This window comes from Streptomyces sp. NPDC044064 (assembly GCF_056434245.1).
The window spans coordinates 169,061-226,731 of the sequence record NZ_JBWKFN010000007.1 but is presented as its reverse complement, the minus strand read 5'-3'; the positions used below and the strand labels follow the sequence as shown (position 1 = coordinate 226,731).

43 protein-coding genes and 3 pseudogenes (2 of these 46 running past the window's edge) are annotated in these 57,671 nt (G+C 71.6%); 26 read left to right on the top strand and 20 right to left on the bottom strand.

The genetic code is table 11. From position 1 onward, the window contains the following. Positions 1–187 carry the 5' portion of an ABC transporter ATP-binding protein gene (locus tag AC07DS_RS14205; protein ID WP_479145092.1) on the bottom strand. 1,616 nt of this gene lie to the left of the window's left edge, so the window shows 187 of its 1,803 coding nt (coding positions 1–187); its start codon is at positions 185–187; the stop codon falls past the left edge of the window. A 115-nt stretch (positions 188–302) separates the two neighbouring features. On the opposite strand from AC07DS_RS14205, the gene AC07DS_RS14200 reads away from it, so the two are divergent. Further along, positions 303–752, top strand: a complete 450-nt coding sequence (locus tag AC07DS_RS14200; protein WP_479145090.1) for a MarR family winged helix-turn-helix transcriptional regulator — start codon at positions 303–305, stop codon at positions 750–752. 203 nt (positions 753–955) lie between these two features. Here AC07DS_RS14200 and AC07DS_RS14195 read toward each other — a convergent pair whose 3' ends face one another. Beyond that, positions 956–2,581, bottom strand: a complete 1,626-nt coding sequence (locus tag AC07DS_RS14195) for a peptide-N4-asparagine amidase (protein WP_479145088.1) — start codon at positions 2,579–2,581, stop codon at positions 956–958. A gap of 174 nt (positions 2,582–2,755) precedes the next feature. Continuing rightward, positions 2,756–3,490 carry a L,D-transpeptidase family protein gene (locus AC07DS_RS14190; protein ID WP_479145086.1) on the bottom strand — a complete coding sequence of 245 codons (735 nt, stop codon included), beginning with the start codon at positions 3,488–3,490 and terminating at the stop codon, positions 2,756–2,758. Between the two features lie 233 nt (positions 3,491–3,723). Here AC07DS_RS14190 and AC07DS_RS14185 point away from each other — a divergent pair, with 233 nt between their 5' ends. The 4 genes from AC07DS_RS14185 (at position 3,724) to AC07DS_RS14170 (ending at position 8,483) form a co-directional block, all read left to right on the top strand. After that, a complete protein-coding gene (locus AC07DS_RS14185) occupies positions 3,724–5,550 on the top strand; it encodes an ABC transporter transmembrane domain-containing protein (RefSeq protein WP_479145084.1) in 1,827 nt (608 codons plus the stop codon). Further along, positions 5,547–7,364: an ABC transporter ATP-binding protein gene (locus tag AC07DS_RS14180; RefSeq protein WP_479145082.1), complete on the top strand. Its 1,818-nt coding sequence runs from the start codon at positions 5,547–5,549 to the stop codon at positions 7,362–7,364. Before AC07DS_RS14185 ends, AC07DS_RS14180 begins: the two co-directional genes overlap by 4 nt. Before the next feature lie 345 nt (positions 7,365–7,709). Further along, positions 7,710–8,177 (top strand): DUF5709 domain-containing protein, encoded by a 468-nt coding sequence (locus AC07DS_RS14175; RefSeq protein WP_145880084.1) that lies wholly within the window; start codon positions 7,710–7,712, stop codon positions 8,175–8,177. 42 nt (positions 8,178–8,219) lie between these two features. Next, a complete protein-coding gene (locus tag AC07DS_RS14170; protein ID WP_479145080.1) occupies positions 8,220–8,483 on the top strand; it encodes a type B 50S ribosomal protein L31 in 264 nt (87 codons plus the stop codon). Positions 8,484–8,494: 11 nt separating this feature from the next. On the opposite strand, the gene AC07DS_RS14165 is transcribed toward AC07DS_RS14170, so the two are convergent. Further along, positions 8,495–9,289 (bottom strand): metal-dependent hydrolase, encoded by a 795-nt coding sequence (locus AC07DS_RS14165; protein WP_479145078.1) that lies wholly within the window; start codon positions 9,287–9,289, stop codon positions 8,495–8,497. 145 nt (positions 9,290–9,434) lie between these two features. On the opposite strand from AC07DS_RS14165, the gene AC07DS_RS14160 reads away from it, so the two are divergent. Together AC07DS_RS14160 and AC07DS_RS14155 are read left to right on the top strand one after the other, a co-directional pair. Further along, on the top strand, positions 9,435–11,948 hold the full coding sequence (locus AC07DS_RS14160; RefSeq protein ID WP_336112923.1) for a DEAD/DEAH box helicase: 2,514 nt from the start codon (positions 9,435–9,437) through the stop codon (positions 11,946–11,948). A 19-nt stretch (positions 11,949–11,967) separates the two neighbouring features. Further along, positions 11,968–12,834 (top strand): acyl-CoA thioesterase, encoded by an 867-nt coding sequence (locus AC07DS_RS14155; RefSeq protein WP_479145076.1) that lies wholly within the window; start codon positions 11,968–11,970, stop codon positions 12,832–12,834. Between the two features lie 9 nt (positions 12,835–12,843). Here the strand turns inward: AC07DS_RS14155 and AC07DS_RS14150 are convergent, their stop codons facing one another. Both AC07DS_RS14150 and AC07DS_RS14145 read right to left on the bottom strand, forming a co-directional pair. Beyond that, positions 12,844–13,773 (bottom strand): DUF6397 family protein, encoded by a 930-nt coding sequence (locus AC07DS_RS14150; protein WP_479145074.1) that lies wholly within the window; start codon positions 13,771–13,773, stop codon positions 12,844–12,846. Between the two features lie 122 nt (positions 13,774–13,895). Next, positions 13,896–14,309 carry a roadblock/LC7 domain-containing protein gene (locus AC07DS_RS14145; RefSeq protein WP_145880073.1) on the bottom strand — a complete coding sequence of 138 codons (414 nt, stop codon included), beginning with the start codon at positions 14,307–14,309 and terminating at the stop codon, positions 13,896–13,898. A gap of 92 nt (positions 14,310–14,401) precedes the next feature. On the opposite strand from AC07DS_RS14145, the gene AC07DS_RS14140 reads away from it, so the two are divergent. Continuing rightward, positions 14,402–14,830: a PPOX class F420-dependent oxidoreductase gene (locus AC07DS_RS14140; protein ID WP_479145072.1), complete on the top strand. Its 429-nt coding sequence runs from the start codon at positions 14,402–14,404 to the stop codon at positions 14,828–14,830. A 3-nt stretch (positions 14,831–14,833) separates the two neighbouring features. Here the strand turns inward: AC07DS_RS14140 and AC07DS_RS14135 are convergent, their stop codons facing one another. The 5 genes from AC07DS_RS14135 to AC07DS_RS14115 form a co-directional block, all read right to left on the bottom strand. Then, entirely contained in the window at positions 14,834–15,436 is a 603-nt protein-coding gene (locus tag AC07DS_RS14135) for a GTP-binding protein (protein WP_479145303.1), read from the bottom strand. A 197-nt stretch (positions 15,437–15,633) separates the two neighbouring features. Next, a complete protein-coding gene (locus tag AC07DS_RS14130) occupies positions 15,634–16,047 on the bottom strand; it encodes a DUF742 domain-containing protein (RefSeq protein ID WP_479145070.1) in 414 nt (137 codons plus the stop codon). Between the two features lie 17 nt (positions 16,048–16,064). After that, entirely contained in the window at positions 16,065–16,502 is a 438-nt protein-coding gene (locus AC07DS_RS14125; RefSeq protein ID WP_479145068.1) for a roadblock/LC7 domain-containing protein, read from the bottom strand. Further along, positions 16,499–19,021 (bottom strand): sensor histidine kinase, encoded by a 2,523-nt coding sequence (locus AC07DS_RS14120; protein ID WP_479145066.1) that lies wholly within the window; start codon positions 19,019–19,021, stop codon positions 16,499–16,501. Before AC07DS_RS14120 ends, AC07DS_RS14125 begins: the two co-directional genes overlap by 4 nt. 48 nt (positions 19,022–19,069) lie before the next feature. Then, complete coding sequence (locus AC07DS_RS14115) at positions 19,070–19,843, bottom strand: MHYT domain-containing protein (protein ID WP_336112918.1); 774 nt, start codon at positions 19,841–19,843, stop codon at positions 19,070–19,072. A 152-nt stretch (positions 19,844–19,995) separates the two neighbouring features. On the opposite strand from AC07DS_RS14115, the gene AC07DS_RS14110 reads away from it, so the two are divergent. Continuing rightward, positions 19,996–20,595, top strand: a complete 600-nt coding sequence (locus tag AC07DS_RS14110; protein WP_479145064.1) for a class I SAM-dependent methyltransferase — start codon at positions 19,996–19,998, stop codon at positions 20,593–20,595. A 13-nt stretch (positions 20,596–20,608) separates the two neighbouring features. Here the strand turns inward: AC07DS_RS14110 and AC07DS_RS14105 are convergent, their stop codons facing one another. Next, a complete protein-coding gene (locus tag AC07DS_RS14105) occupies positions 20,609–21,364 on the bottom strand; it encodes an alpha/beta fold hydrolase (protein WP_479145063.1) in 756 nt (251 codons plus the stop codon). Between the two features lie 113 nt (positions 21,365–21,477). Here AC07DS_RS14105 and AC07DS_RS14100 point away from each other — a divergent pair, with 113 nt between their 5' ends. Next, complete coding sequence (locus AC07DS_RS14100) at positions 21,478–22,011, top strand: PadR family transcriptional regulator (protein WP_479145060.1); 534 nt, start codon at positions 21,478–21,480, stop codon at positions 22,009–22,011. On the opposite strand, the gene AC07DS_RS14095 is transcribed toward AC07DS_RS14100, so the two are convergent. Beyond that, positions 21,988–22,893, bottom strand: coding sequence for an oxygenase MpaB family protein (locus AC07DS_RS14095; RefSeq protein ID WP_479145058.1), 906 nt, complete (start codon positions 22,891–22,893; stop codon positions 21,988–21,990). The two genes, AC07DS_RS14100 and AC07DS_RS14095, sit on opposite strands and share 24 nt — an antisense overlap. Before the next feature lie 158 nt (positions 22,894–23,051). On the opposite strand from AC07DS_RS14095, the gene AC07DS_RS14090 reads away from it, so the two are divergent. Then, positions 23,052–23,288, top strand: coding sequence for a hypothetical protein (locus AC07DS_RS14090; RefSeq protein ID WP_479145301.1), 237 nt, complete (start codon positions 23,052–23,054; stop codon positions 23,286–23,288). Between the two features lie 139 nt (positions 23,289–23,427). Continuing rightward, positions 23,428–24,270 carry a hypothetical protein gene (locus AC07DS_RS14085; protein ID WP_479145056.1) on the top strand — a complete coding sequence of 281 codons (843 nt, stop codon included), beginning with the start codon at positions 23,428–23,430 and terminating at the stop codon, positions 24,268–24,270. 101 nt (positions 24,271–24,371) lie between these two features. On the opposite strand, the gene AC07DS_RS14080 is transcribed toward AC07DS_RS14085, so the two are convergent. Then, a complete protein-coding gene (locus AC07DS_RS14080) occupies positions 24,372–24,554 on the bottom strand; it encodes a hypothetical protein (RefSeq protein ID WP_145880051.1) in 183 nt (60 codons plus the stop codon). 209 nt (positions 24,555–24,763) lie between these two features. Here AC07DS_RS14080 and AC07DS_RS14075 point away from each other — a divergent pair. From AC07DS_RS14075 to AC07DS_RS14065, 3 genes and pseudogenes are all read left to right on the top strand, one after another. After that, a pseudogene (locus tag AC07DS_RS14075) lies at positions 24,764–27,617 on the top strand (DEAD/DEAH box helicase). After that, positions 27,614–28,896, top strand: a pseudogene (locus AC07DS_RS14070) (SWIM zinc finger family protein). The pseudogenes AC07DS_RS14075 and AC07DS_RS14070 overlap by 4 nt, the downstream one beginning before the upstream one ends. 130 nt (positions 28,897–29,026) lie before the next feature. Next, positions 29,027–30,367 (top strand): esterase-like activity of phytase family protein, encoded by a 1,341-nt coding sequence (locus AC07DS_RS14065; protein ID WP_479145054.1) that lies wholly within the window; start codon positions 29,027–29,029, stop codon positions 30,365–30,367. 9 nt (positions 30,368–30,376) lie between these two features. Here AC07DS_RS14065 and AC07DS_RS14060 read toward each other — a convergent pair whose 3' ends face one another. Next, complete coding sequence (locus tag AC07DS_RS14060) at positions 30,377–30,649, bottom strand: hypothetical protein (protein ID WP_479145052.1); 273 nt, start codon at positions 30,647–30,649, stop codon at positions 30,377–30,379. A gap of 353 nt (positions 30,650–31,002) precedes the next feature. Continuing rightward, positions 31,003–32,169 (bottom strand): xylose isomerase, encoded by a 1,167-nt coding sequence (gene xylA, locus AC07DS_RS14055; protein ID WP_479145050.1) that lies wholly within the window; start codon positions 32,167–32,169, stop codon positions 31,003–31,005. 206 nt (positions 32,170–32,375) lie between these two features. On the opposite strand from xylA, the gene xylB reads away from it, so the two are divergent. The 8 genes from xylB to AC07DS_RS14015 all read left to right on the top strand — a co-directional run bounded on the left by xylB (position 32,376) and on the right by AC07DS_RS14015 (position 43,193). Then, the gene (gene xylB / locus AC07DS_RS14050; RefSeq protein ID WP_479145048.1) at positions 32,376–33,821 is read left to right on the top strand and encodes a xylulokinase; all 1,446 of its coding nucleotides are present in this window, start codon (positions 32,376–32,378) and stop codon (positions 33,819–33,821) included. Positions 33,822–33,876: 55 nt separating this feature from the next. Next, a complete protein-coding gene (locus tag AC07DS_RS14045; protein ID WP_479145046.1) occupies positions 33,877–35,085 on the top strand; it encodes an ROK family protein in 1,209 nt (402 codons plus the stop codon). 249 nt (positions 35,086–35,334) lie between these two features. Then, complete coding sequence (locus AC07DS_RS14040) at positions 35,335–36,819, top strand: APC family permease (protein ID WP_479145044.1); 1,485 nt, start codon at positions 35,335–35,337, stop codon at positions 36,817–36,819. Between the two features lie 102 nt (positions 36,820–36,921). Beyond that, on the top strand, positions 36,922–37,935 hold the full coding sequence (locus AC07DS_RS14035; RefSeq protein ID WP_479145042.1) for an acetamidase/formamidase family protein: 1,014 nt from the start codon (positions 36,922–36,924) through the stop codon (positions 37,933–37,935). A gap of 62 nt (positions 37,936–37,997) precedes the next feature. Further along, positions 37,998–38,600 carry an N-acetylmuramoyl-L-alanine amidase gene (locus AC07DS_RS14030; protein ID WP_479145040.1) on the top strand — a complete coding sequence of 201 codons (603 nt, stop codon included), beginning with the start codon at positions 37,998–38,000 and terminating at the stop codon, positions 38,598–38,600. Between the two features lie 79 nt (positions 38,601–38,679). After that, complete coding sequence (locus tag AC07DS_RS14025; protein WP_479145038.1) at positions 38,680–39,987, top strand: GAF domain-containing protein; 1,308 nt, start codon at positions 38,680–38,682, stop codon at positions 39,985–39,987. A gap of 56 nt (positions 39,988–40,043) precedes the next feature. Continuing rightward, positions 40,044–41,567, top strand: a complete 1,524-nt coding sequence (exaC, locus tag AC07DS_RS14020; RefSeq protein WP_479145036.1) for an acetaldehyde dehydrogenase ExaC — start codon at positions 40,044–40,046, stop codon at positions 41,565–41,567. A gap of 405 nt (positions 41,568–41,972) precedes the next feature. Beyond that, positions 41,973–43,193, top strand: a complete 1,221-nt coding sequence (locus AC07DS_RS14015) for a metallophosphoesterase (protein ID WP_479145034.1) — start codon at positions 41,973–41,975, stop codon at positions 43,191–43,193. Between the two features lie 109 nt (positions 43,194–43,302). Here the strand turns inward: AC07DS_RS14015 and AC07DS_RS14010 are convergent, their stop codons facing one another. Further along, positions 43,303–44,262 carry an agmatine deiminase family protein gene (locus AC07DS_RS14010; RefSeq protein ID WP_479145033.1) on the bottom strand — a complete coding sequence of 320 codons (960 nt, stop codon included), beginning with the start codon at positions 44,260–44,262 and terminating at the stop codon, positions 43,303–43,305. 184 nt (positions 44,263–44,446) lie between these two features. Next, a pseudogene (locus AC07DS_RS14005) lies at positions 44,447–44,521 on the bottom strand (ABC transporter ATP-binding protein); the annotation flags it as partial. Between AC07DS_RS14005 and AC07DS_RS14000 the strand changes: the two are divergent. Together AC07DS_RS14000 and AC07DS_RS13995 are read left to right on the top strand one after the other, a co-directional pair. Further along, positions 44,513–45,460, top strand: coding sequence for an agmatine deiminase family protein (locus AC07DS_RS14000; RefSeq protein ID WP_479145300.1), 948 nt, complete (start codon positions 44,513–44,515; stop codon positions 45,458–45,460). The pseudogene AC07DS_RS14005 and the gene AC07DS_RS14000 overlap by 9 nt on opposite strands. 150 nt (positions 45,461–45,610) lie before the next feature. Next, a complete protein-coding gene (locus tag AC07DS_RS13995) occupies positions 45,611–46,462 on the top strand; it encodes an NmrA/HSCARG family protein (RefSeq protein WP_479145031.1) in 852 nt (283 codons plus the stop codon). Between the two features lie 105 nt (positions 46,463–46,567). Here AC07DS_RS13995 and AC07DS_RS13990 read toward each other — a convergent pair whose 3' ends face one another. Then, positions 46,568–47,560 (bottom strand): class I SAM-dependent methyltransferase, encoded by a 993-nt coding sequence (locus AC07DS_RS13990; protein WP_479145029.1) that lies wholly within the window; start codon positions 47,558–47,560, stop codon positions 46,568–46,570. Further along, the gene (locus tag AC07DS_RS13985) at positions 47,561–57,064 is read right to left on the bottom strand and encodes an amino acid adenylation domain-containing protein (protein ID WP_479145027.1); all 9,504 of its coding nucleotides are present in this window, start codon (positions 57,062–57,064) and stop codon (positions 47,561–47,563) included. It lies immediately after the preceding gene. 308 nt (positions 57,065–57,372) lie between these two features. Between AC07DS_RS13985 and AC07DS_RS13980 the strand changes: the two genes are divergently transcribed. Next, positions 57,373–57,671, top strand: partial view of a glycoside hydrolase family 5 protein gene (locus AC07DS_RS13980; RefSeq protein WP_479145025.1) — the 5' portion only. 739 nt of this gene lie beyond the right edge of the window; only the first 299 of its 1,038 coding nucleotides appear in the window; its start codon is at positions 57,373–57,375; its stop codon lies off the right edge, out of view.

The following is a 57,671-nucleotide window of genomic DNA, read 5'->3' as shown; positions in this document are numbered from 1 at the left end:
CGTCGAGGGTCTCCTTGAGGAGGAACGGCGTGGCCACCGAGACCAGCGAGGATGCGCCGACGAGAAGGCCGACGATCGCGAGCCGCCCGCGGTAGGGACGGAAGAGCTTCAGGATGCGGCGCACCTGCCGGGGCTGTTCATCGGCGTCGGCAGGCGGGGTCCAGGAGGGTTCACGGTCGGGGTGCATGGGCTCCTACGGAGGTGAGCGGGCGCCGGCCGAGGGTGCGGCCGACGATGGCGAACGGATCGTAGCTCATTGTTACCTATACTCACAATGAACGGCATCCTGATATTGTTCCCGCATGACCACCCCGGATCCCGAGGGCCTGCTCGCCGAGCAGCTGCTGCGGCTCACCCGCCGGGTGCACCGCATCCAGAAACGCCACCTGGAGCGGCGCGACCTGGGCATCACGCCGGCCCAGTCCCGGCTGCTGCGCACCCTCGCGCACTACGGCTCGCCTCCGCGCATGGCCGACCTGGCCGAGCGCCTGGAGGTGGTGCCGCGTGCGGTGACGACACTGGTCGACGGGCTGGAGACGAGCGGCAAGGTGCGGCGGGTGGCGGACCCGACGAACCGGCGGGTGACCCGTATCGAGCTGACGGACGAGGGCCGGGCCACCCTGCGCGAGCTGCGCGGAGCGCGCCGCTCTGCCGCCGCGGAGATCCTGGCTCCGCTGACGGAGAAGGAGCGCGAGGTGCTGGGCGTGCTGCTGGACACCCTGATCGACGGAGAGGCCGCCAAGCCCTGCTGAACGGCCGCGGCCCCCGCTCCACGATGTCGAAGCGGGGGTCGCGTGCGTATGCGGACGCGGGCCAGCCGGCCTCGGCGATAGACGGCAGCCGATCCGCCCGAACGCCGCCCGACGCCCGGCCACCGGCCACACCGCCGCCGACGCCGACCGCACACAACACCGGCGGCGAGATCACTCGGGTGGCGCGGCCCGCACCGCCGCCTTCAGCAACGGCTGCGGTCCTCCGTCAGCACCCCTTGGACCGAGGTCAGCGAACGGTCGTAGCAACCGTCCGAGCCGGTGAGGCGGTAGCGCTCGCTCGACGTGCCGACCGCATGCCGCTGGTCGCGCGGGACGTTGATCGTGTACGCCGCGTCGCCGCTGTAGGTGTCGTCGAACCGCGACCACGCGGTGCGCCGGCCGCCCTGCCGCTCCACGACCGTCGCCCGGTCGCCGAGGTCCAGTACGGTGCGCAGCCGGTCGTTCGCTCCCAGAGTCGTGGCGCCGTTCATGGTGTACGTCCGGTGCGTGTGCGTCGTTCGCGCGGGGCCCTGCCCGTGCACGTTCACCGTCTCGTCGTCCGTCCAGGTCGCGTCGAGCCCGTCCGTGTTCTCGCCGTCGGTCCAGCGGTGCGCGGAGGTGTTCGCGAGCGTGCGGGTGACGGTGGTGGTCACGCGGCCGTGCGAGGTGTTCAGGTATCCGGAGACGGTGAGCCGGTGGCCCGCCTCCGTGTCGACGCGGTTCTCGGAACCGGGTGTGTAGGTCGAGGAGTTGGCGATGTCGCTCGCCCGGTCCGTGGTGAGGGCACCGGTGACGTGGGCGCGGTGGGCGTCCTGCCAGACCAGGACGTTCACGGGGGCGCTCCAGCCGGACTGCCCCGCGGGCACTCCCACGACGGAGACTTCGACGCGGTGCGGGCGTCCGTCGTTCAGAAGTCCGGCGAAGGGCGTCAGGTCGTACTGGACGGGCCTGACGTCGAAGGCGTGCAGCCCCGGGATGACGTACCAGAGGAAGGGGTTGGACCAGCCGCCGGTCCACACGTTCGGGAACGGAGCGGCGATGCCGGCGAGTTGCCCGTCGACCTTGATCTGCACCTCGCGGTACGGCCCGTGGTCCGCCTTGCAGGAGTACGACGCCGGGTCGGCCACGGTCAGGTACCAGAACTCCTCGCAGCCACCGCCGGATCCGGTGGCGTACACCTCGGCGACGATGCGCTCGCTGTTGCGCGGGGTGGTGAGGGTCGTACCGTCGGGCGTGTCGGCCAGGGTGAGGACTCGGTCGGGCGCGGGTGTCTCGGCGCGGCCCGCGTAGAAGGTGAGCGTCACCTTGACGTCGATGACACCGGTGTAGGTGTCGTCCACGACGTTTCCGATGAGCATTTCGACGTCCTGCGGGCCGCGGAAGGTGTCGCTGTAGCGGGTGACGTCCTTCTCCACATGCCACTCGATGCCGTCCGGCGACGGCTCGGGCGTCGAGGTGCGCAGGACCTCGACCCCGCCGACGTGCAGATAGCCGAGGCGGTCGTACTGACGTCCCTTCACCTTGCCGTCGAGGCGCAGGACGACCTTGCTCCAGTGGTCGCCGCAGCCCTGGGGCGGTGTGTAGGCGCCCCGGTAAGGGGTGAAGTCACGGAACTGGGCCTCGGCCAGGGTGACCTGGCAGGACTTGGTGTGCGGACGGTCGACGGGCGGGGCGGCGGTCACCGGGTCGTGCCAGTCTGTGCCGAACTCGGCCGGAACGTCCGTGGTTGCCTGGGGTGCGGCTTGCGCGGCAGTGACCCCGGTGCCGAAGAACGTGCCCGCCAGGAGGGTCGCTCCGGCGAGCATGGACATGACTATCCGTCTTCTCATGGCCGGTGTTCTACGGGGAGTCGGGGCAGTCCCGCAATGAGGCGTCCCGCCATCCGCACCAAGGGCTGTCCCGTAAGTGATCCCTGCCGTGCCGATGACCTCGCTGATTCAGCCACCCGGCGCCGGCGATGCCGCACAGGCGACCGTTGCCGACGAACGTCGCCCGATGCGGCACTAGCTCATCAGGTCGGCCTTGTCCCCCATGACCACCACGGGATGCTGATGCGGGTCGAGCGTGCGCAGCAGGTACTCCATGGCCGGCTTGGACATGCTGACGCAGCCCGACGTACCGCTGCCGTGGTCCATGTGCAGCCAGATGCTGCCGCCCTTCTCCTCACCCTGGGGGCGCGTCGGATCGTTCGGCGGGGTGCCCTTGACCCGGTTGTAGTCGATGGCGATGACGTAGTCGAAGTCGTGCCAGTGCGACTTGGCCCACCAGCGCGGGGCGGTGAAGGCGGCGTCCTGCGTGTAGGGCAGTTCGGCGCCCGGATCCTTGAGTACGCCGCCGGCGTCGGTGAGGGTGAACACACCGACGGGGCTGCGCCGGTCGCCGGAGTGATGGTCGGTGGTCCAGCCCTTCTTGCCGTTGTGTGCCGACCAACTGCGGATCCGCTGCCATGCCTCGCCGTGCTTGGCGTAGAGCACGACCGTGGCGTCCGCCGAATCCTTGCCGTCGCCGTAGACGGCCACCACCTGCCGGGAGTCGGCCGGAATCCGCCGCTGGAGGCCGGCGCCCACGCCCGGGATGCTGCGCGGGTCACGGCCGGCCGTGCCGGACTGCCGTGCCTGGCCGCCGGGTTCCGGGGCGGCGTGGCCGCGCCCCTCCGCCCCGCACGCGGACAGGGCCGCGAGGAGAGTTCCGAAGGCCGCCATCGCAATGGTCACTCGCCGCACACCGTCTATCCGCACCGGACCATGATGACATCCACGTATCGGCCGAACGAGCGACCCTCCGGGCATTCGCCGCACCGGACCACCGGCCTCTGGGACGTGGGCCGCTCCGGGTGACGGCACCTGGCCGGAACCCGGTGGATTTCGCAGACCGCCGGGGAAAACCGGTTGAAATTCACCAGTCTGCGACGCGACCCTTTCACGGTTTGTTCCCGCCTCCCGTCCTCCCTGACACGAGCCACTGGGACGTCATGCAGATTCAAGACCTTCCGTATTCCGACCCCGGCGTGCCGGACGCACGTTCGGGGCCCCGCCTCCTGTGGTGGCTCTGGCGCAACCAGATGGGCGGCCAGCTCAAGTCGCTCGCCTGGGGCCTGCTGCACTTCGTCGCCGTCTCCGCCCTGCCCTTCTGCGTCGGTCTCGCCGTCGAAGCCGTCATCGACCACTCAGGCACCCGGCTCGCCCTGACGGGTGTTCTGATGCTGCTGTGCGGCACGGCGATCGCCGTCGGCGACACCTTCCTGCACCGGACCGCCGTCACCAACTGGATCACCGCCGCCGCCCGGGTCCAGCAGTTGCTGGCCCGCAGGGCGGCCCAGCTCGGCTCCGCGCTGACCCGGCGGGTCGCGGCCGGCGAGGTGGTGGCCGTCTCCACCGGCGACGTGGAGAAGATCGGCTGGTTCGTCGAGGCCCTCTCCCGCTTCACCGCCGCCGCGCTGACCGTCGTCGTGGTCTGCGTGGGACTGGTCGTCTACCAGCCCGCCCTCGGTGTGGTCGTCGCCGTGGGCCTGCCGGTCGTCGCGCTCGCCGTGCTGCCGCTGCTGCCGCGGGCCACCCGTCGCGCCGACGTCCAGCGCGAGAAGGCGGGCCGGGCCACCGAACTGGCCTCGGACACCGTCGCCGGACTGCGCGTGCTGCGCGGGATCGGTGGCGAGGAGCTGTTCCTCGACCGCTACCGCCGCGCCTCGCAGGAGGTACGGCACGCGGCCGTGCGCAGCGCCCGGATGTGGTCGCTGATCTCCGCGATCCAGGTGCTGCTGCCCGGACTGCTGCTGATCGTCGTCGTCTGGCACGGCACCCACCTGGCCCGGCAGGGCCGGATCACGGTCGGCGAACTCGTCACCGTCTACAGCGCTGTCATGGTTCTCAACTACCCGCTGCGGCACTTCGAGGAGATCGCCATGGCGTACTCCTTCTCCCGGCCCTCGGCCAAACGGGCAGCGCGCGTGCTGTCGCTGGAACGGTCCACGGACGCCGACGGCTCCCGCGCGGCCACGGTGCCGGCCGGCGACCTGTACGACCCGGCCACCGGTCTGCTCGCGGCCTCCGGCCGGCTCACCGCGGTGGTGTGCGGCGACCCCGACGCGGCCGGGCGACTCGCGGAGCGGCTGGGCGGCCATCCGGCCGAGCCGGGCCCGGCAGTGCTGCTCGGCGGGGTGCCGCTCGACGACCTCCCGCTCGACAGCGCCCGCACCGCCGTCCTCGTCCAGGACAAGGACCCGGTGCTGCTGTCCGGCTCGCTGCGCGAACTGCTCGACGTGCCCTCCTCCGGTGCCGTACGCGCCGAGGACGCGCTGGCCGCCGCGCAGTGCGACGACGTCCTGGACGCCCTGGTCCAGGGGTCGCTCGACGCCACCGACCCGATGGACGCCCGCATCACCGAGCGCGGCCGCTCCCTGTCGGGCGGCCAGCGCCAACGGCTCGCACTGGCCCGGTCCCTGATCACGGACCCCGAGGTGCTGGTGCTGGACGAGCCCACCTCCGCAGTCGACTCGCACACCGAGGCCCGGATCGCGGACGGGCTGCGACGGCTGCGCTCGGGCCGGACGACGGTGGTGTTCACCTCCTCGCCGCTGCTGCTGGACCGCGCGGACCGGGTCGCCCTCGTCCACCAGGACGAGGTGGTGGCGGTCGGCGGGCACCGCGAACTGATCGACACCGAACCGCGATACCGGGCCGTGGTGACGCGCGAGACCGACGAGGAGCTGGCCGCCGCCGAGGCGGATACGGCCCTGGCCGACAGGGGCGCCCTCCTGGGCGCCTTCGACAAGCTGGAAGAGATCGAGGAGAGCGCATGATCGGCGTTGCGCCACCGGCGTACGACCCGGCGGCCCCGACGACCGCCACCACCCTGCCCGTCGGCGCGGCCTCGACCGTGCGCGCCTACGTGTCCGAGCTGTTCCTCAGGCACCGCCGGGCCTTCCTTCTCCTCATCGCGGTCAACACCGTGGCCGTGGTCGCCTCCATGGTGGGCCCGTACCTGCTCGGCGGCCTCGTCGAGCGTGTGTCGGACGGCGCACGCGAACTTCATCTGGGCCTGACCGCCGGGCTGTTCGTGTGCGCCCTTCTCGTGCAGGCCCTGTTCGTCCTGCAGGTGCGGCTGCGCGGTGCGGTACTCGGCGAGCGGATGCTGGCCGACCTGCGCGAGGACTTCCTCGTCCGCTCGGTGGGGCTGCCGCCGGGCGTGCTGGAGCGGGCGGGCACGGGTGACCTGCTCTCCCGCATCACCACCGACATCGACCGCCTCGCCAACGCCATGCGGGAGGCCGTACCGCAGCTGGCGATCGGTGTCGTGTGGGCGCTGCTGCTGCTCGGCGGGCTCGTCGTGACGGCCCCGCCGCTGGCGGCCGCCGTGCTGCTCGCGGTACCGGTGCTGGTGGTGGGGTGCCGCTGGTACTTCAAACGGGCGCCCTCCGGCTACCGCTCCGAGTCCGCCGGCTACGCCGCCGTCGCCGCCGCGCTCGCCGAGACCGTGGACGCGGGCCGCACCATCGAGGCGCACCGCCTGGGAGCCCGGCGCATCGCCCTGTCGGAGCGGCGGATCAAGGAGTGGACCGCCTGGGAGCGGTACACCCTCTGGCTGCGTTCCGTGCTCTTCCCGGTGATCAACGCCGTCCACGTGATCGTGCTCGGATCGGTCCTCATGGTCGGCGGTGCGTTCGTGCTGCAGGGCTGGATCGGGGTGGGTCAGCTGACGACGGGCGCGCTCATCGCGCAGATGCTCGTCGACCCGGTGAACCTGATCCTTCGCTGGTACGACGAGGTGCAGGTGGCCCAGGTGTCGCTCGCCCGGCTGGTCGGTGTCCGGGACATCGAGCCGGACGCCGGGGACTCCACGCTGGCCCCCGGAGGACGGGACGTGCACGCCGACCGCGTGCACTTCGGCTACCGCGAGGGCGTCGACGTGCTGCGCATGGTCTCCCTGAAGGTCGCCCCGGGCACCCGGCTGGCGCTGGTCGGCCCCTCCGGTGCGGGCAAGTCCACGCTGGGCAGGCTGCTCGCCGGCATCTACGCGCCCCGGGACGGCCGTATCACCCTCGGCGGCGCGGAACTGTCCCGGATGCCGGCCGAACGCGTCCGTTCGCACGTCGCCCTGGTCAACCAGGAGCACCACGTCTTCGTCGGCTCCCTGCGCGACAACCTCCTGCTGGCCCTCCCCCACGCTCGCCTTCGCTCGAGCGTGGGGACCCCCATCGGCAGCCACGACGCCGAGCTGTGGGCGGCGCTGGGCGCGGTCGACGCGGACGGCTGGGCGCGGGCGCTGGACGACGGACTGGACACCGAGGTCGGCTCCGGCGGACTGGCGCTCACCCCGGCGCAGGCCCAGCAGATCGCGTTGGCCCGGCTGGTGCTGGCCGACCCGCACACCCTGATCCTGGACGAGGCGACCTCGCTGCTGGACCCTCGCGCGGCACGCCACCTGGAACGCTCCCTGGCCCGCGTCCTCGACGGCCGCACGGTGGTCGCCATCGCCCACCGCCTGCACACCGCCCACGACGCCGATGTGATCGCCGTGGTGGAGAACGGCCGCATCAGCGAGCTGGGCAGCCACGAGGAGCTCGTCTCGGCGGGCGGGGCGTACGCGGCGCTGTGGCGGTCGTGGCACGGCTGAGCGCTCGCGTACAGGGCCTGAGGATCGTGTCGCCGCGTTCGTGGCGCCACGGACGGCGACCGGGCACGCGGTGTCACGGACAGTGACCGCATGGGCCGGACGGGGGTGGGTGGGTGACCCCGGGGAGAGGCGGAGAGGCGGGGCCTGGCGGGGGTGCGCGACCACAGGCCACCGCCCGTGCCGTTGCGCAGTGCCGATCAGGGGTGGAAGGCTGGATAGCGGCACCGGCTCGGGGAACGGCTGGGACCCCTTTGGTTCCGGCCGCGTGAATCCCGTGCCGAGCGTGCCGGCGGCGCCCTGCCCCTCGCCGGGGCACGAGGCCGTCCTCACCACCTGGAGGTGCCCGTGGACAGCGGCGACGGATGGGGGGACGACGTCTACCAGCCCGATGCCTCGGAGGTCCGGGAGGACTCGGGCGTGCTCGACGTCGAGGACACACTGGACTTCGACGGCGTCGACGACCCGCTGGACCGCGGCTGGTCCCCTCCGGAGCGACCGTGGGCGGTGGAGCACAGCGGGGTGACGGCGAGCGAGCGCCTGTCCGGGGAGACGCTGGACCAGCGGCTCGCCGAGGAACTGCCGGACGCGGTCGCATCCGACAGCGACGGCATCGGCGACTGCGAGGCCGACGGTGAACTCCTCGACAACGAGGTCGGCGCGCGCCGCTCCGGCCGTCTGGTCGCCCCCGACGAAGGCGCCCACGAGGACGAGGAGAGCGCCCTCATCGCCACCGATGTCGGCATCGACGGAGCGGCGGCCTCCGCCGAGGAGGCCGCGATGCACATCGTCGACGAGGACTCCCTCTCCGGCTGACCAGGACGCCCCCTGCCCGACCGCCCCGCGCGAGGAGCCGCCATGCAGCAGGACAAGCACCCCGAGTACCACGCCGTGGTCTTCCGCGACCGCGCCGCCGGCTACGCCTTCCTCACCCGGTCCACCGCGAGCAGCGAGCAGACCATCGAGTGGGACGACGGCGAGACCTACCCGGTGATCGATGTGGAGATCTCCTCCGAGAGCCACCCCTTCTACACGGGCAAGGCCCGCACGGTGGACACCGAGGGCCGCATCGCCCGGTTCGAGCGCCGGTACGGCGGGGCGGAACCGGGCGATGCGGGCTGACGCCGACAGCGTCAGATCACGTTGAGGGCCGCGGCGCAGCCCACTCCCCCGAGCAGCATGAACACCGGCATCAGCACTTTCAGCTCGACCCAGCTGCCGGCCCGGAACCGCATCACCTTCGGCGGCCCCAGCGGGTACCAGCGCTTGCGGCCGACCGGAATCGGCCACAGGATCGGGCAGCCGGACACCGTCAGCGCGTCCCCGATGTCGTGCACCAGCGCGCCCAGCACGATCGGCAGCCCCAGCCACAGGTACTCCTGGCCCGGCGCGGTGAACAGCCAGTCTGCGCCGTTGCCCGGCTTGTCCAGGATTCCCGCGAGGATCCAGGCGCTCGTCGCCGCGAGCAGCCAGACCAGGACATCGCTGCTGGAGCCCCGGGCCGCCCGCCACAGCAGACCTTCGATCGCCAGGACCATGTGCACGAAGAGGATGGCCAGCACCGCCCACCGGCCACCGGCGATCGCAACGGCGGAGCTGCCTGCGCCGATGAGGACCGCCCACAGCCAGGTGTGTGTGAGTGTGCGGTGGCCGCCCGAGCGCCGCGCGTCGCCGTTCTTCCTGGTCGACTTGTAGACGGCGTAGGACAACTTGTCCACGATCTCGCAGAGCCATCGCGAGATGGGCCCGAAGGCCCGCGAGATGGTGGCCGCCTTGTGGTCGAGGTCCGGGGCAAGCGCTGCACCGGCGCAGATCAGCGCACCGACGAGCAGGACCGGCCAGGGCATCGGGTGCCCGGCCGCGGCTGCCGCCGCTCCTACGCCGAGCCAGGCCGCGGCCCCCGACAGTGAGTGTGCTGGTCCCATCATGGCCGCTTTCCGCCCCATTCCTCATGTGCCGCTGTCCAGTTGACCCAGCGCACTGACGCGCCGTCGGCGACACAGCGTAGCGGCCATGATCTTCGTACTCGCAGCCGATTCCCCTCTCGGGGAGAAGGCCAGGCAAGATGGGTGCGTGACCCTCATCGATCAGCTGCCGCCGACCGCCGACCCCGACGCCCTGTACGAAGCCTTCGAGTCGTGGGCGCTGGAGCGCGGTCTCACGCTCTACCCCCACCAGGAGGAGGCGCTGATCGAGGCGGTCTCCGGGGCGAACGTGATCGTCTCGACGCCCACCGGCTCCGGCAAGAGCATGATCGCTGCGGGCGCGCACTTCGCCGCGCTGGCCCGGGACGAGGTCACCTTCTACACGGCTCCGATCAAGGCGCTGGTGTCGGAGAAGTTCTTCGAGCTGTGCAAGCTCTTCGGCACCGAGAACGTCGGCATGCTCACCGGCGACGCCTCGGTGAACGCCGACGCGCCCGTGATCTGCTGCACCGCCGAGGTGCTGGCGTCGATCGCGCTGCGCGACGGCAAGAACGCGGACGTCGGCCAGGTCGTGATGGACGAGTTCCACTTCTACGCGGAGGGTGACCGCGGCTGGGCCTGGCAGATCCCGCTGCTGGAGCTCCCGCAGGCCCAGTTCATCCTGATGTCGGCAACTTTGGGCGATGTGTCGTTCTTCGAGAAGGACCTCGCCCGCCGGACCGGCCGCCCCACCGCGGTGGTCCGCTCGGCCACCCGCCCGGTGCCCCTCTCCTACGAGTACCAGCTCACCCCGCTCACCGAGACGCTCACCGATCTGCTGGAGAGCAAGCAGGCCCCCGTGTACATCGTCCACTTCACCCAGGCGCAGGCCGTGGAGCGGGCGCAGGCGCTGATGAGCATCAACATGTGCTCGCGCGAGGAGAAGGACCAGATCGCCGAGCTGATCGGCAACTTCCGCTTCACCACCAAGTTCGGCCGCAACCTCTCCCGTTACGTCCGGCACGGCATCGGCGTCCACCACGCCGGCATGCTGCCCAAGTACCGGCGCCTGGTGGAGAAGCTCGCCCAGGCCGGCCTGCTCAAGGTCATCTGCGGCACGGACACGCTCGGCGTGGGTGTCAACGTACCCATCCGGACGGTGCTGTTCACCGCGCTGACCAAGTACGACGGCAGCCGGGTGCGCACGCTGCGGGCCCGCGAGTTCCACCAGATCGCCGGCCGGGCCGGCCGGGCCGGTTTCGACACGGCGGGACTCGTCGTGGCGCAGGCACCCGAGCACGTCATCGAGAACGAGAAGGCCCTCGCCAAGGCCGGTGACGATCCGAAGAAGCGCCGCAAGGTGGTGCGCAAGAAGGCTCCGGAGGGCTTCGTCGGCTGGACGGAGAACACCTTCGAGAAGCTGATCGCGTCCGAACCCGAGCCGCTCACCTCGCGGTTCCGGGTGACCCACACGATGCTGCTGTCGGTGATCGCCCGCCCCGGCAACGCCTTCGAGGCGATGCGCCACCTCCTGGAGGACAACCACGAGCCGCGGAGGCAGCAGCTGCGGCACATCCGGCGGGCGATCGCGATCTACCGCTCGCTGCTGGACGGCGGGATCGTGGAGAAGCTCGACAAGCCGGACGCCGAGGGCCGCATCGTACGGCTCACGGTCGACCTCCAGCAGGACTTCGCCCTCAACCAGCCGCTGTCCACGTTCGCGCTCGCCTCCTTCGAACTGCTCGACCCCGATTCGCCGTCGTACGCCCTCGACATGGTGTCCGTGGTCGAGTCCACGCTGGACGACCCCCGGCAGATCCTCGTCGCCCAGCAGAACAAGGCTCGCGGCGAGGCCGTGGCCGCGATGAAGGCCGACGGCGTCGAGTACGAGGAGCGCATGGAGCGTCTCCAGGACATCTCGTACCCGAAGCCGCTGGAAGAGCTGCTCTTCCACGCGTACAACACCTACCGCAAGAGCCACCCGTGGGTCGGCGACCACCCGCTGTCGCCCAAGTCCGTCATCCGGGACATGTACGAACGGGCGATGTCCTTCACCGAGCTGGTGTCCTTCTACGAACTGGCCCGCACCGAGGGCATCGTGCTGCGCTACCTCGCCAGCGCCTACAAGACCCTCGACCACACCATCCCGGACGATCTGAAGTCCGAGGATCTCCAGGACCTGATCGAGTGGCTCGGCGAGATGGTGCGCCAGGTGGACTCCAGCCTGCTCGACGAGTGGGAGCAGCTGGCCAACCCGGAGGAGATGACCGCCGAGCAGGCCCAGGAGAAGGCCGACGAGGTCAAGCCGGTCACGACGAACGCCCGCGCCTTCCGGGTCCTGGTCCGCAACGCCATGTTCCGCCGCGTGGAGCTGGCCGCCCTCGACCAGGTCGACGATCTGGGCGAGATGGACGCCGAGGCCGGCTGGGACGCGGAGGCGTGGGGCGAGGCGATGGACAAGTACTGGGACGAGTACGAGGACCTCGGCACCGGCCCCGACGCCCGCGGCCCCAAGCTCCTGGTCATCAAGGAGGAGCCGGAGAACGGTCTCTGGCGCGTCCGCCAGATCTTCGACGACCCGAACGGCGACCACGACTGGGGCATCAGCGCGGAGATCGACCTGGCCGCCTCCGACGCCGAGGGCCGTGCCGTCGTGCGCGTCACCGATGTCGGCCAGCTCTGACCACAGGAGACTCCCACCGATGACGAACCCGGCCGAGAGACTGGTCGATCTGCTCGACCTGGAGCAGATCGAGGTCAACATCTTCCGTGGCCGAAGCCCGCAGGAGTCCCTGCAACGGGTCTTCGGCGGCCAGGTGGCGGGCCAGGCACTGGTCGCCGCCGGGCGCACCACGGACGGCGAACGCCCGGTGCACTCGCTGCACGCGTACTTCCTGCGCCCGGGCCGGCCGGGGGTGCCCATCGTGTACCAGGTGGAACGGGTCCGCGACGGCCGGTCGTTCACGACGCGCCGGGTCACGGCCGTGCAACAGGGCCGCACGATCTTCAATCTGACCGCCTCCTTTCACAAGCCTGAGGAAGGACCGTTCGAGCACCAGCTGCCACCGGTCCGTGAGGTGCCGGACCCGGAGTCCCTGCCGACGGTGACCGAGGAGATCCGCAAGCATCTGGGCGCGCTGCCTGAGCAGTTGGAGCGGATGGCGCGCCGCCAGCCCTTCGACATCCGTTACGTCGACCGGCTGCGCTGGCACGCCGAGGAGATCGAAGGGTGCGAGCCGCGCAGCGCCGTGTGGATGCGCGCAGTCGGCCCGCTCGGTGACGATCCGCTGGTGCACACGTGCGCACTGACCTACGCCAGCGACATGACCCTTCTGGACGCGGTCCGCATCCCGATCGAACCCCTGTGGGCCGCTCGGAACTTCGACATGGCCTCGCTGGACCACGCCATGTGGTTCCACCGGCCGTTCCGCGCGGACGAGTGGTTCCTGTACGACCAGGAGTCCCCGATCGCCACCGGCGGGCGCGGTCTGGCCCGCGGGCGCATCTACGACCTGCAGGGGCGGCTGCTCGTCTCGGTCGTCCAGGAGGGTCTGTTCCGGGCCCTGTAGCGCGGCGGATCAGACCCCCGCGGGCCGGGGGTTTCTGCGGCGGAGCCACGCCCGCAGCCCGCGGGTCGGTCGCGGCGGCTCCGGCCGGGAGTCATGGTCCCCGGGTGTGGTCGGCGGGGCCGATCGTGGCGGGGGCACGGTGGTGTGCCGTGCGGCCGGGCGCGGGGCCGGCGCGTGGGTGCGTGCCTGCTCCACCGCGTGCCGCAGGTCGCTGCGCAGCCAGCCGATCTCGTCCGGGTCCTGCGCCGTCATCAGCTGCTCGGCGAGATGCGCGGAAGGCGATCCCGGCGCTCCGTGGTCGAGCGGGGCGGGCCGGAAGCGGTTCAGCTGGGCGCGCTCATAGGGGTCCTTGACCACGTCCGCGACGTCGGTGGGCGGAAGGAAGGCGGCCACCACCCCGGCACGCGCCCAGGAGCCCTCGGACTGCCTCGTCAGAAAACCGAGTTGCCGCCCCCGCCAGTTGCGGGCCCGAAGGTCGACACCGGCCGCCAGTTGGCCCCTGAGGCTCTCGGGCGTACGCCCACTGAGCAGGTGTGCGTTCTCCGCCCCGGCCGCGAACTGCCGCAGTTCCTCTGCCAGATAGAGCCAGACCACGGCTCGATAGCGGTTCAGATAAAAGCGCACGGGCACCAGCAGCCCCAGTCGGGCAAGTCGAGTGAACCTGCCCGCGGGGATGTCCATGAGCGCGGCACCCTCCGCCGTACCCACGAGGCGCAGGCGCTCACGGAGCGTGTCAGGAAAGCCGTCCTGGGTGCACAGCCGGTCGATCTCGGTCCTTTCGACCCGGCGACCTCCGCCTCCGCCCTCGTCGGGCACGGTCCGGATGCGGCCGAGATGGACGGCGAGATCGAACTCGCGACGCCTGAGCCCCAGTTCACGAGCCGCTCGGCTCCGGGTGCAGGTGACGGTGCGGGCGGGGACGAAGGTGCTTCCCGGCATGGTCGTACTCCCCCGTGGAGTGGCTCACGCCCTGTGCGTTCGCCGTGCACACACCGTAGCCGGATCGGCGCACATCGTGGCGGGCCTGTGGACAACTCCACGGCACGAGACGAAGACGCAGGTCAGAGATCTGACAGTGGAGCGCGATCGGGATGCCGGGCATCCACTCCGAGGTGTTCGCCGACCCGGTTGACGAGCAGGGTCATCTCGTAGGCGATCTGACCGATGTCGGCCTCGGCACCGCTGAGCACGCACAGACAGCTGCCGGTACCGGCGGCGGTCACGAACAGCACGGCGTCGTCGTACTCGATCATCGTCTGCCGCACCCTGCCCGCGCCGAAGTGGCGCCCCGATCCCTTCGCCAGGCTGTGCAGCCCGGACGCGACCGCGGCCAGATGCTCGGCATCCTCGCGGCGAAGGCCGGTGCTCGCTCCCGTGACCAGCCCGTCGTTGGACAGGATCAGCGCGTGCCGCACATGGTCCACCCGCCCGGTCAGATCGTCCAGGAGCCAGCCGAGTCCCTGGTTCTGCGCCATGTTCCGTCTCCCCGTGTGACGTCTCCCCCTGGCTGGAGGAACTGTTCGCCAGCCTTCCCCACGACCGGCCCGCGAGCAAGCAGGATGGGCGTATGGCACAGAAGATGACCGATGAGGAATGGCGGGCGTTCGTCTCGTACGGCACCCGAACCGGCAAGCTCTCCACCGTCAGCGCCGATGGGAGCCCACATGTGGCCCCTGTCTGGTTCCTGCTCGACGGGGACGACGTGGTCTTCAACACCGGTAAGGACACCGTGAAAGGGCGCAATCTCGCCCGTGACGGACGGATCGCCCTGTGCGTGGACGACGAGCGGCCGCCGTTCCACTTCGTGGTGCTGCAGGGGCGCGCCCGCCTGTCGGAGGAACTCGACGAGTTGCGTCTTTGGGCCACCCGCATCGCCGCCCGGTACGTGGGTGAGGAGCACTCGGAGGAATTCGGCGCCCGCAACGGAGTCCCCGGCGAGCTGCTGGTCCGGGTGGCCGTGGAAAAGGTGGTGGCGCTGAAGGATCTGACCGGCTGAGGCTCAGCCCACCGAGTCGAGGAGTCGGGCGGTGTGCATCCGCCCGGCGTACTCGACGAGGCGGATCAGCACCTCCTTGCCGGAGTCCCGGTCGCGCGCGTCGCACAGGACCACGGGGGTTCCCCGGTCCAGGTCCAGCGCCCGGGAGACGTCGTGGGCGCCGTAGCTGCGCGCTCCGGCGAAGCAGTTGACGGCCACGACGAACGGGATGTGCCGGTGCTCGAAGTAGTCGACGGCCGGGAAGCAGTCCTCCAGGCGGCGGGTGTCGGCGAGGACCACGGCTCCGAGGGCTCCCTGTGCCAGTTCGTCCCACAGGAACCAGAAGCGGTCCTGCCCCGGCGTGCCGAACAGGTACAGGGAGAGGCCGGAGCGGATGGTGATGCGCCCGAAGTCCATCGCGACGGTCGTGGTGACCTTCTGGTCCACGCCGTCGGTGTCGTCCACGAGCTGGCCGGCTTCGCTGAGCAGTTCCTCGGTGCGCAGTGGGCGGATCTCGCTGACGGCCCCGACGAGGGTCGTCTTGCCGACACCGAAGCCGCCGGCGACCAGTATCTTCAGTGCCAGGGCGGACATGTCGCCGGCGGCGTCGGAGTGCTCGGAGACCATCATCACTTCTCTCGGGAGGGCCTGCTGCGGTCGGTGTCGGACTGCTCGGAACAGGAAGCCAGCATCATGACAACTCCGGCATCCACCCGGAGGATCGGACCGGAACACGCCTGATTTGACCGTTTGGCGCCCGGTCGGTTCCGGAACGCGAGCGGAACAGAATGCCGTGAGGCGCCCGTCGAACTCTGAACATTCATCTACAGCGCCCGCAGCCCCTCGATGACCTCACGGAGAATGCGTTCGTCCGGCAGGTGGGCCGGGGGCACCGGGCGGCTGACGGTGACGCAGCCCAGTTCCAGGAGATCACCGAGAAGCACCCTGACCACGCCCACCGGAAGGTCCGCGTCGGCAGCGAGTTCGGCGACCGACTGCGTCTCGATGCGGCACAGGTCGACCAGGGCGCGGTGTTCGGGGCCGAGCAGGGAGTCGTCGTCCACCGCGGGTGCGGCGGGGTCGAGGGTGACGAGGGCGATCAGGTCGAAGCGCACCCCGGTGGGGCCGGACTGGGTGCGTCCGCCGGTCATGGCGTAGGGGCGGACCAGGGGCCCGGCCTCGCCGTCGTACCACTGGCTGCCCTGCTCGCGTCGGCCGCCGCTCGGGTTCTCGGTCATGCGTGCCGCCCTCCGGCTCATCCCGCGGCGGGTGGCCGGGCGGCGAGACGGGGCGCCGTGTAGAGGTGCTCGCCCACGCGCTTGACGAGTCGTGCCATCTCGTAGGCGACCAGGCCGATGTCGGCGGTGACGGCTGTGAGCACCGCGAGGCAGGAGCCTTCGCCGGCCGCGGCCACGAACAGGAAGGCATCGTCCATCTCCACCATGGTCTGGCGCACGCCGCCCGCCCCGAAGTGCCGTCCCGCACCTTTGGCGAGGCTGTTGAAGCCGGAGGCCACGGCCGCGAGATGCTCCGCGTCCTCCCGCGCGAGGGCGGTGGAGGCGCCGACGGCCAAGCCGTCGTTGGACAGCACGACGGCGTGCCGTACCTCGCTCACCCGCATCACCAGGTCGTCCAGCAGCCAGTCGAGTTCACCGGATCGCTGGGCGGCACTCATACTCGGGTCCTGGATCATGCCGGGTCTCCTTCAGTGCTGTCACTGCCCGTTTCGGGTTCCGGGGCGGCGCCGCGGCCGGGTTGCCTGCCGCCGCCGCGTGCCCAGCCCGCGCGGTAGGCCGCCATGCGGTCCCGTACGAGTTCGGGGGTGCGCCGGTCGTCACCGCGCGGGTCGGGTTCCGACGCCGTCTCTTCGGAGCGCTGACGGCGCAGTTGCGGCGCGAGACTCGCCTGGCGCACGCGACGTGGAAGGTCGTCGGAGGATTCGGAGTCGTTCGCAGGGCGGTGCAGCCTCAAGGTGGCGACTCCGGGGGGCGGGGGTTCGTGCGCGGGCGGCGCTGGAATCGGGCCGCCGGCCGCGAGGGCGGGCCGGCCGGTCTGCGCGGTGACCTCGGCGGGCGGCGCGGGCGCGTCGGGCACGGGCGCGTACTCGCGCGACTGCTCGGGTCGTGCCGGTTCCTTCTCCTGGGCGGGGCGTTCGGCGGCGCGAGTGTGCAACAGGGCGGTGGGCACCAGGACGACAGCGGTGGTCCCTCCGTAGGGGGAGGTGCGCAGGTGCACCTTGATGCCGTGCCGGGCGGCCAGCCTGCTGACCACGAACAGTCCGAGGCGGTCGCTGTCGAACAGGTCCAGCGCTTCCGACTGTTCGATCCGCCGGTTGGCCTCCGTGAGAGTGTCGGCGCCCATGCCGAGGCCCCGGTCCTCGACTTCGAGAGCGTAGCCGTTGCCGACGGGTTCTCCGGTGACGCGCACGCGTGTGTGGGGCGGCGAGAACTGGGCGGCGTTCTCGACGAGTTCGGCGAGCAGGTGGGTGACGTCGGCGACCGCCGTGCCGATGACGGACGCCTCGGGGAGCTGGCGCACCTCTACGCGCGCGTAGTCCTCGATCTCGGAGACGGCCGCGCGTACGACGTTCGTGAGCGACACCGGCATGCGCCAGGCCCGGCCGGGTGCGGCTCCGGAGAGAATGATCAGGCTCTCGGCATGGCGCCGCATCCGGGTGGTGAGGTGGTCGAGGCGGAAGAGGTCGCTCAGCTCGTCGGGGTCGTCGGAGCGCCGCTCCATGCTGTCGAGGAGGCTGAGCTGACGGTGGACGAGCACCTGACTGCGGCGGGCCAGGTTCACGAAGACTCCGGAGATGCCGCTGGCGAGTTCGGCGCGCTCGACCGCTGCGTGCAGGGCGGCGCGGTGGACGGTGGTCAGGGCCTCGGCGACCTGGCCGGTCTCGTCCTCGGCGGGTGGTCCGGCGGGCGCCTCGGCCTGAATGTCGATCTCCTCGCCGGCGCGCAGTCTCCGCATCGCCTCGGGGAGTTTGCGGCGGGCGATCTCCAGAGCGTCATTGCGCAGACTGACCAGCTCGACCACGAGAGCTCGCCCGATACGGACGGAGATGACGAGCGAGGCGGCGACGGCGGCGAGGCCGAAAAGCACCGCGGCGCCGGCGGGGCTGAGGAAGCCGCGTGTGAACGGGTCGGCGCGGCCCGCGACGGCGCGGCCGGTGTCCGCCTGGATGGTCCGCATCGCGTCCTGTACGCGCGTGTGGGCGGTGTTCCAGGCGCTCGCCGGTGCCGTGTCGACCGCCTTGGCACCGGAGCCGGCGGCGACGATCTTGTCTTCAGTGGTGGTGAGGCCGGTATAGGCACTGCTGCCGGCCAGCTCGCGCCAGGCGGCGCGCTGGGCCCCGGGCAGGTCGGCCACGGCCGCCTCGGAGAAGCTGCGGTGTGTGGCGACGGCCGCGCCGAACAGCCGCAGCCGTTCGCCCTGCAGACCGGCGCCCGGGCGGGCGCTGCCGAGGATCGCGTCCTCCTGGGCCAGCGCCTCGGTAGCACGGGAGAATTCGAGCAGCACGCGCGCGTCGGAGCCCACGTCGGCCTGCTGCACACCGGTGAGGGCGCCGTCCACCGTGAAGGCCGTGCCGATGGTGTTCGTGTACTGGGCGTACACCTGGCTCCAGCCGGCCTCGTGGTCGAGTACGGCGGTGCGCAGTGCGCGCAGATGCCCGGCGCCGGCGACGAAGTCCTCGAGGCGTCCGCGGACTCCGGCGGGCAGTTCCTGGCTGTCGGCGACGGTGTCGTCATGGCCGAGCCGCAACTTGGCCACCGCACGGTCGGTACGGGCGGCGAGGCCTTCGAGGTCGTCGCCGCGCCCCGCGCCCGGGTCGGCAGCGTACCGAACGGCCGCGGCCCGTTCGGTCTGCAGTGCGGCGACGGCTGCGGCCACCGGGGTGCGCAGTTCGGCGTCGACCCGCTGGGACTGCCGCAGCCGGGCGACGTCCTGGACCGTGCTGACGGTGGCGTACGCCCACAGGGCGAGCAACGAGACGACGGGCACCATCAGCAGGCAGACCACCTTGGCACGCACCGTACGGGCGCGCATGCGCCAACGGCCGGTACGCGAGGGTATGTTCTCCGGCAGCGTGTCGAGGGGCCCGCCCGCCTCCTCGTCGGCCGGTGGTCCGGCGTGCGCACGGCGGCCGCGCGGCGGGGGCGGGGATTGCGCCGGGGTGCCGGCTCTGGGGGTGCTACGGGGTGGGCGCATGGCCTCCTCGCTCGGGACGTGGGTCGGGGCCTCGGGGCCGGGCTCCCGCTAGCGGGCGACGCTCTGAACGGGCCGCTGGGCCGAGGCGGACGCCTCGCGCTCGCCGGCCGTGGGCGAGAGGGCGACGAAGGCCGAGGTGAGGAACAGATAGGACCCGAGGCCGACGGCGAGGGGGAAGATGAACTGCATCGCCGTGGCCCCGGGCAGAACCTCGCCGGAGGGGGTGACACGCACACTCACCGCGAACATCCCGGTGTAGTGCATGCTGCTGACCGCCGCCCCCATGACGAGGGAGGCGAGGGTGACCGCGAGGGGAGACTTGATGTTGAGCCCCGCCCACAGGGCCGCGGTCGCCGCCACGACGGCGATCAGGACCGAGAGTCCGACGAGGACGGGGTCGTAGCGCACTTGGCCGTGCAGCCGTACCGCGGCCATGCCCAGGTAGTGCATGCTGGCGACGCCCAGCCCGGTGGTGAGCCCTCCGAGGAAGAGCGCCCGGTTGCGGTCCTTGCCGTATCCGACGGCGAAGACGCCGGCACAGACGACGACCATGGCGACGACGAGACTCAGGATGGTCAGCGGCACGTCGTACCGGATGTCGGTGCCGCTGACGCGGAAGCCGAGCATGGCCACGAAGTGCATGGTCCAGATGCCCGTCCCGATCGCGGAGGCGGCGGTGACGAGCCAGTTGCGGCGCGACCGGCCTGTGGTGGCCAGCGCGCGCACGGTGCAGCGCAGTCCCAGTGCGGCGCCTATGCAGGCCATCACGTACGACAGCGCGGGGGTCAGCCAGCCGAAGGCTGCGTGGTCCAGGTGTCCCATGGCCCCGGGACGCTAGTCGGGGCAGGGGCGCACGAAGGGGGCGCATTTCGAAAGGTGTTGGAATCTGACACAGAGAGGCGATGGAACGATCGCGTCCAGCTCGAACATGCGCGCAGGCGTGTCCCCCGTGTCGGTGAGGAATCATGCGGGGCATGAGCGACGACCACACGCATGTCCAGGAGTTCTTCACCGCCCGCGCCGCCGACTGGGACAGCAGGTTCCCCGACGACGGTCCCGCCTACGCGGCCGCCGTCGCGAACCTCGACCTGCGCCAGGGTGACCGCGTGCTCGACGCCGGTTGCGGCACCGGACGCGCCCTTGCGCCCTTGCGTGCCGCCGTCGGGCCGTCCGGAGTGGTGGCCGGGGTCGATCTGACCCCCGCGATGCTCCGGGCCGCCGCGCGGGCCGGGCGGCACCAGGAGGGGCGGCTGCTGCTCGCGGACGTCGCCGCACTCCCTCTGCGGTCGGGTTCGATGGACGCCGTGTTCGCGGCGGGCCTGATCGCACATCTCCCCAAGCCCTCCGAGAACCTGCGGGAGCTGGTCCGCGTGGTGCGGCCGGGCGGCACGCTCGCACTGTTCCATCCCATCGGCCGGGCGGCCCTGGCGGCGCGTCAGGGGCGGCAGATCACCCCCGACGACCTGCGGGCCGAGGCCAATCTCGGCCCCCTCCTGGCCCGCTCGGGATGGCGCATGACGTCGTACGTCGACGAGGACGTCCGTTTCCTCGCCCTGGCGGTGCGCGAGGGCTGACGGCCGTGGCGGATCAGATCCGCCCCGCCACGGTGGCGACGAAGGCCTCCGGGTTGTCGAACATGATGTTGTGCCCGGCGCCGGGCACCGTCACCACGCGGACCCCGGCGGCTTCCAGGTCCTGCCTGCCCGGGAGTTCGCCGCTGCGCTCGCCCTGAAGGTAGACGCGGTCGATCGCCAGCCCTTCCAGCAGGGTGCGCATCACGGGGTCCGAGCCGCGCCGCAGGCCGACCGCACTGCGGTGCAGCGCACGCGGATCGGCCAGCCGCATCGTGGCCGCCCACAGCGGGCCCACGGCGTCCAGCACGCGCGCGTACTGCTCCTCGACGAACTCGTCCTCCCCGTACGCGGCGATGCCGCTGCTCGCCGCCGTCTGCGGCGGGAAGGCGTCCAGATTGGCCTCCGTGAGGACCAGCCGGGAGACGAGGCCGGGCCGCCGGTGCGCGAGCACGATGGCGACGGCACCTCCCATGCTGTGCGCGATCAACTCGGCACCGGTGACGCCGGCCTGGTCCAGTGCGGCCGCCACGGCGCCGGCGTTCTCCTCGAGCGTGTAGCCGAAATGCCCGGGCCGGTCACTGATGCCGTGCCCCGGAAGATCCACGAACAGGCTGCGCCTGCCGACGAGTTCGGGGCTCGCCGCGATGTGCGCGTGGTACACGGAGGAAACCGATCCGAGTCCGTGCAGGTACACACGCGCGGGCCCCTCACCGGGTACCTCCGTCCACCGGATCCGGCTCCCGCTGCCGTCGAATTCGGCCTGCTTCACGGTGCCCCTCCCTGATGCCTGCGACTTGCACCCAAGATACATCGGAACCGATGTATAGCGGCAACACAATATTAAGGGCTCGCTGTACAGCGGGTGTACGAGAGAATGCGGGCATGCTGGAACTCGCCATCCTCGGATTCCTGTACGACGCCCCGCTGCACGGCTACGTCCTGCGCAAGCACATCGCCGCGCTCACCGGGCACGTGCGGCCCGTCGCCGAGAGCACGCTCTACCCGGCGATCAAGCGACTGGAGAAGGCGGGCCTGCTGGCACGGGCCACCGAGCCCGGTGCCGTGGCCGCGCCGCGTCATGTCCTGACGCTCACCGAGGAGGGCAGGCAGGAGCTGCGCCGCCGCCTCGCCGACCCCGGCCAGCGCGAGATCACCGACGAGAACCACTGGTTCACGCTGCTCGCGTTCCTGCGTCACCTGGACGACCCGGCAGCCCAGGCGGTCGTGCTAAGGCGCCGGCTGTCCTTCCTGGAGGAACCGGCGAGCTTCTTCTACGACGGCGACCGGCCGCTGGCCGCCGAGGAACTGGACGACCCGTTCCGACGCGGGGTGCTCAAGATCGCGCGTGCCACGAGCCGCGCCGAACTCGCCTGGCTGCGCGAGACCCTCGCCTCACTGGAGACCGTCGGCCGCTGAGGTGTCCAGGTGCCGCACCGGGCAGCCACCCGTGCCCGGGACCGGACGGGTGCCCAGGTCGGCCGTCCGGTAGCCGTTCGGATAGCCCTTGATCTCCCGGTTCTGCCGCGCGAAGTGCGGTGTGCGGCGCGGCGGCATCAGCCGGACCAGCCGGCCACGCGTGCGCACCGCGCGACGCACGAGCGAGGTCGTGGACGCGCTCGGCGACCTGTAGTGGAAGGCGCGCAGCAGCGGCTCGTCGAGGAGAGCGAGGGTGGCCGTGCGCAGCAGCGGTGCCAGCGGGCGCGGGTACCAGGACGCCATCAGGTCGAGCGTGGCGTCGGAGACCCGCCGGCCCTGCGCGTCCCAGGCGAAGTGCGCCTCTTCGTAGGAGTCGAGGAGCGCTTCGAACTCCTCGTAGGTCTCGGGGATGCCGGGGATGCCCATGTGCCGGCCGAGGGTGCGGTAGTACTCGGTGGTGGCGACGACCTCGTGCCGGGACAGGCGACGCCAGCCGTAGATGTCGATCCAGCGCCTGGGCACCACCACGAAGGTGGACAGCACGTAGCGCATGTCGTCGTCGCTGATGTCGTAGCTGCGGTGCATCTGGTTGATGCGGCGGATCGCGGTACGGCCCTCGTCGGCGGTGAAGCCGTGCTCCACCACGGCATCGAGGAGCAGCACGGTGTCGTCGTAGCGCTTCTGGGTGCGCTCGGTCAGCTCCGCGGTCTGCGCCAGCAGCCGCCCGATGCCGGGTACGGCGTAGGTGCGGTAGAGAGCCAGCTCCAGGGCGCGCGTGTAGTCCCAGGGGAATTCGAACGCCACGCTGAGCCGGTAGATCGCGAGAGCGTCCGCCACCGGATCCATGCGAAGGATCTGCTCGAGCCGCTCGAAGCGCTTCACCGTGCCGTCCCCCTTCTGTCGCCGAAGCTCCAACTCTACGCTGAACAGGAGCAAATGAGCGATCGGTGACGACCCCGTTCAGGGGGAAGGTGGGGCACGTGTTCGACGTGATACGGAAGTACGCCGCAGGATTTCGTTCCTCCTCGCACGCGGGGGCGGTGGACGCACGGGACCGGCGTGCACACAACTTGTTCGAAGCGGCGGCCGCCTATGTGGCGGCCTGCACGGAGGACGATCAGGACCGGATCGACGAGGCTGCGGCATGGGTGTCTCCCGAGGCGCTGTCGTTCGGGGTGAACGAGCTGGCGTGCCGGGCTGTCATCGCGCTCGCCCGGGAGCGCGACGCGTCGCCCGGGGCGGTGGCCCGCGACCTCCTCGGGCTGCCGGCAGCCTGAAAAGGTGGACCCCGACGGTGGTCATTTCGCCCCTGTCCAGGTGGAAACCTGCAGCTCCGCGTGGTGTGCGGAGTCGTGACAAGCGGCTCCTGCTCGCATTAAGGTGCGCGCCGATGGACGAACCACTGGGGAGGCAGGGATGGCCGGGACGGACAATGAGGCCGTCGCAGCCGCGGACGAGGCGCTGTACGTGCTCACGGCGGTGCTGCTGACGCCGGCACAGTTCCCGAGCGTGCTGGGCGACGACTACCCGGAGGCCTGTGCGGCGCTTGATCTCGCACCGCGTGCCGACGGGTACGGCCTGGTGCTCGGGCAGGACGGCGAGGGTGCCCGCTGGACGGTCGTCATCGACGACGTCTCGCTGGTCGCCGTGGCGATCGCGTCCTGGGACTGCGGGATGGAGTACGAGCTGTCGCCGGACGAGCGCACGGTCGTGACGGCCCTGCCGGGCTGGCCCCTGGCGGTCGCCGTCGCCGCGCCCGGTGTGCCCGCGCCGCACGACCCCGGCCCCGAGGTCGTGGAGGGGCCTGCCCTGACCCCGCCGGACACCAGTTCCTGGGGTCCGGCCCAGCGGCGTCTGGGCGCCGACGAGATCGCGCTGCAGTGGGCGGTCTGGCGGGAGCAGATCGGCGACGACTACCTCCCCTCGTCCGGTGAGCGGACAGAGACGGCGGAGGCCGGGGCGAACGACGAGGAGAGCGCGCCGAAGGGCGGCCACCAGGGCGTCCGACGGGTACTCGCGGAGGCGCGTGCCTACGTCGACTCTCCGCCGCCGCTGGGCCGGGTCCGCTCGTCGTTCGCCCCGGGCAACGCCCGGACGCTTCGCGCCGACGGCCCCGGATGGTCGATGGTGGCGCGCACCGACGACATCGCGTTCGTCCTGCTCGACGACGAGCCGGGGGAGGTCCTGCCGGTGGGCAGGGGTTCCGAACTGCCCAGCCTCCTGGAGGCGCTCGACAAGATGGCCGTGCGGCCCAGCTGACCCCGCGGGGGCCGCTCCCTCCGCGGCGGCACGGCCCCCCGGCGGCCCCGGGAGCGTCCGCGGCCGCCCCGGCGAACGGACCTGGTCCGTTCGCCGGTCTCTCAGCGGCCGAGCTCCTTGCGTCCGACCCTGCGGAGCCTGCGCCGCTGCGAGGGGTCCAGCGCCAGGTACGCGGCGGCCGGAACCCCCACCACGATGAGGAACGCCAGCCACCAGGGCAGCCATATCAGCAGGATGAGACCGACCGCCACACCCCCTGCGGCGATCTTCGCGTTCTTGGACATGAGCGTCGCCTCCTTCGCGGCCACTGCCGCTCTCTGCTCTGAAAACGGCCCCGCGCTCCCGGCGGTTCCGAAGCTCGACCCTGAGACTTCCCTGAGACGCACCCCCTAGTGGTCCAGATCACAGCGTAAGCCTTCGAGGCGGGCTCGCCGCGTGCTGTAACCTCGGCGGCTCCGACCAAGTAGTCAAATTTGAGGAGTACGGCGGAACTGTGCAGAGGACTCCCACGGAAGCATCCTCCGGCCTGTCCGAACTCGCCCGCTGTTGCGCGGTGTTCCTACCGTCCGACCCCGCCCGCACCGGCCTGATGGCCTTCTGGCAACCGGACGGCACTGCTCTCCCCGACGTCCCCCAGGGGTCCGTCTCGGAGCTGGACCTGGTGGTGCCCGCGCCGGACCGGGCCGTCGGGCGGGTACGAGTGCCCGCCCTGCTGCTGCCGGTGCACGCCGCCCTGCCGGTGCTCACGCGCGCGCGTGCGGAGGCGGAGGTCCACCAGGCCGCCGCATTCTGGGGCACGGCCGGCTTGCTGGCACTGCACTTCCTGGCGCGCGGCCTGCTCCTGCCGGGTCTCTCCTGCGGCGATCACGACGCCTGGCGGGTGGGTCCGCTGTCCGCGGGCGATGCGGAGCTGGTCCGCGAACTCGCCGCGGCCATGCCGCCGGAGGCACACGCCGTGCCACTGTCCGTCGGAGAGCACCCCCGGCTGCCCGGTCCCGAGCGGCTGCTGCGCGCCTTCCTGGACGCGGTCACCGACACGCTCCCCCGCTCCCCGGCCGCACCACTCGTCACGGGCGGTGCCGCGTTCGCAGCACCGGAGCCGCAGCATCTGCCGGGCCTGCGCGCGTGGGCCGACGACATCGCCGCGGGCCACGACGCCGGCGTCCGCCTGTCGCTGCGCGTGGAAGCGCCCGGTCTGCGCGACGCCGTCAGCGAGGACGACTCCCCCGTGCGGTTCCGCGCCGTGCTCCAAGTGCACGGCATGAGCGGGGCGGCGGACGTCGTGGACGCCGCCGTCCTGTGGGCCGGCCCGGGACCCGCGCACACCGTGTTCGGTCCGCGCGCGCGGACCGACACGCTACTGGCGCTGCGCCGGGCGGCCCGGGCGTGGCCACCGCTGACACCGCTGCTCTCCGCCTCCGTGCCCGACGTGGTGCACCTCGCGGACGAGGAGGTCGCCGAACTTCTGGGTGAGGGCGCCCGGGCGCTGGCCGCCGCGGGAATCGACGTGCACTGGCCGAAGGAGCTGTCGCGCGAACTGACCGCACACGCGGCCGTCGGCCCGCCGGACGGCGAGGCTTCGGTGCTGCCGTCGTTCCTGCCGGCAGACGCCTCGCTCTCCTTGCGCTGGTGGTTCGTGCTGGGCGGACGCGAGCTGTCGCGCGAGGAACTGGACGGGCTCGCCGAGGCCAAGCGTCCCCTCGTGCGGCTACGCGACCGATGGGTGCTGGTCGACCCGCGGGAGGCGGACCGCGCCCGCAACCGGCAGGACCGCTCCGTCGCCCTCGTCGAGGCGCTGTCCGCCGCCCTGACGGGCTCGGCCGAGGCCGACGGCCACCGGGTCGACGTACGGCCCACGGGATGGCTCGCGCAGCTGAGGGAGCGGCTCACGGATCCGGAGGCGGGGCAGCCCGTCGCCCCACCCGCGGCCCTTGCCGCCACCCTGCGGGACTACCAGCTGCGGGGGGCTCGGCTGGCTGGCCCGGACGACGGCGCTCGGGCTGGGCTGCTGCCTGGCCGACGACATGGGGCTCGGCAAGACGGTCACGCTGATCGCACTGCACCTGCACCGGCAGGCGGACAACTCGTCGGCCGGCCCCACCCTCGTCGTCTGCCCGGCCTCCCTGCTGGGCAACTGGCAGCGCGAGATCGAGAAGTTCGCGCCCGGTGTCCCGGTGCGCCGGTTCCACGGCCCTGCGCGCGGACTCGGCTCCCTGGCGGACGGTGAGTTCGTCCTCACGACCTACGGCACCATGCGCCTGGACGCCGAGCGGCTCGCCGAGGTGCCCTGGGGCATGGTCGTCGCCGACGAGGCGCAGCATGTGAAGAACCCGTATGCGGCGACCGCGCGTGCGCTGCGGTCCATAGGCGCACGCGCGCGCGTGGCGCTCACGGGCACACCGGTGGAGAACAACCTCACCGAACTGTGGGCGATCCTCGACTGGACGACACCGGGACTGCTCGGCCGCCTCGGCGCCTTCCGCGCGCGCTACGCACTGCCGGTCGAGGGCGGCCGGGATCCCGCCGCCGCGGAGCATCTCGCGCGGCTCGTACGGCCGTTCCTGCTGCGGCGCCGGAAGTCCGACCCCGGCATCGCCCCGGAGCTGCCGCCGAAGACCGAGACCGATCACCCGGTGGCACTGACGCAGGAACAGGCGGGTCTGTACGAGGCGCTGGTCCGCGAGACCCTGGAGCAGATCGCGGACGCCGACGACATGGCCCGTCGGGGGCTGATCGTGAAACTGCTGACCGGGCTGAAGCAGATCTGCAACCACCCGGCGCAGTTCCTCAAGGAGGACGACCCGAGGCTCACGGGACGCTCGGGGAAGCTGGAGCTGCTCGACGAACTGCTCGACGCCGTCATCGCGGAGGACTCGGGCGTCCTGGTCTTCACGCAGTACGTGCGGATGGCCCGCCTGCTCGAACGGCACCTGACGGCCCGTGGGGTGCCCTCGCAGCTCCTGCACGGCGGCACCCCTGTCGTCGAGCGTGAGGCGCTGGTGCGCCGCTTCCAGGCGGGCGAGGCGCCGGTGTTCCTGCTCTCGCTGAAGGCCGCGGGAACGGGCCTGAACCTCACACGGGCCGAGCACGTCGTGCACTACGACCGCTGGTGGAACCCGGCGGTCGAGGCGCAGGCCACCGACCGCGCGTACCGCATCGGGCAGACCCGCCCGGTGCAGGTGCACCGGCTGATCGCCGAGGGGACCGTCGAGGACCGCATCGCCGAAATGCTGGGGCGCAAGCGGGACCTGGCGGATGCCGTGCTCGGCGCGGGCGAGGCGGCACTGACGGAGCTGACGGACGCGGAACTGGCCGCACTGGTGGAACTGCGCGGGGAGGCACGATGAACCACTACGCCGATGAGCACGGCCGTGGCCTGGAGCGCACGTTCGCCGCGCTGCCGCCCGCGCGCGGACGCGGGTTCGCGCGGACCTGGTGGGGCCGCGCCTGGCTGGAGGCGCTGGAGGAGGCGGCACTGGACTCCGCCGCTGTCAAGGCGGGGCGTCGACTCGCGCGCGGGGGCGGCGTCGGCTCGGTGACGGTACGGCCGGGCCGGGTCACCGCCGTCGTCCGTGACCCGAAGGGCGCGGCGCACCGGGCCGACGTCCTGGTGCCGGCGCTTTCCGAAGAACAGTGGGTTGGTTTTCTGGACCTGGCCGTGGAGCAGGCGGGACACCTGGCCGCGCTCCTCGACGGGGAACTGCCCTCTCATCTGATCGAGGACGCGGCGGTCAGGGGCATCGAACTCCTGCCGGGACCGGGCGATCTGGAACCGGAGTGCGACTGTGACGCGTGGGACCACTGCGGGCACACCGCCGCCCTGTGCCATCAGGTGGCGCGTCTGCTGGACGAGGATCCGTTCGTGCTCCTGCTCATGCGGGGACGGGCGCGGAGCGCGTTCCTGGAGCCGTTGCATCTGCGGACCGCCGCCTCCCAGGAGGAGTCCGCGGAGGCGGAGGGCGTCGACGCGGCGGAGGCCTGGGCGGCCGCGGACATCCTGCCTCCGCTGCCGGCTCTGCCCGGTCTCCCGGAGGGCCCCGGCGAACCGCCGTCCTTCGGGGCCGGACGGCTCAGGCGTCGCCCGGGATCGACCCCGTGGCGCTGGAGTACCTGGCCGGGCGAACGGCCGTCGCGACCCACCGGATGCTCGGACAGAGCCTCGGCGCCGGCGGGGAGCCGGCCTTGGGGCTGACGGCATCTCAGGACGCCGTACGGCTCGCCGAAGGCGCCGCTCCCGGTGCTGTCGCGGACCGGCTAGCCGAGGGGTCGGGGCGGGGCGGCGAGGGGCTGGCCACGGCCGTTCGTGCCTGGCGTTTCGGAGGTGCGGCGGCCCTGGCCGTGCTCGACGAGGAGTGGCAGGTGGCGGGCGCGGCGCTCGCACGCGCGCGTTCGGCCCTGGAGGCGGCCTGGGAGGACGACGAGCGGCCGTCGTTCCGGCCGGTCGGCAACCGCTGGACCGTCCCGGCCGAAGGGGTTCAACTGCGCCTCGGCCAGGAGGGCCGCTGGTGGCCCTACCGCGAGGAGGACGGGCGCTGGGTTCCGGCGGGCGGCGCGGACCGGGATCCGGCGACGGCACTGGCCGCGGCGCGGCAATGCCCGGAGGACCAGTTGAACATGGGTACTTGACTGTCCGTCAGTTGCCGGCGAGGGCGATCCGACGAGTGGTGGACGCCGCTCGTTCACCCTGAGGTCGTGCGACGTTCCTGCTGGGGTCCAAATCTGGCCGCAGTCAACGAACTTGCCCCCAGGAGGCCCGATGTCCCTGCACGCCACCGGCCGGCGCCGTGTCCACCGATCCGTCGCCACGGGCCTGCCCCTGGCCCTGGCCACCGCCCTCGTGGCCGCGGGGACGGCCACGGCGGCGCCGTCCGGGGACGCCCGTGTCATCCGCACGGCGACCCTCGGCGAGATCCCCCTCGGCGCGTTCAGCAACGCGCTGCTGCCCGGCAGCGTGGGCGACGACCACGGGGTGAACCTCGGGGGTATCGGCAGCGACATCTACCCGGCCGGCCGCAAGGGCGAGTACTGGACCGTGACCGATCGCGGCCCCAACGGCCAGATCAAGGTCGACGGCAAGAAGCGCCGGACGTTCCCGGTGCCGGGATTCGACCCCGCGATCGTGAAGATCCGGGTGACCGGGGGCGAGATCAAGGTGATCGACGCGCTCCCGATCACCACGTCCTCGGGGAAGGCCGTCACCGGGCTGCCCGACCAGAAGAGCCGCGACGAGGCGCCGTACACCTACGACGCCGCCACCCCTCTGTCGTACGACCCGAACGGTCTGGACACCGAGGGCATCGTGCGGGCCGGGGACGGATCCTTCTGGCTCGTGGACGAGTACGGACCCTCGCTCATCCACGTCTCCGCGCGCGGCAAGGTGCTCACTCGATACGTGCCCGTGGGACTGAACCTCACCGGCGCCGACTACCCGGTGGTGGAGGGGCTGCCGTCCGTCCTGCTGCACCGGAAGATCAACCGCGGCTTCGAGGGGCTGGCGCAGCTTCCCTGCGGCGACCTGGTGATAGCCCTGCAGAGCCCGCTCTCGCTGCCCGACACGGCCGCCGGGGAGGCCTCGCGCACGACGCGTCTGCTGCGCTTCTCACCGCGGAAGAAGGCCGTCACCGCGGAGTACGCCTACCGCTTCGACCCGGTGAACGTCGTCGACCCCGGCGAGGACGACACCTCCGAGCTGAAGATCTCCTCGGTGGTGGCCGTCGGCGGTGACCGTCTACTGGTGGAGGAGCGCACCGACAAGTCGGCCCGGCTGCAGCTGGTCAGGCTGGGGCAGAAGGCCGACATCCTCGGCGGCCCCTGGGACGACGACACGACTTCTCCGTCGCTGGAGCAGCTGGACGACCCGGCCGCGGCAGGCGTGCCGGTGCTCGGCAAGCGGCTCGTCGTCGACCTGGGCAAGGTGAGCGGTGTGCCGGGGAAGATCGAGGGCATCGCGCGCGTGGACCACGACACGCTCGCGCTCATCAACGACAACGACTTCGGGATGACCGACGGAGCGGGCGCGTTCGACGCCCAGGGCCGCCTCGTGGACAGCGGGATCAAGACGACCCTGACGTACGTCAGGCTGCCCGAAGGCCTGTGAGAGGCGCTTTCACGGCAGCTCGTCGGAGAGCGAGGGCAGGATCGACTCCAGGTCGCTCGGCAGTGTGCTCGGGAGACCCGAGGGCAGCTCGGTCGGCAGCCGCGAAGGCAGCCGGCTGGGCAGCTCGGTGGGAAGGCTGAAGGAGGGCCGGGGCGAGCGGCTGGTGCTCGTGCCGCTCTCCTTCGGCGCCTTCTCGTCCCCCGGGCCGTGCTTCCCGGAGGCCATCAGCACTACGACGAGGACAGTCGCGGCGGCCGCCAGGAGGGCCAGGACGGCGAACATCGGGCCGCGGCTCCGCCGCGAAGGCTCCGGAGGCCATGACCGGTCCGGCTCGCCCGGAGGGGGCGGTCCGAAGCCGCCCTGCGGCGGCCCGAAACCGCCGGGCGGAGGCGGGGTGCCGCCCGGCGGTCCGGGCGGGACGGGAGGTACAGGCGGCAGGGACATACCCTCCAGGGTCGCCACCACACGGTCATGAGGCCACCCGCGCGCGGAAGCTGATACCGGCTCATGTCACGGAGCGCATGATTCCGCCGCACCCCTCGCGGAGGGTGGCCGGTCCCCACCGGAGCGTCGAAATTCGTCACGCACGCGCGCGTGCGGGCCGCTCGGAGACGGCTCGCTGCGCGTGTGCGCACTCAGCCCCGTGCGCCCAGCAGGTGGTCCATCGCCAGCTGGTCGAGCTGTTCGAAGGCCATACCGCGCGCGGCGGCCGCCTCCACGTCGAAGTCCTCGAAGGCCGTGCGGTCGGCGAGCAGGGCCTGCAGGCCGTCCGGGGCGGTCGGCTGGGCCAGCTGGTCCAGGCGGGAGGCGCGCAGCGCGTCCCGGACCTCAGGGTCGGCGCGGAAGGCGGCCGAACGCTCCTTCAGGATGAGGTAGTTGCGCATGCAGCCGGCCGCCGACGCCCACACGCCGTCGAGGTCCTCGGTCCGCGGCGGCTTGAAGTCGAAGTGGCGGGGCCCCTCGTAACCGGCGCTCTCCAGGAGGTCCACGAGCCAGAAGGCGGCACGCAGGTCCCCGGCACCGAACCGCAGGTCCTGGTCGTACTTGATGCCCGACTGCCCGTTGAGGTCGATGTGGAAGAGCTTCCCGGCCCACAGGGCCTGCGCGATGCCGTGCGGGAAGTTGAGCCCGGCCATCTGCTCGTGCCCCACCTCGGGGTTGACGCCGTACAGCTCGGGGCGCTCCAGGCGCTCGATGAAGGCCAGCGCGTGACCGACGGTGGGCAGCAGGATGTCGCCGCGCGGCTCGTTCGGCTTGGGCTCGATGGCGAAGCGGATGTCGTAGCCCTGGGAGGTGACGTACTCACCCAGGAGGTCGAACGCCTCCTTCATCCGGTCGAGAGCCGCGCGCACGTCCTTGGCGGCGCCGGACTCGGCGCCCTCACGGCCGCCCCAGGCGACGTACGTCTCGGCGCCCAGCTCGACGGCGAGATCGATGTTCCGGATCGTCTTGCGCAGTGCGTAGCGGCGGACGTCGCGGTCGTTGGCGGTGAACGCTCCGTCCTTGAAGACGGGGTGCGTGAAGAGGTTCGTGGTGGCCATCGGGACGGTCATGCCGGTGGCGTCCAGGGCCTGGCGGAAGCGCTTGATGTGCGACTCGCGCTCGGCGTCGGTGGCCCCGAAGGGGATCAGGTCGTCGTCGTGGAAGGTCACCCCGTGGGCGCCGAGCCCGGCCAGCCGCTGCACCGTCTCGACCGGGTCGAGGGCGCGGCGGGTGGCGTCGCCGAACGGGTCCCTTCCCTGCCAGCCGACGGTCCACAGGCCGAAGGTGAACCTGTCCTCGGGGGTGGGCTGGTAGCTCATGCCGCGACTCCTTGCTGCATTCGACTATTTCGTCATGACCGTTTACAAATTAGTATGCCGACGCACCCCTGGGAAGAGACAAGGTGTGTCTTCGGCGACAGGGAGTCTTCGACGATGTCGTCGACCCGTGTCGTCGACCGATGTCGTTGACAGAAGTCTTGCCAGCTCACAGCACATCCCGCACAGCCGCGGAAGAGGAGAACCCGATGTCAGCAGCCGAGGGTCCGCTCGTCGTCGGCGTGGACACATCCACCCAGTCCACGAAGGCGCTGGTCGTCGACGCGGTCACCGGGGAGGTGGTAGCGAGCGGCCAGGCGCCGCACACCGTGTCCTCCGGTGCGGGCCGGGAGAGTGATCCGCGCCAGTGGTGGAACGCCCTGTGCGAGGCGCTGCGCCAGTGCGGCGAGCCCGCGCACGAGGCGGCCGCGGTGTCCGTGGGTGGTCAGCAGCACGGCCTGGTCACCCTGGACGAGCGGGGCGAACCGGTACGTCCGGCGCTGCTCTGGAACGACGTCCGTTCGGCGCCGCAGGCTCGCAGGCTCGTCGAGGAGCTGGGCGGCCCGAAGGGCTGGGCGGAACGCACCGGCAGCGTGCCCGGAGCGTCGTTCACGGTCACGAAGTGGGCGTGGCTGGCCGAGCACGAGCCGGAGGCGGTCCGTGCCACCAGGGCGGTGCGGCTCCCCCACGACTACCTCACCGAGCGCATGACCGGACAGGGCACGACGGACCGCGGGGACGCCTCCGGCACCGGCTGGTGGGCGTCCGGGACGGGGGCGTACGACGAGGAGACGCTGGCGCACGTGGGCCTCGACCCGGCGCTGCTGCCCCGGGTGGTGCGGCCCGGCGAGGTCGCGGGCACCGTGCGCGAGCACCACGACCTGCCGTTCTCCAAGGGCACCCTGGTGGCGCCGGGCACCGGTGACAACGCGGCCGCGGCGCTGGGCCTCGGCCTGCGGCCGGGCACGCCGGTGCTGAGCCTCGGGACGTCCGGCACCGTGTACGCCGTCTCCAAGCACCGCCCCGCCGATCCGACGGGCACGGTGGCGGGCTTCGCGGACGCGCACGGCGACTGGCTGCCACTGGCCTGCACCCTGAACTGCACCCTCGCCGTGGACCGCGTCGCGGCGCTGCTGGGCCTGGACCGCGAGGCCGTCGAGGCCGGCACCTCCGTCACCCTGCTGCCGTACCTGGACGGCGAGCGCACTCCGAACCTGCCGAACGCCTCCGGCCTCCTGCACGGGCTGCGGCACGACACCACCGCCGGCCAGCTGCTGCAGGCGGCCTACGACGGCGCGGTGCACGCGCTGCTCGGCGCGCTCGACCTGGTCCTCGACCAGGACGCGGACCGCACCACCCCGCTCATGCTGATCGGCGGCGGAGCCCGGGGCACAGCCTGGCAGCAGACGGTACGGCGGCTGTCGGGGCGGCCGGTCCAGGTCCCGGAGGCCGGGGAACTGGTCGCCCTCGGGGCCGCGGCGCAGGCCGCGGGCCTGCTGACCGGCGAGGACCCGGGCGCGGTGGCCCGCCGCTGGAACACGGCCGCGGGCCCGGTGCTGGACGCGGTGGAGCGGGACGAGGCGACGCTGGCCCGGATCAGCGGGGTACTCTCCGACGCGGCCCCGCTGCTGGAGCGGGAGCCGGAGTCCCGCTGAGCCCAGGCCCCACCCGGGCTGAGCCCGGCCGCAGACACCGAGGATTGACCAGGGCATGACCGCATCGCCGCACGAGGGCCGCCCGCCCGGTACCGGGCGTTCTCTGCCGGACACCCAGCAGGGCATGCGCCGGCGCAACCTCGCCCGGGTGATGCACGCCGTCAGCGCGCAGGGCCCACTGTCGCGGGCCGCGGTCGCCTCGCACATCGGCCTGACGCGGGCGGCGGTGTCGACGCTCGTGGACGACCTGATCCGCTGGGGGCTGCTGGAGGAACTGGGCCCGGAACGGCCGGGCCGGGTGGGCCGCCCCGGATCCGCGCTCGCGGTGAGCGGGCACGGTCCCGCCGGCATCGGGGCCGAGATCGGCGTCGATCACCTCGCGGTGTGCGCGGTCGACCTGCGCGGCGCGGTCCGCGCCCGGGCCGTGCGGCACGGTGCGAACCGGGGCCGCACCCCGGGGCCGGTGGTCGAGGAGCTGACGGCGCTGGTCCGCCGGGTCGTGGCCGAGACGGAGCGGGAGGGGCTGTGGCCCGCCGGTCTCGCCGTCGCCGTGCCGGGACTGGTCGCGCGGGACGGCCGTACGGTCGTGCGCGCCCCGAACCTCGAGTGGAACGACACGGACCTCGGCCCGCTGCTGCCCGGCGGCCTGCCCGTGACCGTGGACAACGAGGCCAACTTCGGTGCTATGGCCGAGTTGTGGCTCGGCGCCGGCACCCCTCGCGACTTTCTGCACGTGTCGGCAGAGATCGGCATCGGCGCCGCGATCGTCGTGGACGGGCAAGTGCTGCGCGGCACGCAGGGGTTCGCGGGCGAGCTGGGTCATGTGCCCGTCCACCCGGACGGACCCTCGTGCCCGTGCGGCGGGCGTGGGTGCCTGGAGCAGTACGCCGGTGAGGAGGCGGTGCTGCGCGCGGCCGGGCTGGAGCCGAAGCAGGACCTGGTCGGCCTGCTCGCGGGACGGGCCGAAGAGGGCGACGAGGCCGTACGGCGGGCGCTGCGGGACGCCGGCACGGCGCTCGGCGTCGCCCTGACCGGTGCGGTCAATCTGCTCGACCCCGAGACGGTCGTCCTCGGCGGGGCCCTCGCAGGCCTCTCCCCCTGGCTGCTGCCGTCGCTGGAGGCCGAGCTGACGGGCCGTACGGCGGGACCGGCCTGCCCGGTGTCGGTGTCCGGACTGGGTCCCGAGGGCCCGCTCCTGGGCGCGGCGCACTCGGTCGTCCGGGCCGTTCTCGACGATCCGGCGGCGGTGGCCGAGCGGCCCTGACGGCTCGCTGCCGACTGGGCTCGAACGGCCGGGTGACGACCTGCTCTCACTCGATCGAGTGGCCGAGTTGTCCACAGTCCGCCGGTTGTCCACGGAACCGAGTCGCACCCTTCTGCCCAACTCCCCCGCGCCGTACCGTGATTCACGCGAGGCGCAGCTGCCCTTCCTGCCCGCCCGGCGGAGCGCTCGCGGGACGAGGGGATGCACACGCCTCGGGTGAGAGCCGGCTGACACGGATCGGGGGGAGACATGCACGCGGAGACGACCGGGACGCTGCGGCGGGACGCCATCGGGCTGCGCGAGGTCCTGTTCCAGAGCATCACGGCGATGGCGCCGGCCGCCGCCGTGGCCGCCTCGATCCCCGCGGGCGCCGCCTTCGCCGGCGGCAGTCTGCCGCTGGCCGTACTGATCGCCCTGGTGGCCTGCCTGTTCACCGCGTCCTGCGTGGCCGAGCTGGCACGGGAGCTGCCCGCGGCAGGTTCGGTGGCCACCTACGCGGCGCGCGGACTGCACCCCGCCGTCGGCTTCCTCGTCGGCTGGGGTTACGTGTTCGTGGAGACGCTGGTCCCTCCGCTGCACCTCCTGCAGCTCGGTTTCACCACGGCGGGCACGCTGCACGAGGAGTGGTCCTCGTATCCGGCGGACCTGTGGTGGCCGTGGTCGGTGGCCGGCGCCGCCGTGATCGCCGTCGCCGGCTACATCGGCGTCCGCGCCTCGGCCCGCTTCGGCACCGTCCTCGGGATCTTCGAAATCCTTGTCTTCCTGGTGTTCGCGGTCTGGCTCGTGGGCAGGGCGGGCGACGCCAACACCCTCTCGGTCTTCGGCACGTCACACACCGCGGACGGGTACACCGGGGTCGGCGGAGTCTTCGCCGGGTCCGTGTACACGGTCCTCGCGTTCGCCGGGTTCGAGGCCGCGGCGCCGCTCGCCGAGGAGACGCGCGACCCACGCCGGACCATGCACCGCGCGGTCCTCGGAGCGGCCCTGGGCATCGGTCTGTTCTACGTGGCCACGACCTACGCGATGACCGTCTACTTCGGCCCGGACCGTTTCGCGAGGTTCGGCGCGTCGGGAACCGCCTCCTGGGACGGAGTGGCCCGGGCCTCGTTCGGTCTCTTCTGGGTGCTGGTGTTCCTCGCGGTGGTCAACTCGACGATCGCCAACGCCAACGCGTGCGCCAACGTCTCGACCCGTACGGCCTTCGCCCTGGCCCGCATCCGGGTCCTGCCCCATGTGCTCGCCACGCTTCATCCCCGGCATCGCTCCCCCGTGGTGGGCATCGCGGTGCAGACCGTCGTCGCGGTCGGCGCCGTACTGGGACTCGGCCTCGCCTACGACCCGGTGACCGCGTTCCTGCTCCTCGCCACGGTGATCGTCACCGTCGTCGTCGGCGTCTACATCGTCGTGAACCTCGCGTGTGCGGGCTACTTCCTGCGCCGCCGCCGCGAGGCGTTCAAGCCGGTGAGGCATCTGCTCTTCCCGCTGCTGGGCATCGCCGCCTTCGTCCCGGCGCTGCTGACGGCCGCGGGGATCCCGGTGTTCGACTTCGTCACCGAACTCTCGGCGCCGGTCTCGTACGCGGGCCCGGTGGTCGGCGTCTGGACGGCGACCGGCGTGGTGGTGCTGCTGGTGCTGATACGGCGTCACCCCGGGCGAATAGCCGAGACCGCTCGGGTGCACGCCGAGGAAGCCGACCCGGCCGGCCACCGGCAGGACGGAGCAGTGCCTCGCTGACCGTACCGGCGAGCCGCCCCGCCGGGAGGCCGACCGGGACCGATTCTCACCTCATGACCGCCGCACCACCACGACCGCCGCACCGAGAGGAACGACGCCGCGATGACCGACCCCCGCATCCTGACCGTGCGCCCGGAACCGGGCGAGTACGCCTGGACGTTCGGCGGTGCTCCCCCGGTGGCCCGGATCGAGCCCGGAACGGTTCTCGACCTCTACACCGAGGACTGCTTCGCCGGCCGGGTGCGGTCGGAGAAGGACCTGGTCTCCGAGGTCTGCGAGTTTCCCTTCCTGAATCCGCAGACCGGCCCCTTCCACATCGAGGGCGCCGAGCCCGGGGACACCGTGGCCGTGCACTTCGTGTCCGTCGAGCCGGCCCGGGACTGGGCAGCTTCGACCACGGTCCCTCTGTTCGGCGCGCTCACGTCGACTCACACCACGGCCACGCTGCAGCCACCCCTGCCGGAGCGGGTCTGGATCTGGCAGCTCGACCGCACCAGGCGCACCGCCCTCTTCCGCGCGCAGGACAGCGACCTCGAGCTGGAGCTGCCTCTCGACCCGATGCACGGCACGGTGGGGGTGGCCCCCGCCAATCTGGAGGTGCGCTCGGCCCTGGTCCCGGACGCGCACGGCGGGAACATGGACACGCCCGAGATGCGGGCCGGCGTCACCTGCTACCTGGGAGTCAATGTCGAGGGCGCGCTGCTCAGTCTCGGTGACGGGCACGCGCGGCAGGGCGAGGGCGAGACCTGCGGGGTCGCCGTGGAGTGCGCCATGAACACCGTGGTGATCGTCGACCTGCTCAAGGACGTCGCCACGCCCTGGCCCCGGCTGGAATCGGACACGCATCTCATCTCGACCGGCTCGGCGCGCCCGCTGGAGGACGCGTTCCGGATATCTCAGCTTGACCTGGTGCAATGGCTGGTGCGCGACTACGGATTCAGTGAGCTGGACGCGTATCAGTTCGCAACCCAGGCGGTCGAATCGCCGTTGGCCAACGTGTGCGACACCAACTACACCTGCGTGGCCAAGCTCCGCAAGGAGTGGTTGCCCGCCCGGGAGACCCACCGCGGCATGCACGCGCGGCTGCGGGAGACGGCGCGGACACTCGGCCGCTGACACCGCATCAGCCCCACAGGCATGCGACGCCCCCCACACCCGTTCCTGAAAGGCAGCCGACGATGGACAAGAACCGGCCCGGACCGCAGCTCAGCAGGCGACGGATCCTGAAGGGCGCGGCTCTCGCCGCAGTCCCCTACTCGCTGCTCCCCGACGCCCGCGCCGGTGCGCAGGGAGCCGTCGACTACCCTCCGGCCGAGTGGCAGCCGGCGTCCGCCGGCAACTACACCTCGTCCGACCGCCCCGACGACTACACCGTCGACCGTGTGATCATCCATGTCACGCAGGAGACGTACACGAGCACGCTGACCATCTTCCAGAACCCGCAGAAGAAGGTGTCCGCGCACTATGTGGTCCGCTCGGCCGACGGGCACGTCGCCCAGTGCGTGCGCGAGGCCGACGTCGCCTGGCACGCGGGCAACTGGGACTACAACACCCGCAGCATCGGCATCGAGCACGAGGGCTGGGTGGACCAGCCCGCCTTCTTCACCGATGCCCTCTACGAGCAGTCCGCGCAGCTGACGGCAGCCGTCTGCGCCAGGTACGGCATCCCCAGGGACAGGGAGCACATCATCGGCCACTATCAGGTGCCGGGCACCGACCACACCGATCCGGGGCCCTACTGGGACTGGGTCCGCTACATCAGACTGGTCAATTTCGCGTAGGCGGACGTCGAACCGGTTGTCCGCACGAACACGGCGCGTGACGATGGTCCGAGCCGTTTCACCGTCCGGGGAGGGTGAGTTGACCGATCCGTGGGTGGCCCTGGAACCGGGGGCCGACCCCGCCGAGCGAGTCCGGGTGCTGCGCCGGGCGCACGAGACGTTCACCACGGGCGGCACGGTGCCGCGCCCGGTGCGGGGCGTGGTGGCCGAGTCCTGGCGGCGCAGCGCGCGAGCCGGTGTGGGGCCGGACGGCGCGGCGAGCGTGGAGCTGACCGACGGGGACCTCGGTGTCTATCGGGCCGAGCACCCGCTGGCCCGGGTCATGCCGCTGTTCCGGGAGCTGATGGGCACGTTCGCCGCCGACGGCGAGCATCTGCTGGCGGTGTGCGACGCACACGGCAGGCTGCTGTGGGTCGAGGGGCATCCGGCGACCCGGCGCCTGGCGGACCGGATGAACTTCGTGCCCGGAGCGCGCTGGTCGGAGACGGCCGTCGGCACCAACGCGCCGGGTACCGCGGTCGCCCTGGACCGGCCGGTGCAGGTCTTCGCGGCCGAGCACTTCATACGGCGGGTGCAGCCGTGGACGTGCGCGGCGGCGCCGGTGCACGATCCGCACACCGGTCGCGTCCTCGGCGCCGTCGACATCACCGGTGGCGACGGGCTGGCGCATCCGCACAGTCTGGGCTTCGTGCAGGCGGTGGCGCGGGCCGCCGAGTCCCAGCTCGCGCTGCTCGCCCCGCCCCGGCGTGCCGATGACACCGCGATGCTGAGCGCGCTGGGCCGTGACGAGGCCGAGCTCCGGGTGGACGGCCACCGGATCAGGCTCAGCCGCCGGCACAGCGAGATCCTGGTCCTCCTCGCTCGCCGCCCCGAAGGGCTGACCGGCGACGAACTGCTGTGCGCGCTGTACGCGGACGAGTCGGTGACCCCGGTGACGCTGCGCGCGGAACTCGCCCGGCTGAGGAGGCTGTTGGGACCGGGGCTGCTCGCCTCACGGCCGTACCGGCTGACGGCGGCGGTCGAGTCCGACGCCGGCACGGTGGAGCGGCGGCTGGAGACGGGTGCGCTGACGTCCGCGGTGGAGGCGTACGCCGGCCCGCTGCTGCCGGGTTCACAGGCCCCGGCCGTGGTGCGGCTCCGGCGCCGCCTCGCCGACGGTCTGCGGGCGGCCCTGATCACCCACAGCGACCCCGATCTGCTCGCGGACTGGGCGCATGCGCCGTGGGGTGAGGACGACCTGGAGGTGTGGCGGGCGCTCGCGGCGGTACGGCCGTCGGCGCCGGTGCGGGCCCGGCTGGCGGCGCTGGAGGCCGAGCTGGCCGTGCCGGCCCGCCGGACACGGGTGCCGAGCGGCGGCGCAACGTACTTGCAACGTCCGCCCGCCTAGCCTCGCGCCGCGAGCTGCCCAACGGCGGGCAGCCCTTCACCGGGAGGCAGACCAGCATGACCCGTTACGCGGCGCCCGGCACCGAGGGCGCGATCGTCTCCTACCAGGCGCGCTACGACCACTTCATCGGCGGAGCGTACGTGCCGCCGTCGCGCGGGCAGTACTTCGAGAATCCGTCGCCGGTCAACGGGCAGCCGTTCACCGAGATCGCGCGCGGTACCGCGGAGGACGTCGAGCGGGCGCTGGACGCGGCGCACGAGGCCGCGCCCGGATGGGGCCGTACGTCGGTGACGGAGCGCGCCGACATCCTGCTGAAGATCGCCGACCGGATGGAGGCCTACCTCGAACCCCTCGCGGTGGCCGAGAGCTGGGAGAACGGCAAGCCGGTGCGCGAGACGCTGGCGGCCGACATCCCGCTCGCGATCGACCACTTCCGCTACTTCGCGGGCGCCATCCGGGCGCAGGAGGGCTCGCTCGGCGAGATCGACGACGACACGGTCGCGTACCACTTCCACGAGCCGCTCGGTGTGGTCGCGCAGATCATCCCGTGGAACTTCCCGATCCTGATGGCCGCCTGGAAACTCGCGCCGGCGCTGGCCGCGGGCAACGCCGTCATCCTCAAGCCCGCCGAGCAGACCCCGGCGTCCATCCACTACTGGATGAGCCTGATCGCCGACCTGTTGCCGCCGGGTGTGGTCAACATCGTCAACGGCTTCGGCGTGGAGGCGGGCAAGCCGCTGGCGTCCAGCCCGCGGGTGGCGAAGGTGGCGTTCACCGGGGAGACCACGACCGGGCGGCTGATCATGCAGTACGCCTCGGAGAACATCAAGCCGGTCACCCTGGAGCTCGGCGGCAAGTCCCCGAACATCTTCTTCGACGACGTGTGGGCCCACGACGACGACTTCCGGGACAAGGCGCTCGAAGGCTTCACCATGTTCGCGCTCAACCAGGGCGAGGTGTGCACCTGCCCCTCGCGGGCGCTCGTCCAGCGCGGCAACTACGCGGAGTTCCTCGAGGCGGCCGTGGCCCGTACCCGGCAGATCAAGCCGGGGCACCCTCTCGACACCGACACGATGATCGGCGCCCAGGCCTCCAACGACCAGCTGGAGAAGATCCTCTCCTACCTGGACATCGGCCGGCAGGAGGGCGCCAAAGTGCTCACCGGCGGCGAACGCGTGGAGTACGACGGCGAGTTGAAGGGCGGCTACTACGTCCAGCCGACCATCTTCGAGGGTGACAACCGCATGCGGATCTTCCAGGAGGAGATCTTCGGGCCGGTCGTCTCGGTGGCGTCGTTCGACGACTTCGACGACGCCATCAAGATCGCGAACGACACGCTGTACGGCCTGGGCGCGGGCGTGTGGACCCGGGACATCAACACCGCGTACCGTGCGGGCCGCGCGATCCAGGCGGGCCGGGTCTGGACGAACTGCTACCACGCCTACCCCGCGCACGCCGCGTTCGGCGGTTACAAGCAGTCCGGCATCGGCCGCGAGACGCACAAGATGATGCTGGAGCACTACCAGCAGACGAAGAACCTGCTGGTGTCGTACTCGCCGAAGAGGCTCGGCTTCTTCTAGGGGAGTGAAGTCGGGTGCCTGGAGGCTTCGTTGCGCTCGAGGCACTCCGACACCCGAGCTACGCTCCGCAATCAACACGACACCGGGTTCCTCGCCGCACCGCACGGCCGGTCCGGCCGCCAGGTCCAAGCTGCACCTGTACAAACCGCGCGGCCACGCGCCCCTCGTCCATGCCTCTCGTCCATGCCCCTTCCGGGCAGGCGCCCGCGATGGTTCAGAAGGTGTCAGGCACCACGCTGTGCGCCCTGATCGCGGCTCATGCCAGGGGAGGTGTCCGCGGTGGAGCCCTGCCATCCCGCAGAGAACCCCTCGCCCCAAGGGCCCGCGCCCATGAATACCGGTCCGGCCCGCCCGAGGGCGACCGGATAAGGTGCGCGAGACGGCAGCCTGGTCAGGGAGGGAAGCGTGACCGACACCAGCAACACCCGGCCCGCCGAGGGTGAGGCGCAAGCGCCGCGGCAGAGCCGACTGCACCGCCTGATGCGCTACATCCCCCTGATCGCCCCCGTCCTGCTGTGGGCCGTGCCCTGCTGGGTGCTCCTGCACAGCGGCCAGCACTGGCCGCTGCCCGTCACGCTGGCCGGCACCGCCCTGTTCGTCCTCGGCCTCATCGGTATGCCACTCGCCATGGTGCGCGGCCACGGCCGGCGCCAGCAGGACCGGGCGGCGATCGTCGGTGACACCCTGCTGGGCACCGGCTGGGTCCTGTTCACCTGGTCCGTTCTGCTCGGCGTCCTCCTGCGGCTCGGCCTGACCTTGGCCGGCGTCGGCGAGAGTCAGGACCGGGCCCGCGTCGTCACCTGGGCCGTCCTCGGTGCGGCCGCCGTACTGCTCGCCTGGGGGTACGCCGAGGCCCGTCGCGTGCCACGCGTGCGCCGACTCGACGTACAGCTCCCGCGACTGGGTACCGGGCTGGACGGCCTCCGCGTCGTCCTCATCACCGACACCCACTACGGCCCGCTCGATCGCGCCCGCTGGTCGGAGCGGGTGTGCGAGACGGTGAACGCTCTGGAGGCCGACCTGGTCTGCCACACCGGCGACATCGCGGACGGCACGGCCGAACGCCGCCGCGCCCAGGCCGTCCCACTCGGTACCGTGCGGGCCACCCGGGCCCGGGTGTACGTCACCGGCAACCACGAGTACTACAGCGAGGCCCAGGGCTGGGTCGACCTGATGGACGAGCTGGGCTGGGAGCCGCTGCGCAACCGCCATCTGCTGCTCGAACGCGGAGGCGACACGCTTGTGGTCGCCGGCGTGGACGACGTCACCGCCGAGTCCTCCGGCCTGGCCGGCCACGGCGCCCATCTCGCCGGAGCCTTGAACGGCGCCGACCCCGACCTGCCCGTCCTGCTCCTGGCACACCAGCCCAAGTTCGTCGACCGGGCGGCAGCCCAGGGCATCGACCTCCAGCTCTCCGGCCACACCCACGGCGGCCAGATCTGGCCCTTCCACCACCTGGTCCGCATCGACCAGCCCGCCGTCGCGGGCCTCAGCCGACACGGCACCCGCACCCTCCTCTACACCAGCCGCGGCACCGGCTTCTGGGGCCCGCCGTTCCGCGTCTTCGCCCCCAGCGAGATCACCCTGCTCGTGCTCCGCTCCCCGCACCTGTCCACCTCGCCGTAGCACGGGGCGGGCCGGCGCAAACGCTGTACCCGCCGAAGGGGCTCGGCTTCTTCCAGGGGAGTGGAGCCGGGTGCCCGGACAGGACGTCGTCCTCTCCGGGCGCCCCTGCTCACACGGCGGGCTGCTGCTGGGTGACGCAGTGGATGCCGCCGCCGCCCGTGCCGAGGCGGTCGATGTTCAGCTGCTCGATGACGCGGTCCGGGTAGAGGCGGGCCAGGGTCGACCTCGCAGCCTGGTCCGCCGTGGTGTCTCCGAAGTGGGCGCTGATGACGGCGCCGTTGCAGAGGTAGAAGTTGGCGTAGGAGGCCAGGAAGTTCCGGTCGGTGGAGCGGATCTTGTTGTAGTCCGGGCCCTGGAGGCGCATCACGTCCATGGCCCGGCCCGTGGCGGTCGTCGAGGCGGACAGTACGCCGTACTGCTGACGGGCGTCGCGGGCGAAGGCGTCGGTGTCGGTGGAGAGGGGCATCTGGACGAGAGCCTCGCCGGGGGCGAGGAAGCGGGACGTGGCGTCGACGTGGTCGTCGGTGATGTCCTGGCCAAAGACGCCGTCGAACCAGATGACCTTGGAGGCGCCGTAGGCGTCGCACATCGCGGTCTCCACCTGGCGCTCGGACACTCCGGGGTTGCGGTTGCGGTTCACCAGACTGCTTCGGGTGGCCATCAGGGTTCCGGCGCCGTCCTGTTCGATGGCGCCGCCTTCCCCGACCAGGTCGGCGTAGGTGAACGGGACGCCGACGTGGGAGGCGATCCGCTCGGCGACGAGGGCGTCCCTGGCGTGGGTCTGCTTGTTGCCCCAGCCGTTGAAGTTGAGGCCGACGGCGTCGAGGCCGCCGTAGCCGTCGGTGCGGACGACGGGGCCGGTGTCGCGCATCCAGCAGTCGTCGACGGGGACGGAGTCGATGACGGTGACCGACGGGCCGCACAGCGAGCGCGCCCGGGCGGCGCTGCCGGAGTTGGCGCACATGACGACCGATTCGTACTTGGCGACGGTACGGGCGATCAGGGCGATGTCCGCCTGGACGCCGCTCAGTTTGCCGGCCCAGATGGATGTGCTGTCCGGCCAGGCCATCCAGGTGCGGGCGTGGCGGACGTCCTCGGCCGGGACCCGGAAGGTGCCCGCGGCGGCGCGGGCCCTGTCCTGGGTCGTCGCGGCGAGGGCGGCGCCGGCGGCGGTCGCTCCGGCGACGGCGACTGCGGGCCGCCGCGATCCGGTCCGGGTTCCAGCCGGGGCGCGGTACGGAGTCCAGGAGCAGCCGGGTGTACGGGTGTTGCGGCGCGGCGAGCACCTCGGCGGTGGCGCCGGCCTCGACGACGCGGCCGTGGTGCATGACGAGGACCTCATCGGTGACGCACCGGACCACGCCGAGGTCGTGGGTGATGAAGAGGTAGCCGATCGCGGTCTGTTCGCGGATGTCGGCGAGCAGCAGCAGGCGGCGGCCCAGCGGGCGTGCGGATCGCAGGTCGAGGTCATCCCGCTCCCGGTCGACGACCTGTGGGCCCGCGACACCGTCCCCGTCTTCGTCGAGGAGGACGGCGAGGTCGTCGGCGTCGACTTCAACTTCAACGGGTGGGGCAACAAACAGGAGCACACCGACGACGCCCAGGTGGGCCGCAGGCTGCTCGGCAAGTACGGCATCCCCCGCACACAGGCGCCACTCGTCGCCGAGGGCGGGTCTTTCGAGACCGACGGCGAGGGCACCCTCCTCATCACCGAGAGCTCGATCGTCAACGACAACCGCAACCGCGGGAAGAGCCGGGACCGGATCGAGGACGAGCTCATCAAGACCCTCGGTGTGGAGAAGGTGATCTGGCTGGCGGGCGTCCGCGGCGAGGACATCACCGACGCGCACGTGGACAGCCTCGTACGGTTCACCGCACCGGGCGTGGTCCTCCTCGACCAGGCGTTCCCCGGCACTCCCCCGGACTCCTGGTCCCGCTCCTGCGACCAGGCCCGTTCGGTGCTCGGCAAGGCGACCGACGCACGGGGCCGACGCTTCGAGATCATCGACCTGCCGCAGCCCGACCTTGACAGGATCACCGGCCGGGGCGACGACTTCGTGTCCACCCACGCCAACTTCTACATCGCCAACGACGCCGTCTTCCTGCCCAGGTTCGGCGACCGGAAGGCGGACGCCCGGGCGAGGGCCATCCTCCAGGAACACTTCCCCGAGCGGGACATCGTCCAGGTGCAGATCGACACCATCGCCTCCGGCGGCGGCGGGATCCACTGCTCCACCCACGACCAGCCCGGCAAGCCCGCCGCCTGACCGCGCCCGGGCTCACGTCCGGGCCGGCTCCTCCACCGTGCCCTGCTTCCGCCTGTCGGCACCGTGCGCCGTCGTCCGGCGCGGATGATGAACGCCGGGGCGGCTGCCGATCCGCCGTCGCCCCCCTTCCACTCGGAAAGGAGTTCTTCGATGGTCGACGAACCAGTCCTGGTGCTTGCAGCGACCGGTGGTCAGGGCGGTGCCGTGACCGATGCGCTGCTGGCCCGCGGGGCCCGGATCAGGGCGCTGGTCCGCGATCCCGGCCGCAGTGCCGCGCGGCAACTGGCCGACCAGGGTGTGGACGTGGTCGCGGGCTCCCTGAGCGATCCCGGGTCGCTCGCCGCGGCCATGCGGGGGGTGGCCGGTGTCTTCGCGTTCACCACACCCTTCGAGGCCGGTGTCGAGGCGGAGGTGGAGCAGGGGCGGGCCATCCTCGCCGCCGCGGCGCGGGAACGCGTCCCGCATCTCGTGTTCAGCTCGGTCGCCGGGGCCGACCAGGACAGCGGGGTACCGCACTTCGAGAGCAAGGCGCGCATCGAGGCGGAACTGGCCACGGGAGACGTGCCGTACACGATCCTGGGGCCGACGTACTTCTTCGACAACGCGCTCGGTGGAGCGGAACGCATCCTCGACGGCGTTCTCGATCTGCCGCTGCCGCCCGACCGGCCGCTGCAGCAGCTGGCCCGGCCCGACCTCGGCGCGTTCGCCGCTGAAGTGCTGCTCGACCCCGCCCGATACGTCGGGCAGCGCATCGAGCTGGCGGGCGACGCGCCCACGCCGACGCAGATGGCGGCCGCGCTCGGCGATGCGCTGGGACGGGAGGTCCGCCATGAGTACGTACCGCTCGCGGCCATCGGCAATCCGGACATGCACGCGATGTGGACGTTCCTGAACGGCCCGGGCTACCGCGTCGACATCCGCGCGCTCCGGGCCGCTCACCCGGAGATCCGTTGGACCGACTTCGCGGACTGGGCACGCAACACCTGGACGGCCGCCGGCTGAGCAGGCCGGCCCAGCCGCCCCGGATCTCACGGCGGGCGTGCCGCACCGGTTCCCACCGGCGCGGTGCGGTCCGCCAGGTGCGGGGTCAGTGCTTCTCCGCGATGATCAGTGCTTCTTCGCGATGAACAGCCGGCCCGTGGGGAACCGGTGGGGCAGACACCGGACGTCGGAGAAGCCCGCCGCCAGCAGCTTGTCGGTCCACTCCTGCTCGTCGAGCAGGCGCCGGCGCATGAACTGCTGGTGGTAGTACGTCACGATCGCGCTGAACCGGCGCTCCCTCGGGTCGGGCACGTACGGCACGGCCTCCGTGAGCGCCATCATGCCGCCCGGCCGCAGCGCGTCCCGGCAGGCGGCCAGGGTCCGGTCGGCGATGTCCTCCTCCTCGGGCATCATGTCGTGGAAGACGAACCCGGCGTGCACCACGTCGGCGTCCTTCACCGGCGTCGGGTCGGTGGCCACCGACTGGATCGACCGCTCGTACACGGTGATCCGGTCGGCCACGCCCGCTCGCTCGGCCGCCAGTTGGGCCTCCCGGCACGCCTCGGCGTCCAGGTCGAGCGCCACGGCCGTGGTGTCCTTCAGGGTCAGCATGATCTCGATGAGCAGCCGGGCGGTGCCCGCACCGAGGTCGACCACGTGCGTGGGACGGGCGTCGAGGATGGTCTTGAGCGCCACGGGATAGAAGCCGAACGACCCCATCCACTGCGAGCTGACGGCGACCTGGCGGCCGTCGCGGCTGTGCCGCTTCCCGGCGGACACGTTGTCGGTGAGGAACTCCACCGCGTTCTCCACGAACGGCCGGTTCGCGTTGAGCGCCCAGGACAGATAGCCGGACTCGTACAGGATCTGGTCGAAGTCCGCCGCCACCTGGTACGTCCCGTCCGACTCGACGACCAGCGCCGCCGAGGTCAGTGCCTCCAGGTAGTTCGCCACGCCCTGCCTGGGCAGCCCGGTGGCCGACACCAGCCGCTCGACGTCGACCCGCTGGCCCTTGTCGATGTGCGGCAGCACCCCGATCCGGTCGCCGATCTCCAACAGCGCTGCCGCTCCCGCCGCGTCCGCTGCCGTCTCACGAGCCGGGATCTGGTTCGCAGTCATCTACTGTGTTCCTTTCGGTAGTTGCCGGATCACTGTCGGAATTTCGTCCCGCTCGGGCTGTCCGTTCGCGGCCTCCCGGAGCACGCGGTTGATGACACGGCTGATCTCCGCCGCGTTACGTGGCCAGTACATCTCGTTGTGGGCGCAGGCGACGTCGTAGCGCTGCACGTGACCGTCAACGTACTCGTGCCACAGCACGTCCATCTCCGCGTCCAGATGGCGCTTGTCGTGGGTCTCCGGGTCGAGGAGCGCGTTGAAGAAGACCACGTCGCCGCGGTACCTGGGCGACGTGTAGCGCCGCATCTGCTCCAGGTGCTCGATGAAGATCTCCGAAGCGGTGCTGACCAGGAACTCGTACTCCTCCATCCCCTTGAGGTGACCCATGTAGTTGACGAGGAACATGCGCACCATGTCCTCATCCAGGAGTTCGAGGTCGGCGAAGTGGCTGGCGGGTGCCGAGTCCAGCAGCGCGAGCAGCGCCACCTCCTCTCCGCGGCGCTGCAGTTCCGCGGCCATCGCGTGGGCCAGGGTGCCGCCGAAGGACCAGCCCAGCAGGTAGTACGGCCCGCTCGGCTGGGCGTCCTGCACCTGGTTCACGTAGTCGTTGACCATGTCCTCGATGGAGGCCGCCCGCGGTGTGACCCCGTCGAAGCCGCGCGCCTGGATGCCGTAGAGCGGCCAGGCCCGGTCGATGTGCCGGCCGAAGCTGAGGTAGGGCCAGCTCAGGCCGCCGCCCGGGTGCAGCCACCACAGCGGGGACTTCTCCCCCTCGGTGCGGATCGGCAGGAGGGCGGCGAACGGGTCCTCGAAGGTCACCTCCGCGTCCGCGGACAGCTGTTCCGCCAGTTCGGCCACCGTGGGGTACTGGAACACCGTCCGGATCGGCACCTCCATGCCCAGTTTCTCGTGGATCTGCCAGACCAGGCGGGTCAGCCGCAGCGAGTGGCCGCCGCAGGCGAAGAAGTCGTCGTCGATCCCGATCCGGTCCAGCCCCAGCACTTCGGCGAAGAGTCCGGCCAGTGCCTCCTCGCGCGGAGTGCGCGGGGCGCGGTACTCACCGCCGGTCGGGTCGGGGTCGGGCAGTGCGGCGCGGTCCACCTTCCCGTTCTTGGTGAGCGGCAGCCGGTCGAGGAGCATGATCTCGCTCGGCACCATGAACGCGGGCAGCTCGCGGGTCAGTTCGTCGCGCAGGTGCGACGGAAGCCGGGACGCACGGCCGGAGACCGCGGGCGCGTTGACGAGCCGCCCGGCCGGCGTCGGTGCCGGCCGGTAGACGCCGTCGCAGACGGGGGCGTCGACTTCGGGCAGCAGTACCGCCTCGAAGTGCTCCGCCGACTCCGGCGACCAGGTGCAGTACACCGCGAGCCCCTGTGCGGTGCCCCAGGCCTCCAGTTCGGCCGGGTCGAGCGTGTCCCGGTCGTCGATCGGGCCGCCCCACTCGCCGGCCTCGGTGGCCAGCCTGGCGTTCGGCACACGGGTGAGGCGGACCCGGCCGTGCCGCGCGAGCGCGGTGGCCACGTCGGACAGCTGGTGGACGTCGCTTCCCCAGGCCGCCACCGGCAGGTCCGCGAGGTCCAGGGCCCGGTTGGGCCCCTTGTGCAGCACGATCTCGTAGCGGTGGCGGGTCAGTTCGTTGTGGTGGCTGCCCTGCTTGAGGCGGATGTCGGTGGCGACCACGTCCGGATGCGCGCCGGCCCACTGCGTGAAGTACTCGGGATCGATGACCAGTTCCTTCTCGTCCACGAGCGCACGGGACACCGCGGCCTGCACGGCGGCGGCCCCGTCGTCCGGGTGCCGCGATCGGTGGACGGCCGCGGTGAATCCCTTCTGGGTGCGGTGGTTGCGGACGTCACCGACGACGATCCGGCCGCCCGGGGCCAGCCTGGTCAGCGCGATGTCGAGCACCCGGGCGAGGTAGTCGGCGTCCGGGAAGTACGACACGACCGAGTTGAGGATCACCGTGTCGAAGTGAGCCGCCGGAAGGTCACCCGCCTCGTCGGCGGGCCCGCAGCGCAGGGTCACCTTGTCCGCCAGCCGCCGGTCGGCGCGGACCTGGGCGCGCAGTCGCTCGACGACGGGGGCGGAGAAGTCGATGCCCCAGTACTCCGTCACTTCCGGCGCGAGCGGTCCCAGCAGCAGACCCGAGCCGACGCCGATTTCCAGCACTCGCCGCGGGCGCAGGGCGCGCACGCGACCCACCATGGCATCCCGCCAGGCCCGCATCTCGGGCAGCGGGATGGCCCGTCCGGTGTAGGAGCTGTTCCACCCGGTGAAGTCGTCGCCGAGTCCGCCCAGGTCCACCTCGGTGCCGCCGTACACGGAGTCGTAGATGTCGCGCCACTCCCCCACCTGCCGGTCGGCCTCGTCGTCGGACGACCCCGACGCGTCGGGCACCACGTAGGCGACGAGGTGCCGTTCACCGAGCCGGTCCTCGCGGCTGACCACGACGGCCTGGGCCACGCCCTCGCGCCTGCGCAGTGCCGCCTCGACCTCGCCCGGCTCCACGCGGAAACCCTGGATCTTGATCTGGTCGTCCACCCGGCCGACGTATTCCAGGTGCCCGGCGGAGCTCCAGCGCACCAGGTCACCCGTGCGGTACATGCGCGCCCCGGGCGGCCCGAACGGGTCGGCGACGAACCGGCCACCGGTCAGGCCCGGGCGGCCCGCGTACCCGCGGGCCACGCCGGCGCCCGCGATGTACAGCTCCCCGACCACGCCGGGCGGCACGGGCTGGAGGCGCTCGTCCAGGACATGCAGCACGGTGCCCTGCATGGGGCCGCCGATCGGCACCGGGTCGGTGCAGTCGTCGGCCGAGGCCAGCCGGTACCGGGCGGCGAAGGCCGTCGTCTCCGTCGGCCCGTACCCGTTCACCACGGTGAGGTCCGGGCAGGCGTCGAGAACCCGGCGGACCGCGGAGGGCGGCATGACCTCACCGCCCGCCCACACCTCGGACACGCCCGCGAAGCACTCCGGGTGCTGCTCCACCATCACGGCGAACAGGCCCGTGGTCAGGCACACGTCGGTGATTCCGCGCTCGGCGATCACGGCAGCCAGCACCGCGGTGTCCAACTGGCCGGCGGCCGCCACCACCGCGGTGCCACCGTTCAGCAGCGGCACCCACAGCTCGTAGGTGGCCGCGTCGAACGTGTGCGCCGAATGGATCAGGACACGGCGGTACGTCCCGTCCGCCCAGCAGTCGTCGAGCGCGAGGTCGACGACGTTCCGGTGGGTCACCTCGACGCCCTTGGGCTGGCCGGTGGACCCGGAGGTGTACATCACGTAGGCGGTGGTGTGCTCCCCGACGCCGATGTCCGGCGGTGAGTCCGGGCACCAGTCGAGGTCCTCGCCGGCCAGGCCCTCGTCCACGGTGACGGTGGGAGTGAGGTCGGCGAGCATGAACTCGATGCGCTCGGGCGGATGGGTGGGGTCGACCGGTACGTAGGCGGCGCCGGTCTTCAGCACCCCAAGGATGGCCGCGACCAGCAGCGGTGAGCGGTCGAGCACCAGCGCCACGCGGCTGTGCGGCTGTGCGCCCTTCGCGCGGAGGTGGTGGGCGATGCGGTTGGACCAGCGGTCCAGTTCGGCGTAGGTCCAGCTGTGCGTGCCGTCCGCGGAGACCAGCGCGATCGCGTCCGGGTTCGCGGCGGCCGTGGCGGAGAAGCGCTCGTGGACGGTGCCGGCCTCGAACCCGGCGTCCCGGCCGCGACCGCCCCACCGGTCCAGCGTCGCGCGCTCACTGCCCGCGAGGATGTCCACCGACCCGACGGGCGTGTCCGGAGCGGCCACCACCTGGCGCAGGAAGTGGATCCAGCGGTCGAGCATCGTGGTGATCGTGCCGGCGTCGAACAGCTCGGTCGCGTACTCGGCGAAGCCCTCGATCCGGGGCCGCGCTCCGTCGTCGCCCTGTTCCCCGAGGTTGATGGACAGATCGAAATGCGCCACACCCGGGCTGAACAGCTCCTCGGTCACGCTCAGGCCCGGCAGGGTGAACTCCGCTGCCGCGTTGTTCTGCAGCACCAGGAGCACCTGGAAGAGCGAGTGGTGCGCGGTCGAGCGCACCGGATTCAGTACCTCGACCAGGTGCTCGAACGGAATGTCCTGGTGGTCGTAGGCGGCCAGGCTCCGCTCCCGCACCCGGCCGACGAGTTCGGCGAAGCCGGGGTTTCCTGAGGTGTCCGCCCGGAGCACCCAGGTGTTGACGAAGAAGCCGACCAGCCCGCCCAGCGCCTCGTCGGTACGGCCCGCGATCGGCGAACCGATCGGCACGTCCGTACCCACGCCCAGCCTGGTGAACAGCGCCGCGAGCCCCGCCTGCAGCACCATCGACACGGTGGCGCCGTTCTCCCGGGCCACCCTCCGGATGCCCTCGGTCAGCCCCTCGTCGAGTTCGATCGGAATCACGTCGCCCTCGAACGACGCCACAGCGGGCCGTGGCCGGTCGGCAGGCAGCTCGATGGCCTCCGGCAGCCCGGCCAGGTGGTTCGTCCAGTAGTCCAGCTGTCGCCGGTAGAGACTGTCCGGGGTGTCGCTGTCCCCGAGCAGGTTCCGCTGCCACAGGGTGTAGTCCGCGTACTGCACCGGAAGGGGCTCCCACTCCGGCGTCCGGCCGTCCCGACGGGCCTCGTAGGCGGTGATGAGGTCGTTCGCCAGCGGACGGGCCGACCAGCCGTCGGACGCGATGTGGTGCGCGCCGATCAGGAACACCGACTCCAGCTCACTGATCCGGAACAACCACGCACGGATCGGGATCTCGGCCGCCAGGTCGAACGGCAGCCGCGCCGCCTCCCTCAGGGCATCGGGGAGTTCGGCCTCCGTGACCTCGCGCTCCTCCCAGGGCACCTGGATCGCGGTGGGCGGGAGGACCTGCTGGTACGGCTGCCCGGCATCCTCGCCGAAGACGGTACGCAACGACTCGTGCCGCACGACGACATCGCGCAGGGCTCCACGAAGGGCAACCGCGTCGAAGTCACCGCGCATCCGCAGTGCCAGGGAGACGTTGTACGTCGCCGAAGGCCCCTCGAACCGGTGGATGAACCACAGCCGCTGCTGCGCGAAGGAGACCGGCAGCCGCTCCGGCCTTGCCTGGGGGACCAGTGGAGGTCGGCCGGTGTTCGCGGTCGTCAGGTGTTCCGCCAGCTCCGCCACCGTGGGGGCCTGGAAGACCAGCCGGATCGGGATCTCCACGCCGTGCACGGCGCGGATGCGGCTGACCAGCTTGGTCGCGAGCAGTGAATGGCCGCCCACGGTGAAGAAGTTGTCGTCGACGCCGACCCGGTCGAGTCCGAGCACCGCGGCGAAGAGCGCGCACAGTGACTCCTCCTCCCGTGTGGACGGGGGCCGGCCGCTGCTGCCGGCCGAGTAGTCGGGCACGGGCAGCGCGCGTCGGTCCGGCTTGCCGTTGTCCGTCAGCGGCACGCTGCCGATCGGCACGATCGCCGCCGGCACCATGTACTCGGGCAGGGTCTCCCGCAGGTACGCGCGCAGCGTGGGCAGCAGCGCGGTGATGGCACTCGCGACCACGGGATCGTTGACCGGCACCCGGTCCACCCGCCCGGGGAGATACGTCCCGGTCAGGATCCGGCCCGCCACGGGGCCGTCCCGGAAGACGAGCACGTCCACCTGGTCGACCGCGTCCGCCGACCACGTCACCACCGCGTCCCACCCGTGCCGCTCGGCCCACGCGGGGAGCGCGGACGGGTCGAGCGGCGGTGCCGCCGTCGCGCCTGGCTCCCCCAGGACCAGTTCACGTGCCGCCGCGACCTCCTCGGTCAGGCGCGCGTTCGGAACGCCGGTGATCCGTACGACTGATTCGTCCCGGCTGTCCACCCGGTCGGCGAGGTGGTCGAGGTCGCTGTCCCACGCGACGGTGGGAACGGTGTCCAGGGGCAGCGGATCGGCAGTACCCGGCTTGTGCAGCACCACCTCGTAGCGGTGCCGGGTCAGCTCGTTGTGCGCGCTGCCGTCCTTGACCCGGACGTCGACAGCGACGCCCCCCGCACGGTCGGCCCAGCGCAGGAACCAGTCGGGGTCGACCACGAGTTCCTTCTCCAGGAGCACGGCCTGCTCCACCGCGCTGCGCAGCACGGCCGGTGCCGCATCCGGATGCTTCACCCGCTGGACACCCGTCTGCAGCACCGGCAGCGAGCGCGCTCGCCGGATGTCACCGAGGACGATCCGGCCACCCGGCGCCAGCAGGTCCCACGCCCCGTCAAGAACCTGCTGCAGGTACTCGACGTTGGGGAAGTACTGCACGACCGAGTTGAGCACCACCGTGTCGAACCGGCCACGCGCAAGCCCCGACAGGTCGTTGGCGGCCTGGCACCGCAGCCGGACCCGGTCCGCCAGACCGGCCCGCGTCACCTGCTCCCGCAACCGCCCGATCACCCGCGACGAGAAATCGGTCGCCCAGTACTCCTCCACCCGGCCCGCGATCCGCGCGAGCAGAAGACCCGAACCGACACCGAGTTCAAGGACACGCTGCGGCGACCAGCACAGAACCCGGTCCACCGCCGCGTCCCGCCACGCACGCATCTGCTCCAACGGGATCGGCTCACCGGTGTACGAACTGTTCCAGCCGACGAAGTCCTCGCCGAACTCGCGGTCGCCGACACCCAGATAGGCGTGGTCGTAGACCTCCTGCCACTCTTCGACCTGCTCGTCCGCCCCACCCGCGACGTCCACCGCCTCCGGGTCGGCGACGACATAGGCGACCAGACGCAGATCACCCGGCTGGTCCTCGCGGGCGGTGACAATGGCCTGACGCACGGCCGGATGACGGGCCAGGGTGTGCTCGATCTCGCCCGGCTCGATACGGAACCCACGCAGCTTGACCTGATTGTCCGCACGGCCCAGAAAGCAGATGTTGCCGTCCGGGAAGAAACAGGCCCGGTCACCCGTCCGGTAGAGCCGGTCCCCGTCCCGCCCGCCGAACGGATCACGGACGAAACGCTCCGCGGTCAGATCCGGACGATTGGCATAGCCGACACACAGACAGTCCCCACCGATGTAGAGATCCCCCTCGACACCGACCGGGCACGGCTCCATGTCCTCGTCGAGAATGTAGTACCGCGCGTTGTCGATGGGCCGGCCGTACGGAATGCTCCGCCAGTCCGGATCGATCTCCCGCACCCGGAAGTAGTTCGACCACACCGTCGCCTCGGTGGCCCCGCCCAGACTGATGATCTCCGCGTTCCGGAACACCCCCCGGACCTCGTCCGGCAGCGACAACGGCGTGTAGTCACCGGAGAGGAACACCAGGCGCAGTTCGCGGGTTCCCTCCCACTCGTCCTGCCGGGACAGCAGGGGAGGAAGCTGGTTGAGGGTGGTCGGCACCGAGTCCCAGAAGGTGATCGGCTCGGTGAGCAGCAGGTCGAGCAGTACTTCGGGGTCGCGCTGCTCGGCCTCGTCGGCGACGTACAGCCCACCGCCGCAGCCGAGAAGACCGAAGATGTCGAAGACGGAGAGGTCGAAGCCGAGCGAGGTGACGCACAGGGCCACGTCGTCGGGACCGAAGTCGAAGGTGCGATAACACCAGTTGATCAGGTTGTGGACGGGGCGATGGGTGACCACTACGCCCTTGGGCTTTCCGGTGCTGCCGGAGGTGAAGACGACGTACGCGGTGTTGTCCGGCCCGGTGACCGGCTCCGGGTTGCCCTCGGCGACGGGAAGCGGCGTCTCCCGCTCACCGGCCACCTCGACGAGTTCGACGCCGGCCGGGAGAGCCATGGGTTCGGTGTCCGAGGTGGACAGCACGAGACGGGCTCCGGTGTCGGCGAGCATGCCGGCGACGCGGTCGGCCGGCAACGACGGTTCCAGGGGCAGATAGGCGCCGCCGGCCTTGAGCACGCCGAACACGGCGGCGATCATGGCCGGGCCGCGACGGACCCCGATGCCGACCACGGTCTCCGGGCCGACGCCGCGCTCCTTGAGGTCCCAGGCGATACGGTTCGCGCGCTCGTTCAACTCGCCATAGGTCATGGTTCCGCCGGCCCAGCGCACCGCGATCGCGTCGGGCCTTCGGGCGGTCTGCTCCTCGAACAGCAGATGGAGCGGACCCGGGCACGGGAAGTCGCGGGCCGTGTCGTTCCACTCCACAAGGATCCTGTGGCGCTCGTCCGCGTCGAGCGGGCGGCCCGCGGCCTCGCGCGGTGCGGCCGCGGTGGAGTGCTCCCGCTCGGTGACGGCGGGCACGTCGACGGCGCCGACGGTGATCCCGGGGTCGGCGACCACCTGCTCCACCACGCGTACGAACCGCGCCGCGATCCGCTCCACCGTCGAGCGGTCGAAGAGGTCGGTGGCGTACTCGATCTCCCCCGTCACCGACCCGTCGGACTCGTCCGGCGCGAGGTTGAAGAACAGGTCGAACTTCGCCGTGCCGGTGGGGATGGGTTCCATCGACACCGTCAGACCGGGCATGTCCAGTTCCGGCGGCTGGTTGTTCTGCCACGCCAGCACCACCTGGAACAGCGGGTGGTGCGCGGCCGACCGCTCCGGCCGCAGCAACTCGAGCAGTCTCTCGAACGGGACGTCCTGGTTCTCGTACGCCGCGAGTGCCTTCTGCCGTACCTGTTCCAGTACCCGCTCGAACGACACCTCCGTCGACAACCGGACCCGCAGCACCCAGGAGTTGACGAAGAACCCGACGAGATCGTCGAGCGCCTCGTCGGTGCGGCCCGCGATCGGCGATCCGACCGTCACGTCGGCGCCGCTGCCCATCCGGTGCAGCAACACGGTCAGCGCGGCCTGGAACACCATCGAGACCGTCGCGCCGTGGGCGCGGGCCATCGCCTCGACCCGCGTCCGGGTCTCGGCAGAGAGGCCGATCTCGACCGATCCGCCCCGATGGCTCGCCACCTCGGGCCGGGGCCGGTCCAACGGCAGCGGCAGCGGCTTCGACACCCCGGCGAGTTCCTCACGCCAGTACGCCGCCTGGACCGACAGGAGGCTCTCCGGGTCTGCCAGGTCCCCCAGTTCCTCCCGCTGCCACAGCGTGTAGTCCGCGTACTGCACCGGCAGCTCGGTCCATTCCGGCGCACGGCCGGCCACCCGCGCGCGGTACGCCACGGACACGTCCCGTGCCAGGGGCGCCAACGACGCGCCGTCACCGGCGATGTGATGGATCACCAGCACCAGCAGGAACTCTTCGTCACCGCTCTGGACGAGGCTCCCCCGCAGCGGCACGTCGGCCGACAGGTCGAACCAGCCGCTCGTGACCGAGGAGATCACACCGGGCACCCGGTCGGGGGCGACCCGCCCCCAGTCCTTCCAGGGCAGCTCGACCTCGGCCGGGTCGAGGACGCGCTGGAACGGCTCGCCATCCAGTTCTCCGAAGACCGTCCGAAGGACCTCGTGGCGCGCCATCACATCCTGGAACGCGGCGCGTAACGCGGCCGTGTCGAGGCTTCCGTGGAACCGCAGGAGCAGCGGGATGTTGTACGTCGAGGAAGGACCCTCGAAGCGGGTGATGAACCAGATGCGGCGCTGCGCGTACGACAGGGGAATCATTTCCTCGTTCACCTTTCGATCACTCTGCGCAACTGCAAACGCGGTGTCCAGATCAACGGGGCACTCATCGAGCCCAATCGTTGATCCGACTCGGGTGATTGGCCACCGAGGTGAAAGAAGTCGGTCAGAGATTGCGGTACGGAACCGGTAGGCCTGACCAGAGCTCCACACCCGGTGACGGGGCGGCCGTGGCCCAGGGGAGTGAAATTCTCCGTCCCTCGGACGAAGCGTGCCGACGCTGCGTCACTTACCGCGTCCATTTCGTCAAGTGTGCTGTGCAGGAAGATCCCCAGGAACCGGAGGCACAGGTGCGCTCACTACCTTCTCGCAGCCGTTGGGTCACCCGAAGCGCACTGGCCATAGCGGCGACGCTCGGCCTGCTGACCGCGACCACGGCGCACGGAGCGGAGGTCCGGCCGGCCGCCGGACCCAGGACTCCGGTCCAGGCGTACGGCAAGGTCCGCGTCTGCGGCACGCACCTGTGCTCCGCGTCCGGCAAGCCGGTCCAGCTGCGCGGCATGAGTTCGCACGGCACGCAGTGGTTCGCCCACTGTCTGACCGACCGCGCCCTGGACGTACTGGCGCACGACTGGAAGGCGAGCGTCCT

What these genes read in the sequence shown, in the direction of transcription:
- AC07DS_RS14010 (WP_479145033.1), bottom strand. Translation starts at nt 44,262, where the DNA reads ATGGCCTGGCCGGACAGCACATCCATCTGGGCCGGCAAACTGAGCGGC.
- AC07DS_RS14165 (WP_479145078.1), bottom strand. Translation starts at nt 9,289, where the DNA reads ATGATGGGACCAGCACACTCACTGTCGGGGGCCGCGGCCTGGCTCGGC.
- AC07DS_RS14130 (WP_479145070.1), bottom strand. Translation starts at nt 16,047, where the DNA reads ATGACCGAGAACCCGAGCGGCGGCCGACGCGAGCAGGGCAGCCAGTGG.
- AC07DS_RS13985 (WP_479145027.1), bottom strand. Translation starts at nt 57,064, where the DNA reads ATGATTCCCCTGTCGTACGCGCAGCGCCGCATCTGGTTCATCACCCGC.
- AC07DS_RS14185 (WP_479145084.1), top strand. Translation starts at nt 3,724, where the DNA reads ATGCAGATTCAAGACCTTCCGTATTCCGACCCCGGCGTGCCGGACGCA.
- AC07DS_RS13995 (WP_479145031.1), top strand. Translation starts at nt 45,611, where the DNA reads ATGGTCGACGAACCAGTCCTGGTGCTTGCAGCGACCGGTGGTCAGGGC.
- AC07DS_RS14140 (WP_479145072.1), top strand. Translation starts at nt 14,402, where the DNA reads ATGGCACAGAAGATGACCGATGAGGAATGGCGGGCGTTCGTCTCGTAC.
- AC07DS_RS14045 (WP_479145046.1), top strand. Translation starts at nt 33,877, where the DNA reads ATGACCGCATCGCCGCACGAGGGCCGCCCGCCCGGTACCGGGCGTTCT.
- xylA (WP_479145050.1), bottom strand. Translation starts at nt 32,169, where the DNA reads ATGAGCTACCAGCCCACCCCCGAGGACAGGTTCACCTTCGGCCTGTGG.
- AC07DS_RS14040 (WP_479145044.1), top strand. Translation starts at nt 35,335, where the DNA reads ATGCACGCGGAGACGACCGGGACGCTGCGGCGGGACGCCATCGGGCTG.
- AC07DS_RS14125 (WP_479145068.1), bottom strand. Translation starts at nt 16,502, where the DNA reads ATGATCCAGGACCCGAGTATGAGTGCCGCCCAGCGATCCGGTGAACTC.
- AC07DS_RS14030 (WP_479145040.1), top strand. Translation starts at nt 37,998, where the DNA reads ATGGACAAGAACCGGCCCGGACCGCAGCTCAGCAGGCGACGGATCCTG.
- AC07DS_RS14135 (WP_479145303.1), bottom strand. Translation starts at nt 15,436, where the DNA reads ATGGTCTCCGAGCACTCCGACGCCGCCGGCGACATGTCCGCCCTGGCA.
- AC07DS_RS14155 (WP_479145076.1), top strand. Translation starts at nt 11,968, where the DNA reads ATGACGAACCCGGCCGAGAGACTGGTCGATCTGCTCGACCTGGAGCAG.
- AC07DS_RS14150 (WP_479145074.1), bottom strand. Translation starts at nt 13,773, where the DNA reads ATGCCGGGAAGCACCTTCGTCCCCGCCCGCACCGTCACCTGCACCCGG.
- AC07DS_RS14180 (WP_479145082.1), top strand. Translation starts at nt 5,547, where the DNA reads ATGATCGGCGTTGCGCCACCGGCGTACGACCCGGCGGCCCCGACGACC.
- AC07DS_RS14065 (WP_479145054.1), top strand. Translation starts at nt 29,027, where the DNA reads ATGTCCCTGCACGCCACCGGCCGGCGCCGTGTCCACCGATCCGTCGCC.
- xylB (WP_479145048.1), top strand. Translation starts at nt 32,376, where the DNA reads ATGTCAGCAGCCGAGGGTCCGCTCGTCGTCGGCGTGGACACATCCACC.
- AC07DS_RS14120 (WP_479145066.1), bottom strand. Translation starts at nt 19,021, where the DNA reads ATGCGCCCACCCCGTAGCACCCCCAGAGCCGGCACCCCGGCGCAATCC.
- AC07DS_RS14035 (WP_479145042.1), top strand. Translation starts at nt 36,922, where the DNA reads ATGACCGACCCCCGCATCCTGACCGTGCGCCCGGAACCGGGCGAGTAC.
- AC07DS_RS14115 (WP_336112918.1), bottom strand. Translation starts at nt 19,843, where the DNA reads ATGGGACACCTGGACCACGCAGCCTTCGGCTGGCTGACCCCCGCGCTG.
- AC07DS_RS14085 (WP_479145056.1), top strand. Translation starts at nt 23,428, where the DNA reads ATGGCCGGGACGGACAATGAGGCCGTCGCAGCCGCGGACGAGGCGCTG.
- AC07DS_RS14100 (WP_479145060.1), top strand. Translation starts at nt 21,478, where the DNA reads ATGCTGGAACTCGCCATCCTCGGATTCCTGTACGACGCCCCGCTGCAC.
- AC07DS_RS14200 (WP_479145090.1), top strand. Translation starts at nt 303, where the DNA reads ATGACCACCCCGGATCCCGAGGGCCTGCTCGCCGAGCAGCTGCTGCGG.
- AC07DS_RS14080 (WP_145880051.1), bottom strand. Translation starts at nt 24,554, where the DNA reads ATGTCCAAGAACGCGAAGATCGCCGCAGGGGGTGTGGCGGTCGGTCTC.
- AC07DS_RS13990 (WP_479145029.1), bottom strand. Translation starts at nt 47,560, where the DNA reads ATGACTGCGAACCAGATCCCGGCTCGTGAGACGGCAGCGGACGCGGCG.
- exaC (WP_479145036.1), top strand. Translation starts at nt 40,044, where the DNA reads ATGACCCGTTACGCGGCGCCCGGCACCGAGGGCGCGATCGTCTCCTAC.
- AC07DS_RS14145 (WP_145880073.1), bottom strand. Translation starts at nt 14,309, where the DNA reads ATGGCGCAGAACCAGGGACTCGGCTGGCTCCTGGACGATCTGACCGGG.
- AC07DS_RS14110 (WP_479145064.1), top strand. Translation starts at nt 19,996, where the DNA reads ATGAGCGACGACCACACGCATGTCCAGGAGTTCTTCACCGCCCGCGCC.
- AC07DS_RS14170 (WP_479145080.1), top strand. Translation starts at nt 8,220, where the DNA reads ATGCAGCAGGACAAGCACCCCGAGTACCACGCCGTGGTCTTCCGCGAC.
- AC07DS_RS14195 (WP_479145088.1), bottom strand. Translation starts at nt 2,581, where the DNA reads ATGAGAAGACGGATAGTCATGTCCATGCTCGCCGGAGCGACCCTCCTG.
- AC07DS_RS14060 (WP_479145052.1), bottom strand. Translation starts at nt 30,649, where the DNA reads ATGTTCGCCGTCCTGGCCCTCCTGGCGGCCGCCGCGACTGTCCTCGTC.